This is a genomic window from Ramlibacter ginsenosidimutans (assembly GCF_016654015.1).
GTDB classification, from domain to species: Bacteria; Pseudomonadota; Gammaproteobacteria; order Burkholderiales; family Burkholderiaceae_C; genus Ramlibacter; species Ramlibacter ginsenosidimutans.
The window spans coordinates 1-53,962 of record NZ_JAEPWM010000011.1 but is presented as its reverse complement, the minus strand read 5'-3'; the positions used below and the strand labels follow the sequence as shown (position 1 = coordinate 53,962).

The following is a 53,962-nucleotide window of genomic DNA, read 5'->3' as shown; positions in this document are numbered from 1 at the left end:
CGCGCGGGGCGAGTTCCAGCAAGGCGCGGCGCGCAGCGATGGCGTCGGCCAGGTCGCCCGCGGCATCCGCGGCGGCGATGCGCTGCTCCAGCGCGGACCTGGCGGCGCGGCCGCCTGCGAACAAGTTCTTGAGCAACACGATCCTGTGTCCTATTCCCACGCGGGGCCAGCCCCTCCTCACAGGGACCGCAGCGCGTGCAGTATAGGCTGCGGGATCGGCGCCGCCGTGCTGCGTCCACCGCTAGACTCGAACCGATGCCGTTGCTCGACTTGCCTGCCGATGCGCGTCCGCGCGAAAAGCTGCTCTCCCGCGGCGCCGGTGCGCTCAGCGACACCGAACTGCTCGCGCTGCTGCTGCGCACCGGGACTGCGGGTCGTGGCGTGTTCCAGATGGCGCAGGAGGTGCTCGATCGCTTCAGCGGCCTGGCCGGCCTGCTGCACGCGAGCGGCGAGGACCTGCGCGCCATCAAGGGCCTCGGCGGCACGGCCAAGCGCTCCGAACTGCTCGCGGTGCTGGAGCTGGCCCGCCGCGCGATGGCGGAGCAGTTGAAGGCCCGCGAAGTGTTCGGCTCCCCCGACGCCGTGAAGAATTACCTGCAGCTGCATCTCGCCCGCCGGCCGCACGAGGTATTCGCCGCCCTCTTCCTCGACGCGCAGAACCGGCTGATCGCCCTCGAAGAACTCTTCCGCGGCACCCTGACTCAGACCAGCGTGTACCCGCGCGAAGTCGTCCTCAAGGCCTTGCACCATCACGCCGCCGCCGTGGTGCTGGCCCACAACCATCCCAGTGGGACCGTGCAGCCTTCGCGCGCCGACGAGGCGCTCACGCAGACGCTGAAGGCCGCGCTCGCGCTGGTGGACGTGCGCGTGCTCGATCACGTGGTCGTCGCGCCAGGCCAGGCCTTGTCGATGGCCGAAAAGGGGCTGCTGTGAAGGCCCGGTCCTTGCAGGACCTGCAGGCGATCCGGCAGCGGCTGGCGGAGCAGGAACGCACCGCGCGCGAGCAGGCCGCGAAGAAAGCCGAGGCCGAGCGCCGCGCCGAAGTGGAGCGCAACCTGTTCCAGCGCGCCGCCGGCAAGGTGGCGCCGCTGCGCGAACACGGGCGCGTGCACCATCCACCGGAGCCGGTGGCGCCGGTCGCGGCCCAGCGCCAGCTCGATGACCAGCGCGTGCTCAAGGAGGCGATCAGCGACGAGTTCGATGCGTCCACGCTGCTGGAAGTGGACGAGGCCCTGAGCTTCCGCCGTCCCGGCGTGGGCATCGACGTCGCGCGCAAGCTGCGGCGCGGCTACTGGAGCATCCAGGCGGAGATCGACCTGCACGGCTTGCGCACCGACGATGCGCGCGAGGCGCTCGCAAGCTTCGTGCGCGAAGCCGTGCGCCAGGGCCTGCGCTGCGTGCGCGTGGTCCACGGCAAGGGCCTGGGCTCGCCAGGCAAGACGCCGGTGCTCAAGGGCAAGGTGCACGGCTGGCTGGTGCAGAAGGACGAGGTCCTCGCCTTCGTGCAGGCGCGCGGCGACGAAGGCGGCGCCGGCGCGGTGGTGGTGCTGCTGAAGCCCTCGGCCTAGGCCGGGGTGTTCCTCATCCAGTCGGCAGTCTGGAAGAACGACTCGCGCAGCCGCGCGCGCAGGTCCTCGGGCACGCCGGTCTCGCCCATCGCCTGGTCCATGCAGGCGAGCCACTGGTCGCGCTCGGCGATGCCGATCTTGAAGGGCATGTGGCGCATGCGCAGGCGCGGATGGCCGAAGCGGTCGGTGTAGTGCTGCGGGCCACCGAGCCAGCCGCACAGGAACCAGAACAGGTTCTGCCGCGCGCGCGCCAGCTCCGTGCCGTGCGCGGCCCGCAGTTCCTGGTACCCGGGCTCCAGGTCCATCAGGTCGTAGAAGCGCTCCACCAGCGCATGGACCTTCTCCTCGCCGCCGATCCACTCGTAGGGTGTCGCGTACGGCGGCTTCTGTTCGCTCTCCATCCGCCGATTGTCGCAGCGACGCCTATTCGGCCGCTTTGCGCAGGGTATCGACGACGGGCCGGCTCAGCACGCCGCGCAGTCCCCACCAGCCCGCCGCGAGGGCCAGCACCGCACCGGCCGCGGCGCCGGCGAGCGGAACCAACGGTGAAGCCGTCCAGGTGAAGTCGAACGCGTACTTCGCGAGCGCCCAGCCCACGACGGACGCCACGATGCCGGCGAGGAAGCCCGCGAGCAGGCCGACGCCGACCAGTTCCGCGCGCTGCACCTGCCGCAGCAGGCTGCCGCGCGCGCCGACGGCACGCATGATCGCGAACTCGCGGGCGCGCTCCTCGCGCGTGGCCGTCACGGCGGCGAACAGCACCACGACCCCGGCGGCCAGCGTGAAGCCGAAGAGGAACTCCACCGCGCGGATCACCTTGTCCAGCACGCCTTGGACCTGGTTGAGGGTCGCCGTCATGTCCACGTTGGTGATGTTCGGGAAGGCGCGCACCAGCGCGTTGTCGAAGCCGTGCTGCCCGGGCGCGCGATAGGCGGCCATGAAGGTCACGGGCATGTCGGGCAGCGCGCTCACGGGGTACATCACGAAGAAGTTCGCGTGCATCGAGCTCCAGTCCACCTTGCGCAGCGACGTGATCTTCGCCTCGCTGGTCGTGCCCGCGATGTCGAAGCGCAGCGTGTCGCCCAGCCTCAGGCCCAGCGTCTCCGCCAGGCCCGCCTCCACGCTCACGGCGCCCTGCTCCTGCGGCTGCCAGCGGCCGGCGACGACTTCGTTGTACGCGGGCTTCTGCGCGGCATAGGAGAGATTGAACTCGCGGTCGACCAGGCGACGGGCGCGCTCGTCGGGGAAATCCTCCGGGCCTATGGTGCGTCCGTTCACCGCGACCAGGCGGCCACGGAACATCGGATACCAGTCCAGCCGCTGCACGCCGGCGCGGTGCAACTGCTGCAGGAAGGCCTGGCTCTGGTCCGGCAGCACGTTGATCACGAAGCGGTTCGGCGCATCGGGCGGCGTCGACTGGCGCCAGCTCGCGATCAGGTCCGTGCGCAGCAGCACCAGCAGCACCAGGGCCAGCAGGCCGACGGCGAGCGCACTCGTCTGCACGACCGCGTAGACGGGCCGGGCGCTGATCTGGCGCGTGGCCAGCACCAGCCAGCGCGGCGCGGTCGCCTCGTTGACCACGCGGCGCAGCAGCTTGACCGCCACCCAGCTGAGGCCCGCGAACACGAGCACGGCGCCGGCGAAGCCGCCGACCGCGATCGCGCCGAGCTTCAGGTCGCTGCTGGCCGCGAGCAGCAGGGCCGCGAAGCCCGCGACGCCGATGCCCAGCACCAGCAGCGACGCCGGCCGCAGGTTGCCGACGTCGCGCCGGATCACGCGCAGCGGCGGCACCTGCGCGAGCTGCAGCACCGGCGGCAGGCCGAACGCGAACAGCAGCGTGAGGCCCACGCCGACGCCGAACAGCACCGGCCAGGGTCCGGGCGCGGGCAGCGCCGTGTCGACGAAGCCGCCGAGCAAGGCGATGAACACGAAGTGCACCGCGTACCCGAGCACCACGCCCAGCAGGCTGGCCGCCATGCCGACCGCGCCGAATTCGAAGGTGTAGCTCCAGGCGATCGTGCGCTGGCTCTGACCCAGCACGCGCAGCATGGCGCAGTCGTCCAGGTGCCGGCTGGCGAAGCCGCGCGCCGCCAGCGCCACGGCCACCGCGCTGAGGAGCGCCGACAGCAGCGCGACGAGATTCAGGAATTTCTCCGCGCGGTCCAGCGTCTGCTTCATCTCCGGCCGGCCGCTCTCGAACGACTCGAGGCGCACGCCGTGCAGTTCGGGCCGCTTCACTTCCGCCGCGGCCCAGGTCGAGAAGCGCGCCACCGCGCGCTCGTCGCCCGCCACGGCGAAGCGCCAGCCGACGCGGCTCGCGGGCTGCACCAGGTGCGTGGCCGGCAGGTCGCCTTGGTGGATCATCACCCGTGGCGCGAAATTCACGAAGCCGGTGCCGCGATCGGGCTCGGTGGTGATCACGCGCGTGATGCGCAGTTGCGCGTCGCCCAGCAGCAAGGGGTCGCCGACGTGCAGGCCGAGCGCCTCCAGCACCGCCGCATCCACCCACGCTTCGCCCGGATGCGGCACGTCGCTCGTGGGCGCGCCCGGAGCGTCGGCACGCTGCGCCGTTTCGAGCTTGCCGCGCAGCGGATAGCCTTCACGGACGGCCTTGAGCGCGACGAGCCGGCTGGCACCGCCTTGCGGATCGGGCGCGCGCGCCATCGAGGGGAACAGCAGCGAGTCCACCGAGCGCAGCCCGAGCGCGCGCGCCTGCGCGATGAAGGCCTCGGGCGTCGGTGCATCGCTCACGATCACGGCGTCGCCCCCGAGCAGCGCGCGCGCATCGCGCGCGAGCCCGGATTTCAGCCGGTCCGCGAAGAAGCCCACCGCCGTGAGCGCCGCCACCGCGAGCGTCACGGCTACGAGCAGCAGGCGGAGCTCGCCCGCGCGCAGGTCACGCCGCAGCGTGCGCCAGCCCAGGGCCGCGGCGTGAAAGCGCGTCACTGGGCGACGCTCCGCGCTGCGCGACCAGCGATTCGCCTCCAGGCGCAGCGGCGGCTCATGCGCCGGCCGAACGCAGGCGCTGGCCCGCGAGCTCGGGCTGCAGCACCAGGCGCTCGGGCGCCGTGTAGCAGAGGAAGTGGCGGCCCGTCGCACGCCCCACGGTGCACAAGCCCACGCGCTCGGCGATCTCGTAGCCCATCTGCGTGGTGCCGCTGCGCGACAGCACGATGGACACGCCCATCTGCGCCGACTTGATGACCATCTCGCTGGTCAGGCGCCCGGTCGTATAGAACACCAGCGGCTCCTGCTCGGTCGCCGCGTCGTGCCCATGCAGCCACATCCAGCCCGCGATGGTGTCGATCGCGTTGTGCCGCCCCACGTCCTCCACGAACAGCAGCATGCTCTCCCCACGGAACAGCGCGCACCCGTGCACCGAACCGGCGGACTTGTACGTGCTCTCCTGCAGGCGAATGGTGTTGACGATGCCGTACAACTGCGCCTGGGTGAGGCGCGCCGGCGGCAACACGAGGCTGTCGACCTCTTCCATCAGGTGGCCGAAGACGCTGCCCTGCCCGCAGCCCGTGGTCACGACGCGGTGGGCCGTGCGTTCCTCGATGCGTTCGATGCCGCTGCGGGTCTTCACGGCGGCGGCGCCGACCTCCCAGTCCACCGTCACCGAGTCCACGCTGTCCAGGGCGTCGACCAGCCGCTGGTTGCGCAGATAGCCCAGCACCAGCCATTCCGGATGCGCGCCCAGCGTCATCAGCGTGACCAGCTCGCGCTTGTCGACGTAGACGGTCAGGGCCCGCTCCGCCGGAATGGAAACAGTCTCCCTCTCGCCATGCTCGTTGACGATGGACACGCTGCGGGTCAGCGGCGCGCGGGCGTCGGTGAGGACGGGGCGGGTCATGGTCCAAGGCTACCGCAAATGGAAGGGACTGCGCGGCGGTGCGGGAATGCCGGTCGCGCCGGGACCTGTCCCGGCGCGCGCCGGGTTGCACCCAGGTGCCCGCTTCAGGCTCAAGGGCACGGCTTTGCGGCGGTTGAAGCGGCAATCGTAGGCTGGTGGTGAGCCGCAGGCGAACCCCAGCTTGCTGCGCCACGCTGGATCGCTGGGGTTCGCGTTGCTCACCGCCAGCCTACGAACGCCCGTCGCGACGGCCCGTCTTCTTCCCGCAGGGGCCCGACTGCTCATCGTCGCGGCAGGCGGCGTGCGGTGCAGGCCCGCATGAAGGGCATCGCCTGGAAGCCGGTCCGGGCGGCGGAGCGCGGTTACGAGAGCGCAGCGTATCGAACCGCGCGTACGTTTCATGCTACCGCGGCACTTGTCCGAGCAGAGAGTTTGGCCGCGAACAGCGGCCAAACTCTCTGCGAGTTGTGCCGCGCGACGCCGCCCGGACCGGCTTCCAGGGCAGTCGGCGCGCGCAGCCGCGGACCGATGCCCAGCGGGCCTGCACCGCACGCCGCCTGCCGCGACGCCCACCGGCCTCCGCAGAGCGCACGTCTCAAGCTCCGCGGAACCACAAAACAAAAGGCCAGCCGCGCGGCTGGCCTCCCGGAAACGAAAAGCGCTTGCCGAAATGCGCTTACTTGCTCGCGGGGGCGCCCGTCTTCCCCGAAGTCATGCTGCCCGACTCGGCGCGGACGCTCGGCGGACTGGTCGCATTGCCCGCGGGCGAGTGCGCCTCGGAGCTCTCCAACGGCTTCTGTGCGGCCGGCGTGTACGCGAACGGACCCGGGTCCGCGCAGGGCGGAATGGCGGGTGCGGGGTTCGTCACCGCGGCCACTGGAGTGGAGCCGCCCTGCGATGCGGTGGCGGGAGTCGCCACCGGCATCTTGCTCGCCTCAGCCGCTCCCGACGCCGCCTGGGCCGCGGCCTGGGCAGCCTGGGCGGGATGGCTTCCCTTGTACTTCGCCGCGATGCGGTCCTGCACCTTGCACTGCAAGTAGGCATCCACCTTGGCTTGCCAGGCGGTCTTCGCGGCGGCCTCGGCGGCCTTGGCCTGGGCGGCTTCGTCGGGCGGCGGGAGCTTGGCCAGCGCCAGGCTGCAGGCAACCAGGGCGGCCGCGGTGATCATGCTGCGTTTCATCGTCTCGTTCTCCTCAGGCGGGCCGCACGTTGTCGGCGGGGCCGTCCGCCGCGATCAGCGGCTTGCTCCGTTGCGCAGGGACGCGCCCGGCCTGGATGTCCTCGTACCAGTACGCGTGGTGCTCGCGCGCCCAGGCGTCGTCCACGGTGCCGCGCCGCATGGCGGTGTAGGCGCCGCGCATGCCGATGGTCCCGATGTAGATGTGGCCGAAGAACATCACCAGCATCAGCACGGTCGAGACGTTGTGCACCATGTGCGCCAGCTGCATCGTGCGGCGCTCGTAGACCAGTCCAGGAATCAGCTTGTCCATCACCAGCCCGGAGGCCACGACGATGGCGCCCAGCAGCAGCACGCCACCCCAGAACACCACCTTCTCGCCCGCATTGAAGCGGTGCGAAGGCAGCTCCTTGCCACTGAGCATGCCGCCGAAGTGCAGCAGCCAGCGCAGGTCGCCCTTTTGCGGCAGGTTGTCGCGCACGAAGGTGAGGAAGATGATCACCAGCGACACGGCGAACAGCGGGCCGGCGAAGTTGTGCAGGTTCTTCAGCAGGTACGTGAGGTAGCCGAACAGGGTCTGGCCGATCACGGGCAGCAGGAAGAACTTGCCGAACGCCATCACGATGCCCGAGATGCCCAGGCACACGAACGCGATCGCGTTCGCCCAGTGCGCGGCCCGCTCGAACGGCGTGAAGCGTTCGATGCGGCGCGGCCCGTCACCGATCTCGTGGCCCAGCGGCCCCTTGACGAAGTAGAAGATGGCCAGGGCCAGCAGCGCGATCACGAGCAGCGCGCCGCCGTAAGGAATCAGCCAGCGGTTGCGCACCTCGCGCCAGGCTTCCCCCGCGGTGACGTAGCGCGTGCCCGGATACGCGACCGGCGCCTGGATGAGGACGCCGGCCTCCGGCGCTTCCGACTTGGGCAGGCTGCTGTAGCCTTCCATGCCGCGCTGCACGCCGCGCCACATCGGCGCGTTGTTGCCCGGCTGGACGCGGTTGCGCTGGCCGTTGGTCTGGTCGAGGTAGCCCGGCTCGCTGGAAGCGTCGCGCTTCACCTCGGGCTTCACCTCGAAGATGTTCTGGCCCTGGATGCCGCCGGGGCCGGCGCCGGGAGTTGCGCCGGGAGGCAGGTCCTCGGGTGCCACCTTCGCCGGCGGCGTGGTGGTCGACGCTCCGCCGGCCGGCACCGAGTTGACCGACTGCGCGAGCGCACCGCCGGCGAGCGCGGCGCTCAAGGACGCCGCGGCCAGGAGCTCAAGGAACCTTCGCATACTCGTTCTGCCCCTGCATGGTCCGCACCTTCATCTCCTGTTCCCAGCTGTTGCGGTCACCCGCTTTCCAGCCGGCCGCCGTGAAAGGCGGTGGTCGGTTGGTGCCGTTGTAGGGGGCGGCGTCGCTCTTGATGCCGCTGGCGGTCTGCTCGCGCTCGGCGCAGGCGGACAGGGCCAGCGTCGCGAGGGCGAGGCACAGGACGATCACGCTCTTGTTCATGACTTGGCTCCATTCGGCTGGCCAGCCTGCTTGGAGCCGTAGGCCGTGCCCCAGCCCCACACTTCCGCGCCGCGGCCGCGCTTGACCACGCGGTTGCGGAAGATGTCGGCCACCACGTCGCCGTCGCCGGCGAGCAGCGCCTTGGTCGAACACATCTCCGCACACGCGGGCAGCTTGCCTTCGGCCAGGCGGTTGCGCCCGTACTTGTCGAACTCCGCTTGCGAGCCGTTGGCCTCGGGCCCGCCGGCGCAGAAGGTGCACTTGTCCATCTTGCCGCGCACGCCGAAGGCGCCCTGCGCGGGGAACTGCGGGGCGCCGAACGGGCAGGCGTAGCTGCAGTAGCCGCAGCCGATGCAGGTGTCCTTGTCGTGCAGCACCACGCCTTCTTCCGTGCGGTAGAAGGTGTTGGTGGGACAGACCGCCATGCAGGGCGCGTCCGAGCAGTGCATGCAGGCCACCGAGACCGACTTCTCGCCCGGCACGCCGTCGTTGAGCGTCACCACGCGGCGGCGGTTGACGCCCCAGGGCACTTCGTTTTCGTTCTTGCAGGCGGTGACGCAGCCGTTGCATTCGATGCAGCGCTCGGAGTCACAGATGAATTTCATTCGGGCCATCGTGTTCTCCTGGGATTAAGCGCGCTGCACGTCGCAGATGGTCGTCTTGGTCTCTTGCATCATGGTGACGCTGTCGTAGCCGTACGTGGTGCCGGTGTTGACCGCCTCCCCGCGCACGATCGGCGCAGCGCCGTTCGGGTAGTACGCGAGCAGGTCCTGGCCCTGCCAGCGTCCCGAGAAGTGGAACGGCATCCAGACCGTGTCGGGCCCCACGCGGTCGGTGACCAGCGCCTGCACGTTCAGGTTGCCGCCCGTGGGCGTCTTCACCAGCACGCGGTCGCCGTTCTTGATGCCGCGGTTCGAGGCCGTCTGCGGATTGATCTCGACAAAGGACTCCTGCTGCAGTTCGGCCAGCCAGGGATTCGAGCGCGTCTCCTCGCCGCCGCCCTCGTATTCGGTCAGGCGGCCCGAGCTGAGGATGAGCGGGAATTTCTGCGCCAGCTTGTCGTCGACGTTCTTCTGCTGCAGCGACTTGTACAGCGTGGGCAGCCGCCAGAAGGCCTTCTTGTCGTCGTGCGTCGGGTACTTGGCGACGAGGTCGGGCCGCGTGCTGTAGATCGCCTCGCGGTGCTGCGGGATCGGGTCGGGGAAGTTCCACACCACCGCCCGCGCCTTCGCGTTGCCGAAGGGGTGCACGCCGTGGTTCTTCATCGCGACGCGGATCAGGCCGCCGGACAGGTCGGTCTTCCAGTTCTTGCCTTCGGCCGCGGCCTTTTCCGTGTCCGTCAGTTCGTCCCACCAGCCCAGCTTCTTCATGAAGACGTGGTCGATCTCGGGATAACCGGTCTGGATCTCGCACCCGACCGGGGCGGAGCCGTCCTCGGCCAGCAGGTTCACGCCGTCCTTCTCCACGCCGAAGTTGGCGCGGAAGCAGCCGCCGCCCTGCATCACGTGCTTGGACGTGTCGTACAGGTTGGGCGAGCCGGGATGCTTGAGTTCGGGTGTGCCGTAGCAGGGCCACGGCAGGCCGAAGTAGTCGCCGGCAATGTCGTAGCCGGTTTCCTTGTCGATCACGCTGCCCTTGGCCTTGAGCGTCTTCACGTCGAAGGCCGCCATGTTGCGCATGTGCGCCTTCAGCCGTTCCGGGCTCTGTCCGGTGTAGCCGATCGACCAGTTCGACTTGTTGATCTCGCGCAGGATGTCCTCGGGCAGCGGCTCGTCCATGCCCTTGACCTGCTGCATCTTGTAGTTCTTGACCAGCTCCTTGCCGAAGCCCAGCTTGTCGGCGAGCTGGTACATGATCATGTGGTCGCTGCGGCTTTCCCACAGCGGCTCGATCACCTTCTGGCGCCACTGGAGCGAGCGGTTCGACGCCGTCACCGACCCGCTGGTCTCGAACTGCGTGGTCGCCGGCAGCAGGTAGACCGCCCGGTTCTGATTCAGGTCCTTGGGGTCGCCGGGCATGGCGGCCATCGCCGCGGTGGCCGAGGGATACGGATCCACCACCACCAGCAGGTCCAGCTTGTCCATGGCCCGCTTCATCTCCAGGCCGCGCGTCTGCGAGTTCGGCGCGTGGCCCCAGTAGATGACGCCGCGCAGGTTGGAGTCCTGGTCGATCAGCTCGTTGCGTTCCAGCACGCCGTCGATCCAGCGCGACACGGTCATGCCGGGCTTTTCCATCAGGGCCTTGGAGGCGTAGCGGCCCTTGAGCCAGTCGTAGTCCAATCCCCAGACCTTGGCGTAGTGCTTCCACGAGCCTTCGGCCAGGCCGTAGTAGCCAGGCAGCGAGTCGGGATTGGGGCCGACGTCGGTCGCGCCCTGCACGTTGTCGTGGCCGCGGAAGATATTCGCGCCGCCGCCGGACACGCCGATGTTGCCCAGCGCCAGCTGCAGGATGCAGGTGGCGCGCACCATCGCGTTGCCGATCGAGTGCTGCGTCTGGCCCATGCACCACACGATGGTCGAGGGCCGGTTCATCGCCAGCGTCTGCGCCACCTGCAGGACCTGCGCTTCCGGCACGCCGCAGGCCTCCTCGACCTTGTCGGGCGTCCACTTGGCCATCACGTCCTCGCGCACCTTGTCCATGCCGTAGACGCGGTCGTTGATGTACTTCTTGTCTTCCCAGCCGTTGTTGAACACGTGGTACAGCACGCCGAACAGGAAAGGGATGTCCGAGCCGGAGCGGATGCGGATGTACTGGTCCGCCTTGGCCGCCGTGCGCGTGAAGCGCGGGTCGCACACCATCAGCTTCAGGCCGTTTTCGCGCGCGTGCAGGATGTGCAGCATGGAGACCGGGTGCGCCTCGGCCGCATTCGAGCCGATGTACAGCGCCGCCTTGCTGTTCTGCATGTCGTTGTACGAGTTCGTCATCGCCCCGTAGCCCCACGTGTTCGCCACGCCGGCGACCGTGGTGGAGTGGCAGATGCGCGCCTGGTGGTCGCAGTTGTTGCTGCCCCAGAGGCTCACGAACTTGCGCATCAGGTAGGACTGCTCGTTCGAATGCTTGGACGAGCCGATCCAGAAGACCGAGTCCGGGCCGCTCGCCTTGCGCAGGTCCTGCAGCCGGGTCGAGATCTCGCTCAGGGCCTGGTCCCAGGAGATGCGCTGGTACTTGCCGTCCACCAGCTTCATCGGGTAGCGCAGGCGGAACTCGCCGTGCCCGTGCTCCCGCAGCGCCGCACCCTTGGCGCAGTGCGCGCCCAGGTTGATCGGCGAGTCGAACACCGGCTCCTGGCGCACCCAGACGCCGTTCTCCACCACCGCGTCGACGGCGCAGCCGACCGAGCAGTGCGAGCAGACGGTGCGCTTGACCTCGACGCGGCCTGCACCGACGGCGGCATCGTTGTCCTTGGCCCTCGCCTTCTTCACCAGCGCCAGTTGCGAGGCGGCGATGCCGACCCCGACACCCAGTCCCGAGCGCCGCAGGAAGCCGCGCCGGTCCATGGTGGGCAGGGCCGCCGACAGGCCGCGCTGCAGGCTGTGGACCAGGGGCGAGCGTGCTTGCGCCTGGGTCGAACCCGTTTTCTTCGTGAGCAACATGATCCCTCCGATCAGAGGAGCGTGGTCTTGTAGTACCGCTTCACGTGCTCCGAGACGCGGTAGCCGCCGCCGTTCTCGGGCGGGGGCACGGGCCGGTCGGCCTCGGCGGTCTCGGGCGTGGAAGTCTTGGGAAGCGTGACGACGGCAGCGGTCGCGGCAGTGGCGACGGCGGCTCCCAGCATGAAGCCCCGGCGAGAGGGCTTGCTGCGGCTTTCGGACATGGTGGTCTCCTGAAGCTCTTATGAAGGTCTCTTCATACTGTAGTGGAGCACCCCGAGCGCGGCAACGTGCGCGTGGCGAAACAGCTCAGGGTAAACGCGCAGCCGACAGCACGCCGACAGCTTCCATCGCGACGCGAGGCATGGCCTAGGGGAATCACTCATCTCCTCGCGCCACGGCGAGGGAATAAAACGCGCGCGGCGCGTTCAGCCCAACAGGTCGAAGCCCTGGGTCTCCACGCCGGCGAAGGCGCGGGTGAAGTGGGCGACCTGCGCATAGAAGCGCGCCCTGGGATGCGCCGCGATGGCATCGCACAAGGGATCGACCCAGGGCTGCAGGTGCGTGGTGAAGAACTCGCGCTGGCGCGCGAGATTGGCGACGGCGGCGTCGTCCCCCGCAATCAGGTAGCGCATCACCTCGCACTCGTAGGCAATGTGGTCCTCGGTCTCGGGCATGGCCTCGTCGCGGCCCAGGCCGAGCTGCGCGAGCGTGTCGCGCAGGCGCGCCAGCGGCTTCTCGTTGAGGAAACCACCCAGGTAGTGCGAGCCGAACAGGAAGATGTCGGGCTTGCCGACGCCGCCGAACAGCGCGTCGTATTCGCCGGCGATCGCGCGGTCGTCCAGCTCGCGCGCTACGCCCACCAGCTGGCGCCAGGGCTCTTCGAGGAAGGCGCCCTGCGCCGGCGCATCGGTCACGGCGACGCGCAGCGACGCGAGCAACTCGGGCGGGGGCGGCGCGTAGTAGAGCTGCGCGAGGAGCCCGTAGATCTCGGCGCGCGCGATCTCCTCGTCCAGCGCGCTGGTGGTCGGGATGGGTTCTTGCATCAGGAGGCTCCGCCTTTCGCTGCGGCGTTCGCCTGGGGAACGGCCGCGCGACTCATGAATCGGTGATGCGCGACTCGTTCTGGGACGAGAAGATGTCGATCACGCGGCAGTCGCCGCACATCTTCAGTCGCTCCAGGGCCGCGCCCTGGAACATCGCGTGGCCGGCGAGCTTGCCGATCATGAGCTCGATGCCCTTGAGCGTGCCGAACGGCTTGCCGCAGCGGATGCAGCCGAAGGGCTGCGCTTCGTTCAGCACGCGCGGCTGCTTGCGCTCCGGCGTGAGCAGCAGCCGTGGCTGGAGGCTGATGGCGCTCTCGGGGCAGGTCTTCTCGCACAACCCGCACTGCACGCAGTTCTTCTCCACGAACCGCAGCTGCGGCGCGGTCTGGTTGTCCTGCAGCGCGCTGGCGGGGCAGGCGCCCACGCAGCTCATGCACAGCGTGCACTTGTCCTTGTCCACACTCACGGAACCGAACAAGGCGCCTGTGGGCAGCGCGATGCTCTCGGCGCGCACTGGTGCCTGCTCGGCCAGGTGGTCGAGCGCGAGATCGAGGGTCGTGCGCTTTTCGGCGGACACGGCATAGCGGGCGCGCACGCGCGGCACGGTGCCACCGCGGCGCGCGAGCAGGCGCAAGTCCTGGTCCAGATCGGCGGCGGCGCGCGCACGCAGCAGGCTGAAGTGGCTGCCCTCGTAACCCAGGCCGGCCAGGATCGCCTCGGCCACCTGCATCTGCTGCTCCAGCGCGTCGAGGTACTGGGGCGCTTCCTCACCCGTCGTGAGCAGCGCGACGTGCGACGCACCTTGCGCGACGGCGGTCAGCCACAGGTCGATGCCGGTGCTGGCGACGTGCCAGACCGGCACCGGAATGACGTTTGCGGGCACGCCCTCGGCGGCGCCCACGCGCGCGGCGCGCCCGACCGCCTCCACCATCGCCTGTCCGCTTTCCTGGCTGTGGAGCAGCAGCACGGGCGCCTTGCCGCCCGCGGCCTCGTAGGTGGAGAGCAGCGTGCGCAGCTTCGTGCCCTGCTCGCCGGCGCGCGGATACGCGTAGGTCATGGCCCCGGTGGGGCAAACGGTCGTGCAGGCGCCACAACCGACGCACAGGTTGGGCTCGACCACGACCTGCTGGCGCGACTTGTCGCTGCGGATCGCCTCGGCCGAACAGATGTCGATGCAGGCCGTGCAACCCGTCTGCTCGTTGCGGCTGTGGGCGCACAGCTTCTGCTTGTACGCGAAGAAGCGCGGCTTCTCGAATTCGCCGACCAGCTCGCGCAGTTTCAGCACCACGTCGAGTGCTCGCGGCCCTTGCGCCTCGGCGGACGGCAGGTGGAAGTAACCCTGCGGCAGTGCATGCCGCAGGAAGGCCGGCTGTTCCCGCAGGTCCAGCACGAGGTCGAAGCGCTCGGTGTGCGGCACCGGCGTGCGCGTGAAGTCGATCGCTCCGGCGACGCCGCAAGCTTTCACGCAGGCGCGGTGGCTGCGGCACGCCTGCAGGTCCACCTGGTAGTCCAGGCCGATCGCCTGCTCGGGACAGGCCTCGACACAGGCATTGCAGCGCGTGCACAGGTCGAGGTCGATCGGGTTGTCCTGCGACCAGGCGAAATCGAACGCACCCAGCCAGCCGGCGAGGCTCTCGATGCGGCCGCCCACGACGGGGAACTTGCGTTCCTGCGCGCCGCTGCCGCCGCGCGCGAACACGGTGACGTCCAGCGCGTCGCCGACGAGGCCGGCGAAGCGCTCGGCATCTTGCATGGGACCGATCACCAGCAGCCGGCCCGCGCTCTTGTACGTGACGGTGGCGACCGGCTCGGGCTCGGGCAGCCTGGCGGCCGCGAGCAGCGCGGCGAGCTTGGGCATGGCGCTGCGCGCGTCCTTGCTCCAGCCGCCGGTCTCGCGGATGTTGACGAAGCGGATCGGCGAGACGGCGCCTTCGGTTTGTCCGGCCAGCTCGCCGAACAGCCGTTTCTCCTGCGTGCAGGCGACCACGACCTCGTCGCCACTGCGGATCGCCTGCTGGAACGCGCCCGCCTCGCGGCGGCACAGCGTCGAGTGCAGGGTCAGGGATTCATCCAGAGCCCGCCCCAGGGCCTTCGGGTCCAGGGGCATCGTCTTGTTGCAGTCGCAGATCAGGGTCGGCATGGTCTTGGGCCGGCGGTAATGCTTGCGCGGTCCGGGTGCCGGACTGTGCCACGGATTCGGCAGCCGGCGCATCCGGACTTGCGCTGGCGGCGGGGACATTCTCCCCCTCCGGCGCTTCTTCGTTGGCGAAGAAGCCGAGGAACTTCGCGCTGGCGAGTTGCCTGAGCATCTCCGGCGGCAGCGGGTCCGGCTTGTTGTAGTCGTCGATGTAGACGTCCAGCCGGTCCATCACATTGAAGTGCGGGTCGCTGAACAGCTTCTTGAAAGCGGCGTTCTTCACCTCCGGCGCGACGTCGGGGCGGACGAAGCGGGTGAAGTCGGAGGCGGGGGTGAGGGCTTGGGCGTCTTCGAGCGTGGGAGGCGGCGGGGGCTCCCCCTCACCCCCACCCTCTCCCCGGGGGGGAGAGGGAGACTGCAGTTCGCCCTCGACGGTGAGGAGCTCTTCACTCCCTCTCCCGCTTGCGGGAGAGGGCTGGGGTGAGGGCATCGGCGGGTCCAGCTCCTTCGCCGATTCCGCCTCCGGCTCCGCCCCCTTGCCCTTGCGCACCGCCACTTTCCGCTGCGACCACCGGCTGAAGAACCCCTCACTCATGGCCTTCACCCCCTCCGCGCTTCTTTTCCGTGGTCACCGACGCGGGCTGCCCGAAGCGGTCTTCCAGCCGGCGGAAACTCTCCGGGCGCTTGCGCTTCTTCGGCTCGGGCACGTAGTGCTCCTCGGCGAACAGGCGCATCCACTCCACCACTTGCGGCGGCGCCGGCACCTGCTCGACGGTCTCCTGCGCATCGAGCCAGCGGCCGGCCTCGTTGTAGCTGAGGGTCACGATCAGCGGACGCGGGATCGGCTCCTGCGCCACGGTCGCCGTGTCCTCCATGCGCCACAGGACGAACCACGCGGGCGCCGGCGTCGTGACGTTCAGGTAATAGCCTTCGGCCTCGTCGCGGAACAGCTCGACGCGCAAACCCGGGTGCAGCCAGCGCTCGCCCTGCGCGTCGCGGTGCAGCAGGCGCGGAGCGTCGCCCGCGATGCCCTCGCCGGGCACCACGTCCTCGAGCTCCCAGCGCCAGGGCTGCCAGCGGCTGGAGGTGGGCAGCTTGCGCAGGATCACCGCGACGTCGATGCCGGGGCGGTCTGGCATGCGGCCCTCGCCTTCAGGTGTTCTTGGAGACCGTGATGGTGGGGAACTTCGCGGAGAAGTCCTTCGCCCGCGCGGCGATCCGGATCGCCACCTGGCGCGCCACGCTCCGGTAGATCTTCGCCGGCTCGCTGTCCGGGTCCGCCACCACGGTGGGCTTGCCGCTGTCGGCCTGCTCGCGGATATGGATGTCCAGCGGCAGCGCACCGAGGTAGGGGATGCCCTTCTCCTCGGCGTAGCGCTGCCCGCCGCCCGCGCCGAAGATGTGCTCGGCGTGGCCGCAATTGCTGCAGACATGCACCGCCATGTTCTCGACCACGCCGAGGATGGGAACGCCCACCTTCTCGAACATCGTCACGGCCTTGCGGGCGTCGATCAGCGCGATGTCCTGCGGCGTGGTGACGATCACCGCGCCCGTCATCGGCACGCGCTGGGACAGCGTGAGCTGGATGTCGCCGGTGCCGGGCGGCATGTCGACGATCAGGTAATCCAGCGCGTCCCAGTTGGTCTGGCGCAGCAGCTGTTCCAGCGCCTGCGTCGCCATCGGACCGCGCCAGATCATCGCCTCGTCCTGGTTCACCAGGAAGCCGATCGACATGACCTGCACGCCGTGGTTCTCCAGCGGCTCCATGGTCTGGCCGTCCTCGCTCTCGGGACGCTTGTCGATGCCCAGCATCATGGGCTGGCTGGGACCGTAGATGTCCGCGTCCAGCACGCCCACGCGCGCGCCTTCGGCAGCGAGCGCGAGCGCCAGGTTGGCGGCCGTCGTGCTCTTGCCGACGCCGCCCTTGCCCGACGCCACCGCGATGATGTTCTTCACGTTGGGCATCAGCTGCACGCCGCGCTGCACCGCGTGGGCGGTCACGTTGGTCGTGATGTTCACCGACACGTTGGACACGCCCGGCACCGACTTGGCGGCGGCGATCAGTGCGCGGCGCAGCTCGGGCCACTGGCTTTTCGCGGGATAGCCCAGCTCCACGTCGAAGGAGACGTCGCCGCCTTCGACGTGCACGTTGCGGACCGCCTTGGTGCTGACGAAATCCTTGCCCGTGTTCGGGTCGGCGACGCCTGCGAGGGCGGCGAGCACTTGTTCCTGGGTGGCCATCTGGCTGTCTCTCTCGAATGCTTCGAATACTTCTCTTGCCGCCCAGTGTACCCACCGCCGATAAAATACCCGGTTCCCCCTGGAAATCCCCCCAATGCCCCAGCGCAAGCTCTTCGTCACCACGGCCCTGCCCTACGCCAACGGCAAGTTCCACATCGGCCACATCATGGAATACATCCAGGCCGACATCTGGGTGCGCCACCAGCGCATGGCCGGCAACATGGTGCAGTTCGTCGGCGCCGACGACGCGCACGGCGCGCCCATCATGATCGCGGCCGAGAAGGCCGGCAAGACGCCGCAGGCTTTCGTGGGCGAGATCGCCGCCGGCCGCAAGCCGTACCTCGACGGCTTCCACATCCGCTTTGACAACTGGCATTCCACGGACAGCCCGGAGAACACCGAGCTCGCGCAAGGCATCTACCAGCGCCTCAAGGCCAACGGCCTCATCACGACGCGCACCATCGAGCAGTTCTACGACCCGGTGAAGGGCATGTTCCTGCCGGACCGCTACATCAAGGGCGAGTGCCCGGTGTGCCACGCCAAGGACCAGTACGGCGACTCCTGCGAGGTGTGCAGCAGCGTCTACACGCCCACGCAGCTGATCGAGCCCTACTCCACGCTCACCGGTGCGCGGCCGGAGCTGCGCAGCTCGGACCATTTCTTCTTCCAGCTCTCCAAGCCCGAGGTGGTCGACTTCCTCAAGGCGTGGACGCAGGACGGCAAGCTGCAGCCCGAGATGGCGAAGAAGGCCGGCGAATGGTTCGAGGCTGGCATGGCCGACTGGGACATCAGCCGCGACGCGCCCTACTTCGGCATCGAGATCCCGGACGCGCCCGGCAAGTACTTCTATGTGTGGCTGGACGCGCCGGTCGGCTACCTCGCCAGCCTGAAGAACCACTTCGACAAGGGCCAGGCGAAGAACCACTGGGACCCGCGGTCGCGCACGGATGCGACCTTCGACCAGTTCATCGCCGATCCGTCGGTGGAGCAGGTCCACTTCATCGGCAAGGACATCGTGTACTTCCACACCCTGTTCTGGCCGGCGATGCTGAAGTTCAGCGGCCGCAAGACGCCCAACCAGGTGAACGTGCACGGCTTCATCACCGTCAGCGGCGAGAAGATGTCCAAGAGCCGCGGCACCGGCATCGACCCGCTGAAGTACCTGTCGCTCGGCATGAACCCCGAGTGGCTGCGCTATTACATCGCCGCGAAGCTCAATGGACGGGTGGAGGACGTCGACTTCAACCCCGACGACTTCGTCGCGCGCGTCAACTCGGACCTGATCGGCAAGTACGTGAACATCGCCAGCCGCGCGGTGAAGTTCATCCCGGGTGGCAAGCTCCTGGGCTCCGGCGGCTTCGCCGCGCTGAATGCGCCGGCCCTGGTGCAGAAGGTGCGCGAACTGTACGAGGAGCGCGAATACGGCAAGGCGCTGCGCGAGATCATGGCCGCCGCCGACGAGGTGAACGCCATCTTCGACGCGGCGGCGCCGTGGAAGCTGGTGAAGGAAGGCAAGAGCAACGAGGCGGCACAGGTGTGCAGCCACTGCATCGAGTCGTTCAAGGTGCTGACGGCGTGCCTCAAGCCCGTGCTGCCGGAACTGGCAGCCCAGGCCGAGGCCTTCCTCAACTGCGAACCGCTGGATTGGAGCAATGCCGCGAAGCCGCTGGGCGCCGGCCACCAGGTCAACGCGTACAAGCACCTGATGCAGCGCGTGGAGATGAAGCAGGTGGATGCGCTGTTCGATCTGCCGGCCGAGGCTGGCGCCGGGGCGCCCCCACCCCAGCCCTCCCCCAAGGGGGGAGGGAGTGGAACCCAGCCCTCACCGGAGGCCGCAGGGGGTGAGACGCCGGGCGGCGAGGCTGTTGCGCCCGTGATCGGCATTGACGACTTCACGAAGATCGACCTGCGCATCGCGAAGATCGTCGACTGCAAGGCAGTGGAGGGGTCGACCAAGCTGCTGCAGCTCACGCTGGACGTGGGCGAGGGCCGCACGCGCAACGTGTTCTCCGGCATCGCTTCGGCTTACAAGCCCGAGGAGCTCGTGGGAAAGCTCACCGTCATGGTGGCGAACCTGGCGCCGCGCAAGATGAAGTTCGGCGTGAGCGAGGGCATGGTGCTGGCCGCGAGCCACGCCGACGAGAAGTCGAAGGGCGGGATCTACGTCCTTAACCCGTGGCCCGGCGCCGAGCCGGGGATGCGGGTTCGCTGAGCGCCGACTGCGCGAGCAGCCAGTCCGAGAAGCGCTCGGCCGCCGGATGCGCGCCCAGAGCCCGCCGGCGGCACAGGTAGTAGCCGCGGCCGGTCGAAGCCGTGGCCGCCACCGGCTCCACCAGCCGGCCCGAGGCCAGGTCCGCTTCCACCATGCACTTCTGCACCACCGCCACGCCCATGCCGGCGCGCGCAGCGTCGATCAGGTTGATCACCAGGTCGAAGCCGGTACCGCGCCAGCGAGCCGGCAGCGCGCCGCCGGCAGCCGCGGCCCACAGTTCCCAGTTCTCGGCGTAGCTGGAGTGGTACAGCAGCGGACGCGCGAGCACGTCGCTGGCCGACCCCGCCCCGCGTGCCAGCGCCGGCGTGGACACCGCGACGATCTCGCGCCCCACCAGGTATTGCGCCGCCACCTGCCGCGGCCACTGCTGCCGCGGCTTGCGCTTCAGAGCGATCCACAGGTCCACGTCGTCACGCAGGAAGTCCTCGTCGCGCTGGTACTGGCGGAATTCGATCTCCACCTCAGGATGCCGCGCGCGGAAGTCCTCCAGCCGCGGCATCAACCACAGGTTGCCGAGGCTCGTCACCACGGAAAGCCGCAGGCGCTGGCGGTCCGAACGCCGCCGCACGTGCAGCGCCGCCTCCTCGAGCGCGGCGACCGGCTTCTCGATGCGGGCGCGCAGCTCCTCGCCCGCCGGCGTGAGCCGCACGCCGGCCCCCGAGCGCGCCAGTACGTCCACCCCGAGTTCCTCCTCGAGCCGGGCGACGGCGCGGCTCACGGCCGCCTGGGTGACGTGAAGCTGGTCGGCCGCCTTGCGGAAACTGCCGCTGCGCGCGACGGCCAGGAACGCATGCAGCTCCACCAGCGAGGGGCTGCGGATTGCCATCCCGCGATTACAGCATGTCATCACCGGCGACCGAAAAGTCGCTGGACCCGCCGCCCCGCCTGCCCCTACAAACAGCCCCATGAACCAACGTCGTCAATTCCTGCAAGCGGTCGCCTGTGCGGCCGCCTTCGCCGTGGCCGGCACCGCCGCCGCCGGGGCCGCCTACCCCACCCAATCCATCAAGCTGGTCGTGCCCTTCGCCCCGGGCGGCTCCACCGACCTGGCAGCCCGCATGCTGGCCGAGTACGGCGGTCGCGAGCTGGGCCAGGCCATCGTCGTGGAGAACCGCGCCGGGGCGGGCGGATCGGTCGGCATGGAGTTCGTGGCGCGCGCGAAGCCGGACGGCTACACCCTGGGCATGGCCACCGTCAGCACGCACGGCGCCAACCCCGCCGTGTACGGCAGCAAGCTGAAATACGACCCGGTGAAGGACTTCACCCCGGTGACCAACGTGGCCACCACGCCCAGCGTGTTCGCGGTCAACCCGGACAAGGTGCCGGCGAAGACGATGAAGGAGTTCCTCGCGCTGGCGAAAGCCCACCCCAACAAGTACAGCTTCGGCACGCCTGGTGCCGGCTCGCTCGGCCACGCCAACATCGAGCACTTCATGGCGCTCGCGCACATCCAGCTGCTGCACGTCCCGTACAAGGGCGCGGGCCCGGCGATGAACGACGCGCTGGCCGGCCAGGTGGACGCGATCACCGACAACCTGCCCTCGGCGCTGCCTCACATCCAGGCCGGCAAGCTGCGCGCGCTGGCGGTGCTGTCGGAGAAGCGCTCGCCGGCGCTGCCGGACGTGCCCACCTACGCCGAACTGGGCTTCCCTGAAATGGGCGGCGGTGGGTGGTTCGGCGTGGTCGCGCCCGCGGGCACGCCGCCGGAGATCGTCGCCAGGCTCAACGCAGCCTTCCACAAGGCCATGCAGAACCCGGAATTCGTCCGCAGGATGGCCGACAGCGGGGCGACGCTCATCCCGACGACGCCGGCCGAATTCGGCAAGCAGATCCGCGAGGCCATGGACCGCTACCACCGCGTCGCGCAAATGGCCAACATCCGCGCGGACTGATGGCGCAGGCTCCCTTCACCCTGCGGGAGCCCGCGGCCGACCCGGTGCCGCTGGTGTGCGACTCGCCGCACAGCGGCACCTGGTATCCCGAGGACTTCCGCGCCGCCGTGCCGCACGCGCTGCTGCGCCGCGGCGAGGACACGCACGTCGAGGCGCTGTGGGAAGCCGTGCCCGCCGTCGGCGGCACGCTGCTGCACGCGCACTTCCCGCGCACCTACATCGACCCGAACCGCAACCTCGACGACCTCGACCCCGAACTGCTGGACGCGCCCTGGCCCGAGCCGCTGGCCCCCGGCGAGAAGACGCGCCTGGGCTTCGGGCTCGTCTGGAGCAAGCTCCGCGCGGACGTACCGATGTACGACCGCAAGTTGTCCGTGGCGGAGGTGCGCCACCGCATCGACGCGTACTACCGGCCCTACCACGCGGCGCTGTCGCAGGCCATCGAAGGCACCGCGCAGCGCTTCGGCCGCGTGTACCACCTGAACCTGCACTCGATGCCCAACGACGCCTACGAGCGGCTGCAGATCCGCAGCCCGCATCCGCTGGCGGACTTCGTGCTGGGCGACCGCGATGGCACGACCTGCGAGCCCGGGCTGGTGGACTTGGTCGAACGCGAGCTGCGCGCGCGTGGCTACACCGTGGCCCGCAACGATCCGTACAAGGGCGTGCAGCTGATCGCGCGCATCGGCCAGCCGGCGCGCAACCGCCACAGCCTGCAGATCGAGATCCGCCGGCCGCTGTACATGGACGAGGCAACGCGCGAGCGCAACGCCGGGTTCCCGCGGGTGCAGCGCGACCTGGCGGACCTGCTGCAAGTCCTCGCGGCGTACGTCAGGGACCGCGTGGCGTAGGAGCCTGGCCGCTTCACATTTGCGGCCTAGAATCGGCCGGGCCTTCGCATTACCGGACCGACCATGCGCCAGTTCTCCGCCTTCACCCGCCTCTGCTGCGCCCTCCTCGCGTGCGCGCTGTGCGGCTGCACGGTCGTCACGGTCGCCGGCACGGCCGCCTCGCTGGCCGTCACGGGGGCGGGCCTCGCGGTCGATGCCGCGGTCGGCGCCGCGAAGGTCACGGGTGCCGTGGCGGGCGCTGCGGTCGGCGCCGTGTTGCCGTCCGGCGACTCGCAGAAGTAGCGTCCGGGCCCATCCGGGGCCCGCTTGATCCATCGCAACTGGAGCGCGGCTGGCGGCCGGGGATCGCCACCCCGTCGCCGTAGACTGCCGCCATGGCTTCCGCGCTCGCCGTCCTGCCGCTTTCGCGCCGGCGGCGCTTCATCACCCGGCTGCACCACTGCGGCCCTCCGGCAGCGAACTGGACTCCCCGTTCCGTTCGACTTCCGGAGTAGACATTGCGCATTTCCTTTTCTTTCCGTCCGCGCCTGCTGGATGCGATGCAGGGCTACGACCGTGCCCGCTTCGCGCGCGACGTGGGCGCCGGCCTCACGGTCGGTGTCGTCGCCCTGCCCCTGGCGATGGCCTTCGCCATCGCGTCCGGCCTGACGCCGCAGGCGGGTTTGTGGACCGCGATCCTCGCCGGCCTGGCCATCTCGCTGCTGGGCGGCTCCAGCGTGCAGATCGGCGGGCCGGCCGGCGCGTTCATCGTCATCGTGTACGGCATCATCGAGCGCTACGGCGTCGCGAACCTGCTGATCGCCACCGCCTGCGCCGGCGTGGTGCTCTTCACGATGGGCCTGTTGCGCCTCGGCCGGCTGGTGCGCTACGTGCCGGTCAGCATCGTGATCGGCTTCACCAACGGCATCGCGGTGCTGATCGCCGCCTCGCAGATCAAGGACTGGCTGGGCCTGTCCATTGCGAAGATGCCGGCCGACTTCTTCACGCAGCTCGCGACCATGGCGGCGCACCTCGCCAGCTTCAACCCGTATGCGTTCGGGCTGGGCCTGGCCTGCCTGGGCGGGCTGTTCCTGTGGCCGCGCCTGTGGCACGCCCGCCTGCAGGCCCGTCTGCCCGTGTCGGTGCCGGGCCTGAAGGAAGCGAGCGAGGTCGGCGCGCGCGTGCCCGGCCCGGTGGTGGCGCTGGTGACGCTGACGCTGCTGTCCTGGTACTTCTCCTTCCCGGTCGAGACCATCGGCAGCCGCTTCGGAGCCATCCCGCAGGCGCTCCCGTCCTTCGTGCTGCCGGCGTTCAGCTGGGCGACGGTGAAGCTGCTGGTCACGCCCACGGTGACGATCGCCTTGCTGGGCGCCATCGAGTCGCTGCTGTGCGCGCGCGTGGCCGACCAGCTTTCCAGCCTGCCGCGGCACGATCCGGACCAGGAGCTCATGGCGCAAGGCGTCGCCAACTTCATCGTGCCCTTCTTCGGCGGCATGCCGGCCACGGGCACCATCGCCCGCACCGTGACCAACATCCGCTCCGGCGGCACCTCGCCCGTCGCGGGCGTGGTGCATGCGCTGACCATTGCGGCCGTCGTGCTGATCGCCGGCCCGCTGGCCGGGCTGGTGCCGCTGTCGGTGCTCGCCGGCATCCTGCTGTTCGTGGCCTGGAACATGGGCGACTGGCGCGAGTTCGGACACCTGGGCAAGTACAGCGCGGACTACCGCGTGAAGCTGCTGGGCACCTTTGCGCTGACGGTGATCTTCGACCTCACGGTGGCGGTGCAGGTGGGCCTCGCCGCCGCGTGCATCCTGTTCGTCCGGAAGATGAGTTCGCTGTTCCGCGTGGAGCAGGTGCGCAAGGACGGTGCGCTGATCGAGTTCCGCCTCTACGGCTCCCTCTTCTTCGGCGCGGCGGACAAGATCGACCACGTGGTGCTGGCCGTGGAAAACGGCCCGCCCGAACCGGTCGTGGTGCTGGACGCGCTGCACCTGGTGCACCTGGACACCTCGGGCCTGGACGCGCTGCGGCAGCTGCACAAGGTGGTCCTGCTGCGCGGCGGGACGCTGCACCTGGAGAACCTGCAGCCGCAGCCGTGCGAGGTGGTGCAACGCGCGGGTTTCGCGGCGGAACTGGCGCAGAACCTCGCCTCCGAGGAAGTGGCGGCCTGAGCCCGCGGGGGCGGTTTCGGGGCCTGTCAGGCCAAAGCCCTAAAATCGCCTGATGTCCTTCCTGCAACGCATCTTCCGCCGTCCCGACTACCGCTCCGACGTCACGCAGTTCATCGACCAGCTGAAGGCGCAGAAGCCGGATATGGAAGCGAAGCAGCGGGCCGGCCGCGCGATCTGGTGGGACAAGCACCTGGACCGCGAGGCGATCGCCGAGTGGAAGGACGCGCGCGTGCCGCAGAAGCCCTACGTGTACGGCGACGACCCGCGCCAGCGCCGCTGAAGCCGGGCGCCTGCGCTTGCCCATGGACAGCAGCGACACCGTCCTGCCGGAGCTGCCGGAGCCCCCGGCCGCCGAGGAGACCGGCCTGCCCCAGGTGGTGGACCAGGTCGCGCTCGCGCGCCTCTACGGCGAGCCGCTGTTCGCCATGCCGCAGGACCTCTACATCCCCCCGGATGCCCTGGAGGTCTTCCTCGAGGCTTTCGAAGGCCCCCTGGACCTGCTGCTGTACCTGATCCGCAAGCAGAACTTCAACATCCTCGACATCCCGATGGCGGCGGTCACCCGCCAGTACCTGACGTACGTCGACGAGATCCGCGAACGCAACCTCGAACTCGCCGCCGAATACCTGCTGATGGCGGCGATGCTGATCGAGATCAAGTCGCGCATGCTGCTGCCGCCCAAGAAGACCGCCGAGGGCGAGGAAGCCGAGGACCCGCGGGCCGAACTGGTGCGCCGCCTGCTCGAATACGAGCAGATGAAGGCCGCGGCCTTCCGCATCAACGAGATGCCGCAGGTGGGCCGCGACGTGCTGCGCGCGCAGGTCTACATCGAGCAGTCGCTGCAACCGCGCTTCCCCGATGTCGACATGAACGACCTGCAGGAGGCCTGGCGCGACATCCTGCGCCGGGCCAAGCTGGTGCAGCACCACAAGATCACGCGCGAGGAACTGTCCGTGCGCGAGCACATGAGCATGCTGCTGAAGAAGCTGCAGGGGCAGCGCTTCGTGGAGTTCGAGCGCCTGTTCGACCCCGCCAAGGGCGTGCCGGTGCTGATCGTCACCTTCATCGCCATGCTGGAACTGGCCAAGGAAACGCTGATCGAGGTGACGCAGGCGGAAGCCTACGCGCCCATCTACGTGCGCCTGGCCTACCAGGCCGCCTGAACCCCGCCCTTCACCGGTGCCGCCCTTGAGCCAAGCCCAGACCCACGACTTCGACGTCCTCATCGTCGGCAGCGGCCTTGCCGGCCTGTCCGCCGCCTTGCACCTGGCGCCCACGCATCGCGTCGCGATCCTGACCAAGCGCTCCGCGAGCGACGGCTCCAGTGGCTGGGCGCAGGGCGGCATCGCTGCGGTGACCGATCCGAGCGACAGCTTCGAATCGCACGTCAACGACACCTTCATCGCCGGCGCCGGGCTGTCCGATCCGGCGGCGACGCGCTTCGTCGTGGAGCACGCGCCGGAAAGCGTGGAGTGGCTGCGGCAACTGGGCGTGCCGTTCTCGCAGGAAGACGGCCACCTGCACCTCACCCGCGAGGGCGGCCACAGCGCGCGCCGCATCGTGCACGTGACCGACGCCACCGGCGCGGCCGTGCAGCGCACCCTGATCGAGCGGGTGCGGCGCACGCCCAACATCACCCTGCTGGAACACCACGTGCTGGTGGACCTGATCACGGCCGGCAAGCTGGGACGCGAGCCGAACCGCTGCCTGGGCCTGTATGCGCTGGACGAGGCCACCGACGAGGTCCTCACCTTCCGCGCGCCCCACACCATCCTGGCCACCGGCGGCGCCGGCAAGGTGTACCTGTACACGACCAATCCGGACACCGCGACCGGCGACGGCATCGCGGTGGCCTGGCGTGCAGGCTGCCGCGTCACGAACATGGAGTTCATCCAGTTCCACCCGACCTGCCTGTACCACCCGCACGTGAAGAACTTCCTGATCTCGGAAGCGGTGCGTGGCGAAGGCGGCCGGCTGCTGCTGCCCGACGGCACGCGCTTCATGCCCGCGCACGACCCGCGCGCGGAGCTTGCGCCGCGTGACGTGGTCGCGCGCGCGATCGACTTCGAGATGAAGAAGCACGGCCTGGACTGTGTGCACCTGGACATCTCGCACCAGCCCGCCGCGTTCATCAAGGAACATTTCCCCAACATCTACGCCCGCTGCCTGGAGCTGGGCATCGACATCACGCGCGAGCCGATTCCCGTGGTGCCGGCCGCGCACTACACCTGCGGCGGCATCCACACCGACCTGTCCGGCCGCACCGACCTGCCCGGCCTGCACGCCATCGGCGAGACCGCCTACACGGGCCTGCACGGCGCCAACCGGCTGGCCAGCAACTCGCTGGTGGAGTGCATGGTGTTCGCGCGCTCCGCCGCGACCGACATCCTCGCCCACCCGCAGCCCGGGCCCGCCCCCGTGCCCGCATGGGACGACAGCCGCGTGACCGACGCCGACGAACTGGTGGTGGTCTCGCACAACTGGGACGAGCTGCGCCGCTTCATGTGGGACTACGTGGGCATCGTGCGCACGAACAAGCGGCTCGATCGCGCCGGGCACCGCATCAAGCTGCTGCAGGAGGAGATCCAGGAGTTCTACGGGGCCTTCCACGTCACGCGCGACCTGCTGGAACTGCGCAACCTGGTCACGGTGGCGGACCTGATCGTGCGCTCGGCGCAGGCGCGGCACGAAAGCCGCGGCATTCACTACAGCCTCGACTACCCGCACATGCTGGACGTCGCGTTGCCGACCATCCTGCGGCCCTGAGAAGCAGCGCCAGCAGCGCCGGTTTTTCCCAACACCCGACTGGCTGCCGTCAGGCCGCGTTGCTATAACAGTCACGTGGCGGCACGCAGTTCGTGCCGCGGAGGACTGTGTGATGCGTCGCCTCCTGTCCCTGGCCATGCTGCTGGCCGCCATCGCCGGCACGCCGGTCGCGCGTGCGATGGAGTTCCACCGCGTCGATGACGTGCTCGTGATGTCCGGGCCCGTCGACGACGGCGACCTGGTCCGCTTGCGCGACGCACTGGCCAGGGGCCCGAGGCCGGCGCTGGTGCTCCTCGACGACAGCCCGGGCGGCGACCTCTGGGTCGGTTACCAGCTGGCCAACGTCATTCGCCAGCAAGGCCTGCCGACCGCCGTCTCCGGCAAGTGCGAGTCCGCCTGCGGCCTGGTGTTCCTGGGCGGCAGCCCGCGTGCCTTCAGCGACGGCCGCGACATCGCGCGGACGATGGTCGGCCTGCACGGCGCGCACGCGATCGGCAGCTTCCGGCCGCTGCCGGAGCTCGGCCCGCGCATGGCGTGGGTGATCAAGACCTCCACCGACCGCAAGTACCCCGCGGACCTGCTGGAGCGCACGGTCTATCCGCGCCACGCCGAGGACATGGTGTACGCGTTCTTCCCGGGCCGCTATCCGGCCAGTGCGAAGGCGCGCGGCGTGGTGGAGTGCAAGAAGCAGCCGGACGCGAAGTTCCAGTGCGACATGCTGGACGGCCTCGACGCGCTGGGCATCGGCATCGTCACGACCGCGGAGCTGCTGCGGCTGCCCGAGGACGTCAAGGACCTGCTGGAAGAACTCGAACCCGCCCCCGCCGCCTCGCAATGAGGACGGCCGCGGGGCTCAGGCGGCGCCGATGTTTGGCACGAGTGCGCCCGCCGGCTGGCCGGAGCGCAGTGCGGCGGTGAAGGCCAGCATGCGGTCGATCGGCAGCTTGGCCCGCGCGCCGATCGCCGGGTCCACGAAGACCTCGTTCGCCCCGGTCTCCAGCACGTGGGCCAGGCCGGCGAGTCCGTTCATGGCCATCCACGGGCAATGCGCGCAGCTCTTGCAGGTCGCGCTGTTGCCGGCGGTGGGCGCCTCGATGAACACCTTGTCCGGGTTCAGCGTGCGCAGCTTGTGCATCATGCCGTTGTCGGTGGCCACGATGAACTCGCGCGCATCCAGCTCGCGCGCGGCCTTCAGGATCGCGGAGGTGGAACCCACCGCATCCGCGAGCGCGACCACGTCGGCCGGCGACTCGGGATGCACCAGCACCTTGGCCTTCGGATACTGCTTCTTCAGCTCCTCCAGCTCGAAGCCCTTGAACTCGTCGTGCACGATGCACGAGCCGTTCCAGAACACCATGTCCGCGCCGGTCTCGCGCTGGATGTAGCCGCCCAGGTGCTTGTCGGGCGCCCACAGGATCTTGTGGCCCTTGTCCTTCAGTGCGCGCACGATGTCCAGCGCGCAGCTGGAAGTGACCAGCCAGTCCGAGCGCGCTTTCACGGCGGCGCTGGTGTTCGCGTACACGACCACGGTGCGGTCCGGATGGGCGTTGCAGAACGCGTCGAATTCGTCGACCGGGCAGCCCAGGTCGAGCGAGCAGGTCGCGTCGAGGTCGGGCATCAGCACTCGCTTTTCGGCCGACAGGATCTTCGCCGTCTCGCCCATGAACTTCACGCCCGAGACCACCAGCGTCTGCGCCGGATGGTCGCGGCCGAAGCGCGCCATCTCCAGCGAGTCGCTGACGATGCCACCGGTCTCCTCGGCCAGGTCCTGCAGGTCGGGGTGCACGTAGAAGTGCGACACCATCACCGCATTGCGCTCCTTCAGCAGGCGGCGGATGCGGTCCTTCAGCGCGGCGCGCTCGGCGGCCGTGGGCTCCACCGGCACGCGCGCCCAGGCGTGGCGGGTGTCGCAGGCGTTGCCCGGCAGCGGGTGCTCGTAGTCGACTTCCTTCAGCGGGATCACGGCGCTCATCACAGTTCCTTCAGGCGCATCGAGAAGTCCGTCGCCTGCACGTCCTTGGTCAGAGTGCCGATCGAGATGCGGTCCACGCCCGTTTCGGCCAGCGGCCGCAGCGTTTCCGTGGTGACGCCGCCGGAGATTTCAAGGCTCGCGCGGCCGGCGTTGATGCGCACGGCTTCGCGCAGCGTCGGCAGCTGCATGTTGTCCAGCAGGATCATGGTGGCGCCGGCGGCCAGCGCTTCCTGCAACTGCTCCAGCGTCTCCACCTCGATCTGGATGAAGCTCGCCTGCGCGGCCACGCGTTGCGCGGCACGCAGCACCGGCGTCACGCCGCCGGCCGCGGCGATGTGGTTTTCCTTGATCAGGACGGCGTCGTACAGGCCGATGCGGTGGTTGGTGCCGCCGCCTGTCCTCACCGCGTATTTCTGCGCGAGGCGCAGGCCGGGCAGGGTCTTGCGCGTATCGACGATCTGGGCGCGCGTGCCGCGCACGACGTCCACGTAGCGGGCCGTCTTGGTGGCGACGGCGCTGAGCAACTGCAGGAAATTCAGCGCCGTGCGTTCGGCGGTGAGCAGGCCGCGCGCACTGCCCTCGGCTTGCAGCACCACCTGGTCGGCCTGGCAACGCTCGCCTTCGCCCACGAGCCAGCGCACCTGCACGCCGGGATCCACCTGGCGCAGCGTCGCCTCGACCCAGGGCGCGCCGCAGATCACCGCGGATTCGCGCGCCAGCACGCGGGCTTGCGCGCGGCGGGCGGGGTCGACCAGGGCGGCTGTCAGGTCGCCGCCACCCACGTCCTCGGCGAGGGCGCGCGCGGCGTCTTCGTGCGCGAGCTGCGCGATCGCCGCAGGAGAGAAATCGAACAGGGAAGGCATTCGCCGAGCATACCGGCATCGCAGCCCCCCTGCTGGCGCCGCGGGCGCGGGGGCGCTAGAGTCGCCGGCGGAGGCAAAGCATGGACCTGGACCGACTGCAGCAGCTGTTGCAACCCCTCTTCCCCGGCCTGATGGGCGTGCAGATCACCGAGGCCACGCCCGAACGCGTGGTCGCCACGATGCGCGTGCGGCCGGAACTGTGCACCGCCGGCGGCATCCTGCACGGCGGCGCCCACATGGCGTTCGCGGACACGCTGGGCGCGGTAGGCACGATCCTCAACCTGCCACAGGGCAAGCGCACGACGACCACCGACTCCAGCACCAAGTTCATCGGCGGCGCGAAGGTGGACACGACGGTCACGGGCGAGAGCATCGCCCTGCACCGCGGCCGCACGACGATGGTGTGGCAGACCTCCGTGCGCAATGCCGAGGGGAAGCTCTGCTCGGTGGTGACGCAGACGCAGCTGGTGCTGGACTAGGAGCCTGCGCGGCAGGGGGACGGGCCGACAGGCGCTTGCTGGCGCCTCCGACGCACCTCCGCCGCGGCGCGGCCACAATCCGGGCATGGAAACGAGTTACGCCGCCAGCGCCCCGACGCGAGAGGAAGTGGACGCGTTCGCCGGCGCCACCGTGCTGGAGTTCGGCACCAACTGGTGCGGCTGGTGCCGCGGCGCGCAGCCGCTGATCGCGCAGGCGCTCGCGAACCAGCCGGGCCTGCGCCACCTGAAGATCGAGGATGGGCCGGGCCGGCCGCTCGGGCGCAGCTTCCGCGTGAAGCTCTGGCCCACGCTGGTGTTCCTGAAGGACGGCCAGGAAGTCGCTCGCGTCACCCGCCCCGGCAGCGCCGACGAGATCCGGGACGCACTCGCCCGCCTCGCCTGAGCGCCCTCCTCGCCTCAGTTCACCGCGAAGCAGTACAGGAGCCCGCCGCCCCCGGTCGTCTTCAGCGCAGCCAGGCTGCAGCCGCGGGTGGGATGCGAGGAATTCCAGGACTGCGAAGGCGCGTCGTCGCGCAGTCCCCGGCGGTCGAGGTGGCCAACGATGGCGGAGCCGTCGTCACCCTTCGTCCAGTTGCCGCAGGTGGTGTCCGCGCTGCCGCCCGCCGTCGCGCGACCGTCGGGCGTGGAACCGGTCAGCACGTCGTGCATGATCCCCGGATCGCCGACCCCGGCGATGGTGCCGCCGCGTTCGGTGAGCGCCGTTTCCTTGGCGATCTGGTTGGTGCCGTGCAGTTCGTCCACGCTGGCGGCGATCTGCACGCCCTTCACGTTGAACCAGGGGCCCTTGCCGATGCGGTCGCGCGCGTTCACGGCGTCCGCGCCGGTGGTGCTCAGGTACGCATGCCAGGTGCGGCTGCCCAGGCCGGCGGCGCTGGCAAGCGCCTGGCAGTGCGCGTCGGCGCCCGCGAGGCCGCCGAAGTTGGCGCCGCCGCCGGGGTTGCTGCTGGTGACGAAGAAGCTCGGGCCGCGGCTCATCGCGGTCCAGCTGGCGCATCCGGCGATGGCGGCGCAGGCCGCGAGAACGGCAAGAACACGGGAACGGCGCATGGGAACCCCCTGTGGTGAAGGCCACAGGCTAGCCCGGCCGCGGTTCAGCGGCAGCCGGGAAGCTCCCTACCCGACCGATGGAATATTCTCGGCGGCGGGGTCGCGGCCCATGAGTGCGGCCACCGCGTCCGCGGGCGTGACCCGGCCATCGAGCAGGTCGACCACGCCTTGCGTGATCGGCATCTCCACGCCCAGGTGCTGTGCGCGTGCCAGCACCGTGCGGGCGCTGTATACGCCTTCGGCCACGTGGCCCAGCGACTCGAGGGCGCTCTGCAGGGTCCGTCCCTCGGCCAGCAGGAGGCCGACGCGCCTGTTGCGGCTGAGGTCGCCGGTGGCCGTGAGCACCAGGTCGCCCAGGCCCGACAGCCCCATGAAGGTGTCGGCGCGCGCCCCCAGGGCGAGGCCCAGGCGGCTCATTTCGGCGAGCCCGCGCGTCACCAGCGCCGCCCTGGCGTTCAGCCCCAGCGCAAGGCCGTCGCACAGGCCGGTGGCGATGGCGAGCACGTTCTTCACCGCCCCTCCCACTTCCACGCCCGCGACGTCGTCGTTGGCATAGACACGCATTGCCGGTCCGTGGAAGGCGGCGACCAGGGCATCGCGCACGGCCGCCACTTCGCTCGCCGCGACCAGCGCCGTCGGCTGGCCGCGCGCCACCTCCTGCGCGAAGCTGGGGCCGCTGAGCACGCCTCCCGCGAGCTGCGGCGCGACTTCGGCACGCACCTCGTGTCCGAGCAGGCCGGGGCCGCCCGCCCGCGGCGCCTCGAAGCCCTTGCACAACCAGGCGACCGGGCGCCCGCACTCTCGCAGCGCGACCAGCATGTCGCGCAGCCCCGCCATCGGGGTGGCGACGATCACGAGTTCATGTTGCTTGGCAAGGGCAGCAGGTGTGCCGGCCTGCGGGCCGGCCACCTGGACGCCCTTGGCGAGGTGGGCGCCCCGGAGGTAACGGACGTTCTCGCGGGCCTGCGCGATGGCGGCGGCTTGCGCCGCATCGCGCGCCCACAGCGTCACGCGGTGCCGCGTACCCGCGCTGATGGCCAGTGCGGTGCCCCAGGCACCGGCCCCGAGCACCAGGATGTCCATGCGGCGGAACCGCCCCGGCTCAGGCGGAGGTGATGATGCGCGAGCCGCCGTTGCCGCCGGCCGGGGCCTGCTGCTGGTCGGCCTGCTGCTGCTCGAACATGGCCTGGAAGTTGATTTCGGCCAGGTGCACGGGCGGGAAGCCGGCGCGCGTGATCAGGTCGGAGACGTTGGCGCGCAGGTAGGGATAGATGATCTGCGGGCAGGCAATGCCCATGATGGGCTGCATCTGGTCGGCCGGGATGTTGCGGATCTCGAAGATGCCGGCCTGCTTCACTTCGGCCAGGAAGACCGTGCGGTCCTTGATCTTCGTCGTGACCGTGGCGACCACCGCCACCTCGAACATGCCTTCGGCGGCCTGCTGCGCTTCCACGCCCAGCTGGATGTCCACGCTGGGCTGCTCCTGTTCCAGCAGGATGGCCGGGGAATTCGGCTGCTCCAGCGAAGCCTCCTTCATGTAGACGCGCTGGATCTGGAAAACGGGAGTGTCGTTGTCGGCCATGGCCAATGCCTTTCGATGCGAATGAAAAAGCCCGCCGGAAGCGCTCCGGCGGGCGCAGTGCGAGTTGGGCCGGATTATCGCAGGCAGCGGCGGCACGGCCGCAGCGACGCGCACGCGCGCCGGCCGGCCGATCTCAGCCGGCGGCGCCGTTCAGCAGCGGCACGAGGCCGCCGCGGCCATCCAGCGCCACCAGGTCGTCGCAGCCGCCCACGTGCGTGTCGCCGATGAAGATCTGCGGCACCGTGCGGCGGCCGGTGATCTCCATCATCCGGAGGCGTTCGTCGGGCTGCATGTCGATGCGGATCTCCTCGATCTGCTCGACGCCCTTGGCTTTCAGGATCTGCTTGGCACGGATGCAGTAGGGGCAGACGCCCGTGGTGTACATCTTGACGGATTGCATGGGTCGATTGTCTGGCGAGGTTCAGCTTCGTTCGACCGGGAGATTAGCGTCTTTCCACGCACGCAATCCGCCACCGAGGACGACAGCCTTTTCGTACCCCAGGGATTTCGCCTGGCCCAGGCAACGCTGCGCCCGCGTGCCGCTGGCGCACACCAGGATCAGCGGCACGCCCTTGTTCTTCACCACCTCGGGCAGGCGCTGCTGCAACTGGCCCACCGGCACGTTGCGCGAGCCCACGATGTGGCCGGCGGCGAACTCGTCGGACTCGCTCACGTCCACCACCACCGCCCGTTCGCGGTTGATCAACTGCACCGCGACATCGGGCGGGACGCCGGAGCGCGCCCCCGCGGCGATGCCGGGCCACAGCAGGAGTCCTCCGGAGACCACGGCAATCAACACCAGCGCCCAGTTCTGCGCCAGGAAGGGCAACAAATTCATTCCGACCTTTCTCGTCTTGAGTCCGGCCGTTGCCGGACAACCCGCGATTCTAGAATGGCGGGTTTCCCCTCACCTTCCGCCTGACCATGCACAAGCTCGTCCTGATCCGCCACGGCGAATCGACCTGGAACCTGGAGAACCGCTTCACCGGCTGGACCGACGTGGACCTCACCCCGCTCGGGCTCGAGCAGGCGGTCTCTGCCGGCAGGCTGCTGAAGGCCGAGGGCTACGACTTCGACCTCTGCTACACGAGCGTGCTCAAGCGCGCCACCCGCACGCTGTGGCACGTGCTCGACGAGATGGACCGCACGTGGCTGCCGGTGGTGCATTCCTGGCGCCTCAACGAGCGCCACTACGGCGCGCTGCAGGGCCTGAACAAGGCGGACATGGCCCGGCAGTACGGCGAGCAGCAGGTGCTGGTCTGGCGGCGCAGCTACGACACGCCGCCGCCGGCGCTGGAGGCCGACGACCCGCGCTGGGAGCGCAGCGACCGCCGCTACGACACGGTCAAGGACGGGGAATTCCCGCGCACCGAGTGCCTGAAGGACACCGTCGCCCGGGTGCTGCCCTTCTGGAACGAGTCGATGGCGCCCGCCATCCGCTCGGGCCAGCGGGTGGTCGTGGCCGCCCACGGCAACTCCATCCGCGCGCTGGTGAAGTACCTGGACGGGATTTCGGACCAGGACATCGTCGGCCTCAACATCCCGAACGGCATCCCCCTGATCTACGAACTCGACGACCAGCTGCGGCCGTTGCGCCATTACTACCTCGGCGACGCCGACGCGATCGCCCGCGCGGCAGCCGCCGTGGCGGCCCAGGGCAAGGCCTGAAGCGGCCCGCGGGCGCGGCGCGCACCCACTTGAAGCCGGGTTGTAGGACGGTTCCTGCCCCAAAGCACGATTTTTTTACATGCCGCCCGGGAAGGCGCGGGAACCCCCGATCCCGCATGCGCGTCTGAGAGGTTTCTCAGGTGTATATTGAAGTCGAGAGGACCTGGACAGACCCCATGAGCCACAAATTGAAGATTGCCGGCTGGATTTCCGTTGGCGCCCTTGCCGGAGCGCTGACCACGGTCTCGTTGCAGACCGTCGCCCGTGGCTCTCTGGCGCCCTTGCCGCTGGAAGAATTGCAGCAGCTCGCGGCCGTGTTCAGCATGATCAAGACGGACTACGTCGAGCCCGTCGACGAGAAGAAGCTGATCACGGACGCCATCTCCGGCATGGTGTCCAGCCTCGACCCGCATTCCCAGTACTTCGACAAGAAGAGCTTCAAGGAATTCCGCGAAGGCACCTCCGGCCGCTTCGTCGGCGTCGGCATCGAGATCTCGCAGGAAGACGGCCTGGTGAAGGTGGTCTCGCCCATCGAGGGCTCGCCCGCGTTCCGCGCCGGCCTGAAGACCAACGACCTGATCACCAAGATCGACGACACCGCGGTGAAGGGCCTGGCCCTGTCCGAGGCGGTCAAGCGCATGCGCGGCGAGCCGAACACCAAGGTGACGCTGACGATCTACCGCAAGGACGAGAACCGTTCCTTCCCGGTCACGATCACCCGCGAAGAGATCAAGACGCAGTCCGTGAAGGGCAAGGAAGTGGATCCGGGCTACGCCTGGATCCGCCTGTCGCAGTTCCAGGAGCGCACGGTCGATGACTTCGTGCACAAGGTCAACGAGATCTACAAGCAGGACCCGAACGTCAAGGGCCTGGTGCTCGACCTGCGCAACGACCCGGGCGGCCTGCTCGATTCCGCGGTGGCGATCTCCAGCGCCTTCCTGCCGGAGAACGTGACGGTGGTCTCCACCAAGGGCCAGCTGCCGGAGAGCAACTTCGTCTACAAGGCGGCGCCGGAGTTCTACCAGCGCCGCGCCGGCGCCGACCCGCTGCGCAGCCTGCCGCCGCAGTTGAAGACCGTGCCGCTCGTTGTGCTGGTGAACGAAGGCTCCGCCTCCGCCTCGGAAATCGTGGCCGGCGCCCTGCAGGACCACCACCGCGGCATCATCCTGGGCAGCCAGACCTTCGGCAAGGGCTCCGTGCAGACGGTGCGCCCGCTGGGTCCGGACACCGGGCTGAAGATCACCACGGCGCGCTACTACACGCCCAGCGGCAAGTCGATCCAGGCGCGCGGCATCGTGCCGGACGTGCTGGTGGACGAGACGGCGCAAGGCAACCTGTTCGCGGCGCTGCGCACGCGTGAAGCGGACCTGGACAAGCACCTGTCCAGCGGCCAGAACACCACCGAGATCACCAAGGATCCGGCGTTCGAGAAGGCCCGCGAGGAGGCCCGCAAGAAGGCCGAGGAAGAGGCGAAGAAGGCTCCGGCCGATCGCAAGGCTCCCGAGTTCGGCACCAACCAGGACTTCCAGCTCGCGCAAGCGCTCAATCAGTTGAAGGGCCGCCCGGTGGCCGTCTCCAAGACGCAGGTCGTGGAGAACAAGGAAGAGAAGAAGGAGAACTGAGTTCTCTTCACAATGAAAAAAAGCGGCCCTCGGGCCGCTTTTTCATTGTGGGTCTGATCAGTGTGGCGAGGACCGGCGAAGCCGGATCCTCGCCACAAGGGGGACCGCGCTGCATGTTATTCCGCGCGGTCCGGGTGCCGCTGCGCGGAAGAGGGAAAATCCGGCCATGACCGACGACCAGTTGCTGCGTTACTCGCGCCATATCCTGCTCGATGAAATCGGCGTCGAAGGGCAGCAGCGCTTCCTCGACTCGCATGCCCTCGTGATCGGGGCCGGCGGACTCGGCTCGCCGGTGGCGCTGTACCTCGGGACCGCGGGTGTCGGCCGCATCACGATCGTGGACAACGATGCGGTGGACCTCACCAACCTGCAGCGGCAGATCGCGCACAACCTGGCGCGCGTGGGCACGCCCAAGGCGCAGTCCGCGCGGGAGTCCATCGCCGCGATCAACCCCGACGTGTTCGTGCGGCCGCTGGTGCTGCGCGCCGACGCGCAGGTGCTGGACGAACTGGTGCCGCAGGCCGACGTGGTGATCGACTGCTGCGACAACTTCGCCACGCGCCATGCGATCAACAGGGCGTGCTTCGCGCACGGCAAGCCGCTGGTCTCGGGCGCGGCGATCCGCTTCGACGGGCAGTTGAGCGTGTTCGACCCGCGCCGCGCGGACAGCCCCTGCTATGCCTGCGTGTTTCCGCCGGACCAGGAGCCGGAGGAGACGCACTGCGCCACGATGGGCGTGTTCGCCCCGCTGGTCGGGATCATCGGGGCGATGCAGGCGGCCGAGGCCTTGCGCCTGCTGGCGGGCGTGGGTGCATCGCTCGCGGGCCGGTTGCAGATGCTCGATGCGCGCAGCATGGAGTGGCAGGAGATGCGCGTGCGGCGCGACCTCGCGTGCCCGGTGTGCGGCTCCCGCAGGGCGGCCGGCGCCGCTAGGGATTGACGCCGAAGAGGCCGGCCACGAGTTGCGGCGGCGGCGACTGCACGGCGATCTGCACGGCCGCATCGCCAGGCGCGCCCAGCGCCACGAGCGCCGCGGCCAGCATGGTGCCGAGGAAGACGACGACGGTTTGCAGGATCAGCTTCATGTGGAGGCGACGGCGGCAGGGCTCGCCCGTCTTGCACGACAGCATGGCGGCTGCAAGGCGCGGCGCGCGTCGGCGGCCCGCGCCGCATGCTGTCCATGCGCGCAGGGGCCGCGGTAGGACGCTTCTTACCGTGCGCACGTGGGAGGGCTGGCACAATCCGCGCGCGCACCGCGCCGGGGCGAGCGGCGCGCGCAAACGGATCCCGCAGCAGTGAACCTGCCCACCTACATCGTCGAAGACAACGCGACCATCCGCGAAAATCTCGTGGCGGCGCTGGAGGAACTGGCGTCGGTGCGCACCCTGGGATGGGCGGAGACGGAGAGTGCGGCCGTCGCATGGCTCGCCGCCCATCCGCATGCGTGGGAACTGCTGGTCGTCGACCTGTTCCTCAAGCAAGGCAGCGGCCTCGGCGTGCTCGCGGCCGCGCAGGCGCGCGGCAAGGGCCAGCGGGTGGTGGTGCTGAGCAACTATGCCACCGCCGACATGCGCAGCCGCTGCGCCCAGCTCGGAGCCGACGCGGTGTTCGACAAGTCCAACGAGATCGACGCGCTGGTCGACTACTGCCTGTCGCTCACCGCCCGGTCCTGAAGACCGGGGATGCCGGATCAGTCGATCAGCTTGTTCTTCAGCGCGTAGTACGTGAGGTCGCTGTTGGAGGAGAGGTTCATCTTCTCCATCAGGCGCGTGCGGTACGTGCTCACGGTCTTCACCGACAGCGACAGCGCCTTCGCGATGTCGCCGGCCGTCTCGCCCTTCGCGAGCTTGAGGAACACCTGGAACTCGCGCTCGGAGAGCTGCTCGTGCGGGGCGCCGCCTTCCTTGCGATTGAGTTGCTGCGCGAGCAGCTCGGCGACCGCCGGGGAGATGTAGCGCCGGCCCAGCGCGATGGTGCGGATCGCGTTGACGATCTCCATCGGCTCGCATTCCTTGTTCAAGTACCCGCTCGCGCCCTGGCGAATCAGGTTCATCGCGTAGTGCTCCTCCGGGTATCCCGAGAGGATCAGGATGCCGACGTCGGGCGCTTTCGCGCGAATCATGCCCAGGGCATCGATGCCGCTCTGGCCCGGCATGGACAAGTCCATGACGAGCACGTCCATTTCCGTGGTGCGCACGAGATCGATCGCCTCGCGTCCGCTCGCGGCTTCACCGACGACGCGCAGGTCGACCTGTTCGGAGAAGAACTGTTTGAGTCCCGACCGCACGATGGCGTGGTCGTCCACAATGCCCACTTTGATCATGCTTCACCTTCTACGCCAAGCTGTTTCATTGTGCCCCACTTCAGGAACGAAATGGCCTACCCTTGAGTCATTGACGTGGGCGAATTCTATTCACACCGTTGAGCCTTGAGGGTCACGCCGCTGTCATCATTTGTCCCGTCCCGGGGTGCGATCAGTCTTATCCTCGCACTTCTGGCAGCGCTCGTGCTCATCGTTATCAACGAAACGGGCTACCGCCAGTCGACCGCGTCGCTCGACCGCATCGAGGCCAGCACGCGCACGCGCAACGAGGTGAACCGGCTGCTGCAGCAGGTGCTCGACGCGGAAACCGGCTCCCGCGGCTTCCTGCTCACCGGCGACCCGCGTTACCTGGAGCCGTACAACTCCGCGGTCGCCGGGATCGGCAAGACCCTCGACGCGCTGCAAAGAAGCTACGGCCCGGACTCGCCGGAGGCGGCGACGGTCACCCAGCTCACGCGCAGCGTGCAGCGCAAGCTCGCCGAGATGGATCTTTCCGTGCGGATGCGCAAGCAGGGCAACGAACAGGCGTGGCAGACGGTCCTCCTCACCGACGTCGGCAAGGAGCAGATGGATGCCATCCGGGAGCAGGCGGGACGCCTCGTGCAAAGCGCCACCCAGGCCATGGGCGCGGCCCAGGACCAGGTGCAGCACTCGCTGCGCCTGGCACGGGCCGGCATCGCGCTGGTCGCCCTCGCCGCGCTCACCGCCTTCTACCTGTACCTGCGGCAGACCACGCGACTGCGGGAGGCGGACGAACAGCAGCAGGCGGTGCTGCAGCGGGAGCGCGACCTGCTGGAATCGCAGGTGCGCGAACGCACGGCATCGCTGGCGCAGCTCGCCACCCACCTGCAGCAGGTGCGCGAAGACGAACGGGGCCACCTCGCGCGCGAACTCCACGACGAGCTCGGCGCCCTGCTCACCGCGGCCAAGCTCGATGTCGCGCGGCTGAAGTCGCGCCTGGGCCCGCAGTCGCCCGAGGCAGCCGAGCGGCTGCAGCACCTGACCGAGACCCTCAACAGCGGCATTGCGCTCAAGCGCCGTATCATCGAGGACCTGCGGCCCTCGTCGCTGGCCAACCTGGGCCTCAACGCGGCGTTGGAGATCCTCGCGCGCGAGTTCTCCGAGCGCTCCGGCCTGGAGGTGAACTGCCTGCTCGACACGACCGCGCTGGACGAATCGGCGCAGCTGACCGTGTACCGCACCGTGCAGGAGTCGCTCACCAACGTGGGCAAGTACGCCGAAGCCACGCGCGTGGACATCGCGCTGCACGACTTCCCCAACCACGTGGAGCTGGAAGTGCGCGACGACGGCCAGGGCTTCGACCCCGGCACCGTACGCCCGAGCACGCATGGACTGGCCGGCATGCGCCACCGCGTCGAGGCCGCCGGCGGACGGCTGAACGTCCAGTCGCGCCCCGGCCAGGGCACGCGCATCTTCGCCACCCTGCCCAAGCGCCAGCGGCCGCCCGGCCCCGCGCCGGCCAGCCCGGCGCCGGAAAGTCCGGCCGAGCGGCTGGAGCCGGCCACGGCCGAGCGGGCGTAGTCCGCCTCCTACCGGCGCACCCGCCGGAGCGACTACAGTCGGTTCCGTGCCGCCCTGATCATGGCGTCGGGGCCCATGCTTAAGCTAGGGCGGGCTGCGGGCCGTTGCCTGCCCGCGGTTCGCGCAACCTGTTCCCAAGGAGTCTCGTGCTGCATTACGCCGTCGCTTTCCTGGTCATCGCGCTCATTGCCGCGTTGCTGGGGTTCGGCGGCGTGGCAGCGGACGCCGCCGGCATCGCGAAGCTGTTGTTCTTCGTGTTCGCGGGCCTCTCGGCGGCCACCTTCGCGCTGGGACTCGTGCGACGATTCGAACCAGGCACGCACAACCCCGATAAAAGAGGACCGACATGATGAACGAATCTCTCGACAGCACCCGCAGGATGGCTTCCGAGGCGCTGGAACGCGCCAGCAACACCATGAGGGACCTGCGCTCCGGCATGTCGGACCGCGCGTCCGCAGCGCAGCGCACCGTGGGCCAGTACGCCAATGTGGGCACGCGCTATGTGTCCGACAACCCGCTGAAGGCCGCGCTCATCGCCGCCGCCATCGGGGCCGCCGTCGCGGGCCTGTACCTGGCCATGCGCCACCGCCGCGACCTGCAGGACCGCTACTTCTGAGGCGGGGAGCATGGTGCACCCGATCTTCTCGGTGCTGATCGCCAAGCCGGAGCTGGTGATGGAGCATGTGGCGGGGTACGCCTCGCTGATGCGCGACGAGGCGTCGTCGCTCGGACGCGAGGTCGCCGTGCGCGCCGTCGCGTGGGGCATCACGCTGTTCGCGCTGCTGGTGTTCCTGATCCTCACCGGCGTGGCCGTGATGCTGGGCGCGGGGCAGCAGGAGTTCCACTGGGCCTTCGTCATCGTGCCCCTCGTGGCGCTCGTGCTCGCCGTGATCGGGTTCATGGTGGCGCGCAAGCCGCTGCCCGAGAAGGCGTTCGCGGAGCTCAAGGCGCAACTCGACGCTGACGCGAGGGCGCTGCGCGCCATCGGCGCGCGTTCATGAAGATCCCCGGCACTGTACGGCGCGGCGGCGCTCTGCGACCGCGCCATGGACGACCGTGGCCCGCGCATGGCGGCGCCCAGGAGCAGATGCATGTCTGACGCCAGTGACAAGCTTGACCGCAACCGGCAGGCCATCCTCGACTACGTCGCGCGGCGCGAGCGTCGGCACGACCCGCACGAGGAGCCGCCCCGTGCGCGGGCAGCGGGCAGCTTCGCCGACCCGGCGGCGTACGCCGACTCGGACGAGGAGGAGCCGCCGGATCCGGGCAGCGGCTGGATGGGCCACCTGCTGCACGCGCTGCGCACCTGGTGGCGCTATCACCCGGCGCACATGGCGGTGGACCTCGCCGAGCCGCTGCTGCAGAAGTACGCGCAACGCAAGCCGATGCAGATGCTGGGGGTTTCGTTCGCTGCCGGTGCGCTGCTGATGCTGGCGCGCCCCTGGAAGCTGATCTCGGTGACGACGGTCATCGTGGCGCTGCTCAAGTCCTCGCAGCTGTCCAACCTGTTCACGGCCGCCATGTCGGCGGCGGACTACCGAAAGGATCAGCAGCGTCCTGACTGAAAGCCCTTCCCCCGCAGGTAAGGTGCGATCGCGGTGGCCGTCGTGGCGCACCTGCACCGAATCACAAGCAACCTGCAAAGGAAGGGAGTTCCCATGAAGCAAACCCGCACCATCGCCCTGGCGATCCTCACCGGGCTGACGCTCGCCACCAGCGGCTGCGCCGTGTGGCGTGGCCAGACGAACGCCGGCCAGTACGTCCAGGACCGCGAGATCAGCACCGCCGTGAAGGCCAAGCTGCTCGAAGACAAGGACACCGGCGGCATGTCCATCAACGTGGACGCGCTCAATGGCACGGTGGCCCTGTCCGGGTTTGCCAAGTCCCAGCACGAGAAGGACGAGGCCAGCCGCGTCGCGGCCAGCACCAAGGGCGTGCGCGAAGTGCGCAACAACCTGATCGTGCGTCCGTAAGCTTCATCGCACGGGGCGGCGCGCCGCCCTCGCGGGCAGGCAGCCCCCCGGCGGCCTGCCCGTTTTCTTTCCGGTCTCCCGTCGATGAAAACCTTCCATTGCCAGTACTGCGGGCATCCGCTGTTCTTCGAGAACACCAAGTGCCTGCAATGCGAGAGCGCCCTCGGCTTCCTGGCCGATCGCCTGAACCTCGCCGCGATCGAGCCGGTCACGCCCGCCGACGACACGCTGTGGCGCCCGCGCGTGCGCGGCCGCACGCCCTCGCCCGCCCACTACCGGCTGTGCCAGAACCATGCGACCGCGAGCCTGTGCAACTTCATGGTGCCCCAGGCGGACCCGAATCCGCTGTGCGCGTCGTGCCGCCTCACTCGCGTGCTGCCCGATCTCTCGCAACCCGAGAACCCCGGTCGCTGGTATCGCCTGGAGGCCGCGAAGCGCCGCCTCTTCTACTCGCTCGGACGATTGGGGCTGCTGAACTCGGCCCCTGCGAACGGCGAGGCGGACGGCCCGATCTTCGAATTCCTCGCCGACATGCCGGGGCAGCCGGTCATGACCGGGCACGCCGACGGCCTGATCACGATCAACGTGAGCGAAGCGGACGACGCCGAGCGCATGAAGCGCCGCGTGGAGATGCACGAGCCTTACCGCACGCTGCTCGGGCACTTCCGCCATGAGTCGGGCCACTACTACTGGGATCGGCTGATCGCCGAGGGGGGACGGCAGGACAGCTTCCGCGAGCGCTTCGGCGACGAGCGCACCGACTACCAGCAGTCGCTGCAGGAACACTATGCACGCGGCGGCACGCGCGAAGGCTGGCAGCAGGAGTACGTGAGCGAATACGCGAGCTCGCACCCGTGGGAGGACTGGGCCGAGACCTGGGCGCACTACCTCCACATGGTGGATCTGCTGGAGACCGCCGCCTCGTACAACACGCACCTCGCGCTCCCGGGCCAGGGGCAGGACGTCGAGGAAGTGCTGAATCCGCTGGAGACCGCGAGTCCCGACTTCGATGCGCTGGTGGATCAATGGGTGCCGCTCACCTTGCTGGTGAACAGCCTGAACCGCAGCCTCGGCCAGGAAGACGCGTATCCCTTCGCCCTCTCCGGTGCGGCACTGGAGAAACTGCGCTACGTCCACGACGTGATCCGGGAGGCGCGCTCGCCTGCGCCGCAGCACGCGGCGGACGAGAAGGACCCTGAGGCAGGCGAGCCGCCGGACGCGGACCGCCACGCACCGCACGACGCCGACGCCGCCACCTCGCAAGCCTAGCGTTGCAGGCCCAGGCCGCTGCCGCCGGCGGCCCTGCGTCTTCCTGCCTTCCGCTGCGAATCAGCCCACGGTGAGCTGGTTGTCGACGTCCCTCACGTTGCGGATGCGGCGGGCGATCTCCGTGGCGCGCTCGCGTGCCTGCGGGTCCGGCACCCGGCCCCGCAGCGTCACGGCGCCGTCGCGGCTCGACACGACCACCTCCGCCGGGGTACCGACCTCGGGGCGCGTCACTAGCGCCGCCTTCACCTCTTCGGCAATCAGCGCGTCGGGATCGAACACGCTCGTTCCGCGGGAGGCGCCGAGCCGGTGGACGTTGCCGTCGATCGCGGCCTGACGATCCGAGGCGCCGGCAGCGGCCGCTGCGGCAGGCGCGGGTGTCGCCGGCAGGGCAGCCGCTGCGTGCGGCGCGCTCCCGGCGCCCCCTGCCCGGGCCAGCCGGGGCGGCGGCGTCTCACCACGGCCACAGCCCGCGAGCGTTGCGAGCAGCGCCGCCGAAGCTGCGAGCGCGGCGCATGCGCGAGTGCGTTGCATCTCTTCTTCTCCCTGAGCCTCGCCTTGGGGCTCGAGTGCCGACGGTCCCAATGTAGCCAGCGGGACAGACGCACGACGTCGGGGCGCGCTGCAAGCTTTCGTAGGAGCAGCCGGCAGCGCAGGAGCGTCACCAGCCCGCCGTCACGTGGCCGCCTTCCGCTGCTGCGGCTCAAGGCTCGGTCTCGATGTCCTTGAGGATGCGCTCGAGCCGCGCCGCCAGCGTCTCCGTCGTGAGCTGCTCGCGGAAGCGCTCCACCATCAGCGGCAGGCTCATGGGGCTCGGGTGGCGCAGCGGCGCGAACACCAGCCGGCGCGAGCGCATGCGCTGCAAGGTTTCGCCCAGGCGCGAGAGCTCCAGCTCCTGGCTGAGCACTTCGTTCTCCGCCTGGCTCAGCAGAAGATTGCCGGCGTCGTACTTGCGGAATACTTCGTAGAACAGCGCGCTGGACGCCTGCAGCTGGCGCGCGCTCTTCGGCTGCCCGGGGTAGCCGGTGGAGATGAGCCCCGCCACGCGCGCGATCTCGCGGAAGCGCCGCTGTGCGAGTTCGCTCGAATTGAGCGACGCGAGCACGTCGTGCATCAACTCGGTGGCGGAGAAAAGCGACTGGTCGAGCACGGGCGCGATGTCGAAGGGCGCGGCGCTCACCAGCTCGAAGCCGTAGTCGTTGATCGAGATGCTGAAGGTGTTGGCTTGGACCCGCGCGAGGCGCCAGGCGAGCAGGCTCGCGAGCCCGAGGTGCACGTTGCGGCCCGCGAACGGATAGATGTAGAGGTGCTGGCCTTCGCGCGACTGGTAGGCCTCCACCAGCAGCGTGTCCGGCGTCGGGATCTGCGACAGGCGCTGCTGCGTCAGCAGCATGGGGCGTGCGGCCTGCAGCTCGGGCTCGAAGAAGTCGCCCTGCGCGGCGCGCTGCATCATCTCGAGCACCGCATCCGAGAGTTCGGTGGACAGCGCCATCTTGCTGCCTTGCCAGGTCGGCACCGTGCCCTTCTTGCGCGTGGCCTTGCGCACGTAGGCAGCCATGTCGCGCACGCGCACGAACTCCAGCAGCCGGCCGGCGAAGAAGAAGTGGTCGCCCGGCTTCAGCCGCGCGATGAAGCCCTCTTCCATCGTGCCGATGTTCGCGCCCGTGAGGTACTTCACCTGGATCGCCGCATCGCTCACGATGGTGCCCACGCCCAGCCGGTGGCGCCGGGCCACGCCACTGTCCTTCACGCGGTACACGCCGTCGGCGCCGCGCACGATGCGGTGGTACTCGGGATAGGCGCCCAGGCTCTCCCCGCCGCGCTCGCAGAAGGCCAGCGCCCACTCGAACTCGGCGCGCGTGAGCTTGCGGTAGGACCACGCGCTGGTGACTTCCTCGCGCAGGTCCTCGGGGCGGAAGCCGCCGCCGAGGGCGACGGTGACGATGTGCTGCACCAGCACGTCGAGCGGCTTGTCAGGCGGCGTGCGCTGCTCCACGCGGCCGGCCTGGGCCGCCCGCCGGGCCGCGGCGGCCTCGATGATCTCCATGGTGTTGGTCGGCACCAGCGTCACGCGGCTCGGGCGACCCGGAGCGTGACCGCTGCGGCCGGCGCGCTGCATCATGCGCGCCACGCCCTTGGCGGAGCCGATCTGCAGCACGCGTTCCACCGGCAGGAAATCGACGCCAAGATCGAGTGAAGAGGTCGCCACGACCGCGCGCAGCGTGCCTTCCTTCAGGCCCTGCTCCACCCACTCCCGCGTGGCCCTGTCCAGCGAGCCGTGGTGCAGCGCGATGTGCCCCGCCCACTGCGGCCGCGCCTCCAGCAGCAGCTGGTACCAGACCTCCGCCTGCGAGCGCACGTTGGTGAACACCAGCGTGGTGCCCGAGCGCTCGATCTCCTCGACCACGGGCTGCTGCATGCGCGCGCCCAGGTGGCCGGCCCACGAGTACTTGCCGGGGTCGGGCGGGATCAGCGTGTCGATGATGAGCGTCTTGTCGATCTTTCCCTGCACCAGCCGCGGCGCGGGCTCCGGGTGCGGCCCGCACAACACGTGCATCGCGCTTTCCAGGTTGCCCAGCGTGGCGCTCAGTCCCCAGGTGACCAGGCCGGGATGGAAGCCGCGCAGGCGCGCCAGCGCCAGCTGCGCCTGCACCCCGCGCTTGCTGCCCACCAGCTCGTGCCACTCGTCGATCACGACGTACTCGACGCCCGAGAGCTCCTCGCGCGCGTGTTCGCGCGTGAGCATCAGCGTGAGCGACTCCGGCGTGGTCACCAGCACCGTGGGCATGCGCCGGTCCTGGCGCGCGCGCTCGGCGCTGGGCGTGTCGCCCGTGCGCAGCCCGATGGTCCAGTTCGGCGCGAGCTCGGCGAGCGGGGCGGTGAGCGCCTTGGTCGTGTCGGACGCCAGTGCCCGCATGGGCGTGAGCCAGATCACGCGCAGCGGCTCGGCCCCGCGTCCCGGCGGATGCCGCCGCAGCAACGCGTCGAGCATGCCCAGCCACACCGCGTAGGTCTTGCCCGAGCCGGTGGTGGCGTGCAGCATGCCGCTGCGTCCCTGCGCGACCGCGTCCCAGACCTCGCGCTGGAACGCGAAGGCCTGCCAGCCGCGCGTGGCCAGCCACGCCAGCGCGTGCGATCCCGGCGTGTCGCCGGCGTCGCCCGCATCCATGGCTCAGCCCATCGCCAGGCGCGCGCGACCGCCGCGCCGGCGGTCGGCCTTGGGCAGTTCGGCCACGCCGACCAGCTCCGCCGCCTGCGCCTGCAACTGCACCAGCATTTCGTCGAGCCGACGCACGTCCCCGGCCGAGAGCGGCGCGAGCAGGCTCCGGTTGATCTCGCACACCAGCGGGAACAGGGCGCGGTGCAAGGCACGGCCTTTCTCCGTCAGCGCCAGGTGCGCGTGGCGCCGGTCGGCCGCGCCCACCTGGCGGCGCACGAGCTTCTTGGCGACCAGCGAGGACACCGCACGCGAGGTGCGGGCCCGATCGAGCTGGATGCGCTCGGCCAGTTCGGAGGAGAGCAGTTCCTGCTCCTGCGCGAGCCGCGCGATCACCCGCCACTCGCGGCGCGTGATGCCGAAGCGCCCCTCGCAGAGGCGGATGACCATGCTGCCGGCGACCGCGAGCAGGCGGCTGAGCTTGTAGAGGAGCAGGTCGTCGAGACCGGAAGGTTGGCGCGGGGCGGCCATGCGGGTTTGTGCGGGGGATGATTGATTTGAACAATTGATTGTGCGGCAACTACAGTGGCCCCGGCGGGCGCAGTTCGTCCGCGGAGAGCACCATGAAAAGACGTACCGCCGCCGCCGCGCTGCTGGCCCTGCCCGCCGCCTGGAGCCGCGCCCAGGGTTCCGGGGGCACCTTGCGCATCGTGACCGGCTATGCGCCGGGCGGCGCGACCGACCGCGTCGCGCGCATCGTGGGCGACCAGCTGCAGGCGAAGCTGGGCATGACCGTGGTCGTGGAGAACAAGACCGGCGCGGGCGGGCGGCTCGCGGCGCAGCAGGTCAAGGGCATGGCGGGCCAGCAAGTGCTGATGGTCGCCAATCCCGCCGTCATGGTGGTCGCCCCGCTGGTCTTCAAGGACAACGGCTACGACCCGGAGCGCGACTTCATTCCCCTGTCGATCGTCAACGACTACGACTTCGCAGTTTCGGTCGGCCCGGCCGTGCCGGTGCGCGAACTCTCGCACCTGATCGCCTGGCTGCGCGCGAATCCGGAGAAGGCGAATTTCGGCGTCCCCGCGACCGGCAGCCTGCCGCACTTCGTCGCGCTGATGATCGCGGAGAAGGCCGGCGTGAAGGCGCAGGTGATCGGCTACCGCGGCTCGGCGCCGCTGGTAACGGACCTCGTGGGTGGCCAGGTGCCCGTCTCGATCGACACGCTGGAAGCCGTGCTGCCCCACCACGAGGCCGGCAAGGTGCGCATCCTCGCGACCTCGGGCGCCAGGCGGGCCCCGATTTCGCCGAACATTCCCACCTTCCGCGAAGCGGGCCTGCCGCTGGCGGCCAACGGGTGGAACGCCTTCTTCGCGCCCGCGGGCATGCCGGCCGCCACCGTGCAGCGTTACGCGAATGCGATCGTCGAAGTCATGAAGGACCCGGACACGCAGCGCAAGTTTCTCGCCGCGCAGATGACGCCCGTCGTTGCGACGCGCGCCCAGACCGAATCCACGCTGAAGGCGTACCGCGCGCAGTGGGCGCCGGTGGTGCAGAAATCCGGCTACCAGCCCTGAAGGACACACGCATGCGCCGCCTCCTCTGCGCCCTCCTCCTCGCCACCGTCGCGCCGCTCGCGGCGCACGCGCAAGCCTGGCCCACGAAGCCCGTGCGCTTCATCAACAACTTCCCCCCGGGCGGACCGTCCGACCTGATCGCGCGCTCGATCGCCGACGTGCTGTCCAGGCAGTTCAACCGGGCCTTCGTGGTGGAGAACAAGGCCGGGGCCAGCGGCAACATCGGCGCCGACGCGGCGGCCAAGGCGCCGGCCGACGGCCACACGGTCCTGTTCGGGATCGACAGCACCTTCACGGTCAATCCGCACATCTACAAGTCCATGCCGTTCCAGGCGGCGGACCTGCGGCCCGTGATGATCATGGCCTCCTCGGGCCTGCTGGTGGGCGTCAACCCCTCCACCGGCTTCAAGAGCCTCGCGGACCTGGTCGCCGCGGCCAAGGCGAAGCCGGTCACCTTCAGCTCCGCCGGCAACGGCAGCCCCGGGCATCTCGCGGCCGCGGTGCTCACCGAGGCGACCGGTGCGAAGATCACGCACGTGCCTTACAAGGGCAACACGCCGGCCGTGCTGGCGGTGCTGTCGGGCGAAGTGAACGGCGGCGAGCTTGCCACGCCCGGCATGCTGCCGCACGTTAAGGCGGGCAAGATCACGGCGCTCGCGGTCACCAGCCACCAGCGCTCGCGCCTGGCGCCCGAGATCCCCACGGTGGCCGAAGCGGGCCTGCCGCAACTCGAACAGGAAGTGCTGTACCTGGCGATGGTTCCCGCCGCCACGCCGGAGCCGGTGGTGCAGGCCATCCAGCAGGCGGTGACCGATGCGCTCGCGCGTGCCGACGTCCGCGGCCGGCTGCAGGCGCTGGACCTGCACTACGAGGGGATCACGGGCACGGCGGCGACGCAGCGCCTGGCCGCGCTCAGCGAGCGCTATGGCAAAGTGATTCGCGCAACCGGACTGAAAGTGGAATGAGCATGCAAGCCCCCAACATCGTCTTCATCGTCGCCGATGACCTCGGCTTCGCGGACCTGGGCTGCTACGGCGGCCGCGACGCGCGCTTCGGCCGCGTGTCGCCGCAGCTCGATGCCATGGCCGCGAACGGCATCCGCTTCACCCAGGGCTATTCGAATTCCCCGGTGTGCTCGCCCACGCGCTTCGCGCTGATGACCGCGCGCTACCAGTACCGGCTGCGCGGCGCGGCGGAGGAGCCGATCAACAGCAGGAGCCGCGGCAACCCGCTGCTGGGCCTGCCGCCCGAACACCCCACCCTGCCCTCGCTGCTGAAGCAGGCGGGCTACCGCACCGCGCTCGTGGGCAAGTGGCACCTGGGCTACCCGCCGCACTTCGGCCCGCTGCGCTCCGGCTACGACGAATACTTCGGCCCGATGTCGGGCGGGGTGGACTACTTCACGCACTGCAGTTCCACCGGCCAGCACGACCTGTGGTTCGGCGAGGAGGAGAAGGCGGAGGAAGGCTACCTGACCGACCTGCTCTCGCACCGTGCCGTCGACTACATCGACCGCATGGCCGCGCGCAACCGCAGCGAAGGCCCCGCGCCCTTCCTCCTGAGCCTGCACTACACGGCGCCGCACTGGCCCTGGGAGACGCGGGACGACGAGGCGCTGGCGCAGGAGGTGAAGAACAACCTGTTCCACCTGCACGGCGGCAACATCCACACCTACCACCGCATGATCCACCACATGGACGAGGGCATCGGCTGGGTGATGCAGGCGCTGCGCCGCCATGGCCTGGAGCGCGACTCGCTGGTGGTCTTCACCAGCGACAACGGCGGCGAGCGCTTCTCGGACAACTGGCCGCTGGTGGGCGGCAAGATGGACCTCACCGAAGGCGGCATCCGCGTGCCGTGGATCGCGCACTGGCCCGCCGTGATCGCGCCGGGACAGGTGACGGCGCAGCAGTGCATGACGATGGACTGGTCCACCACGATGATCGAAGCGGGCGGTGCGCAGCCCGATCCCGCGTATCCGCTGGATGGCGTGTCGCTGCTGCCGGTGCTGCGCGAGCCGCGCCACACCTTCGCGCGGCCGCTGCACTGGCGCATGAATCACCGCGGCCAGCGCGCGCTGCGCGACGGCGACTGGAAGTACCTGCGCGTGGACGGCCACGACTACCTGTTCAACATCCCCGCGGACGAGCGCGAACGCGCCAACCTGGCCGGCCGCGAGCCGGGGCGGCTGGCCGACCTGCGTGACGCCTGGGAGCAGTGGAACGAGACCATGCCGCCGATTCCCGAGGACGCGAGCATCAGCCTGGGCTACTCCACCAAGGACATGCCGCAGCGCTAGGACCCGCTTCGGGCGAGCCCGCCTCACTTCGGCCGGGGGCGCTCGAGGTCCCGGCCGGGCGCGCTGAGTCGGCCTGCGCGCAGCTCGCGCACCGCCTGCGTCAGCGCCCGCGCCGCGTTGCGCACTTCCTCCTGCACGGCCTCGTCGTGATCGAGCGTGTCGTGGCTGGTCGCATAAGGCTCGTAGTAGCCGATGTAGCGGTCGATGCGGCTCGCGGCACCGGCATCGATCAGCCCCATCCAGTCCAGCCAGTCGCACAACGCGCGCCGCGTGCCTTCGATGCCGGCGACGTCGCCATGCACGACGACGCCATAGGTGCGTCCGGCGAGGTGCTTCGGATAGTCCCAGCCTTGCAGTTCCAGCGCCTTCGCCTTTTCGGGGTTCTTGCCGCCGGTGGCCGTCGGGTCGGGGTTGCCGCCGTCGGCGCAGACCAGGCGGTCCATCATCAGCTTCAGCGGGCTGGCCATCGTGTACCAGTGCGTCGGCGTCACGAGCAGGATGCCGTGCGCCGAAACCCAGCGCTCGTAGATCTCCGCCATCCAGTCGTTGACCTGGTTGGTGGAGTGGTTCGGATAGCAGCTGCAGGGCCAGTGGCACAAGGGCATGGCCGTGGACACGCAGCCCTTGCACGGGTGGATGTGCCGGTCATAGTCCGAGGTGAGCAGGCTCAGGTCGAGGAAGTCGACCTCCAGCCCCGCTTCCACCAGCGTGTGCTGCGCGATACCCGCCAGCCGGAACGTCTTGGAGATTTCGCCGGGACAGGTGCCGTCGTTGCGCGGCGAAGCGCAGATGACCAGCACACGCGAAGGTGTGGCGGCCTCGCCCCAGCGGGACTGCGCGGCGAGCAGGCGATTGCGCGTCTCGTACCACTCCACCGACAGCTCGTAGTCCGGGTCCTGGAACTCCGGCCCCGCCTTGCGCGTGACGGGCGCCTTGCGGCCTTGCGTGTAGCCCTGCCACGCGATCTCCTCCAGCCGCGCGATGGCTGCGTCCTCGCCGCGGAACGCCGGGTCGAAGAAGCGGGCCCGGAAGCGCTCGCCGAACCGGTCGCGCGGCTCCATGGGCGGGGCCTGGCCCTTGCGGACGTCGGGCTTCATCGCAGCTCCTGGTGCTGGGGAGCCAGCCAGACTACTGCAATCCGGCGGCGGCAGGTGCGCCGCCAGCAGCCGAGCTACGAGCTTGCACGCCCAGGGAAACGGGCCCCGGCAGCCCGTCAGGCGCTGACGATCCAGCCTTCCAGCGGATCGAGGTCCTCTGGCAATCCGTAGCGCGGTGCGCCCTGCTGCTGCGCCCACGCAGCCTGCACCAGGCACAGCACGGCGTCGAGGCTGTCGCCGCTCGCGTCCTGCACCAGTGCATCATGCTGCGCGTGTGTCAGCTTCAGGCGCAGCCCGAGTCGCGTGCGTCCCTGTTCCAGCGCGGTGAGCAGGTCCTTGCGCGCGATCAGGCGCTCGGGCGTCTGCTTCGCCTTCTCATCGCTCTTGTAGCTGCGCCGCTCCAGGATCTCGCGCGCGAGCAGGCCCGGGTAGGCCTCCAGTGCGACGCGCTGCGGATCGCCCGCGTGCAGGCCCGGAATGTCGACGCCGGCGTCCAGCAGCAAGGGCACGGCCGCGTGCAGCATGTACGCGACCGGCGGATTGACCCACTTCATCGAGGGACTGGAGCCCGCGCGCCGGTCGAAGCGCCGGTGCGCGAACTTCGCGCCGGCCGGCCGCGCGTCGCAATAGGCGGCGAAGGTGTCGCGGATCTGCGGCCGGGTGAGGCTCGCGTAATGCTGCAGGCACTCGCGCCACTGCGTGGGCCAGCCCAGGTGCTCCACCAGTTCGCGCGGCAGGCCGAAGGGAAAGTCGAAGCCGGCGATCCACGACTGCGGCGCGCGCAGCCACTCGGCGAAGGCGGCGAGGGATTCGAGTTTCTCCAGCCGCGTGAGCTGCACGCGGCCGCCCGAGGCTGCGCCCCAGGCGAGCACGATGGGCTTGCGCCGCGTGGGCGTGCTGGAGAAGTCGCAGCCGACCAGTTGCGTCATGCCGCGGACGGCGCGGGCGTCAGCTGCGGCCGCAGATCGCGGCCGTGGCCGCGAGGTCTTCCAGCAGCGACAGCGAGACCTTGCCGGACACCGCGTACGGGTCGAGCTCGGGTTTCTCGGAGTACTTCAGCAGGATGGACTGGTTCAGCTTGGACACGTTGACCTGGCCCATGCTCCAGCCGCTGAAGCGCCGCTCGAAGATCTCCTCGAAGTGCAGCAGGGCGACGTCCTTGTGGCGCGCATCGTGCTGGATGCTGCCGTACAGCGCGCTCACCTGCATGCGGCCGCCTTCGATGCACTGCAGGAAGATCCCGTCGCCGTAGCACAGGATGCCGGTGATGCCGATCTCCGCGTTGTGATGGCGGGACTGCGTCAGGATGGATTCGATGGCCGGCGGACTGGTGTCGACCGCGCGGCTGCAATAGAGAAGGCGGACCAGCATGGCGGTTTCAATCCTTCTGCGGGATCAGCGCCAGGAATTCGCGGCGCAGGGCGGGGTCCTTGAGGAAGGCGCCGCGCATCACCGAGTTGATCATCTTGGAGTCCAGGTCCTTCACGCCACGCCAGGCCATGCAGTAGTGGCGGGCCTCCATCACGATGGCGAGGCCATCGGGCTGCGTGCGTTCCATGATCAGGTCGGCGAGCTGCACCACGGCTTCTTCCTGGATCTGCGGGCGGCCCATGATCCATTCGGCGAGGCGGGCGTACTTCGACAGGCCGATCACGTTGGTGTGCTCGTTGGGCATCACGCCGACCCAGAGCTTGCCGATGACCGGGCACAGGTGGTGGCTGCAGGCGGAGCGCACCGTGATCGGGCCGACGATCATCAGCTCGTTGAGGTGCTCCGCGTTGGGGAACTGCGTGATCGAGGGCTGCTTGACGTAGCGGCCGCGGAAGACCTCGTTGAGGTACATCTTGGCGACGCGGCGCGCGGTGTCGGCCGTGTTGTGGTCGCTCGTCGTGTCGATGACCATGCTGTCCAGCACGGTCTGCATCTTCTGCTCCACCTCGGACAGCAGCGCGTCCATCTCGCCCGGCTCGATGAAGTCGGCGATGTTGTCATTGGAATGGAAACGCTTGCGCGCCGCCACGAGGCGTTCGCGGATCTTCACGGAGACGGGCACGCCCTCGTCCGGCATGGGCGGCGTCAGCTGGCTGGAGGGATCGGCTTTCATCAGCATGGCGAATGCTAACACCGCCCCGGCCGCCCCGGCCTCCGCAAGGGATTGCCGCCGAATGGCCCTGGCAGGCCGGCGGCGCGCTGTTTTTTTTCTAGCAGGGAGAAACACCCAACAACCGGACGCAGAGGACGCAGAAGTCACGCAGAGGACGCAGAAGGGAAAACCAATCTGCAAAGGCAAACCTTGAAAGGTATTCTTTTGCGTCCTCTGCGAAACCTTTGCGTGGTGAGTTCAACCGGTCAAGGCAACATCATTGTTCACCCAAGATGTTGGAGAGACCGGGATGGCGAGACGCAGGGCACGCCTGACATTTCAGGAAAGGCGAGAACTC

The 53,962-nt window shown here is 69.4% G+C and carries 58 protein-coding genes and 1 pseudogene (1 of these 59 cut by a window edge); 27 read left to right on the top strand and 32 right to left on the bottom strand.

What is annotated here, in order from left to right; all coding sequences use genetic code 11:
• Window positions 1–139, bottom strand: the 5' end (the start) of a protein-coding gene (locus JJB11_RS21285) for a tetratricopeptide repeat protein (RefSeq protein WP_201176336.1). 1,358 nt of this gene lie to the left of the window's left edge; only the first 139 of its 1,497 coding nucleotides appear in the window; the start codon lies at window positions 137–139; its stop codon lies off the left edge, out of view.
• A 116-nt stretch (window positions 140–255) separates the two neighbouring features.
• Between JJB11_RS21285 and radC the strand changes: the two genes are divergently transcribed.
• Window positions 256–933, top strand: a complete 678-nt coding sequence (gene radC / locus JJB11_RS21280) for a RadC family protein (RefSeq protein ID WP_201176334.1) — start codon at window positions 256–258, stop codon at window positions 931–933.
• The gene (locus tag JJB11_RS21275; RefSeq protein ID WP_201176332.1) at window positions 930–1,568 is read left to right on the top strand and encodes a Smr/MutS family protein; all 639 of its coding nucleotides are present in this window, start codon (window positions 930–932) and stop codon (window positions 1,566–1,568) included. The genes radC and JJB11_RS21275 overlap by 4 nt, the downstream gene beginning before the upstream one ends.
• Here JJB11_RS21275 and JJB11_RS21270 read toward each other — a convergent pair.
• The 14 genes from JJB11_RS21270 to apbC form a co-directional block, all read right to left on the bottom strand.
• On the bottom strand, window positions 1,565–1,969 hold the full coding sequence (locus tag JJB11_RS21270) for a group II truncated hemoglobin (protein ID WP_201176323.1): 405 nt from the start codon (window positions 1,967–1,969) through the stop codon (window positions 1,565–1,567). The genes JJB11_RS21275 and JJB11_RS21270 overlap by 4 nt on opposite strands.
• A 22-nt stretch (window positions 1,970–1,991) precedes the next feature.
• Window positions 1,992–4,514 carry an FtsX-like permease family protein gene (locus JJB11_RS21265; protein ID WP_201176320.1) on the bottom strand — a complete coding sequence of 841 codons (2,523 nt, stop codon included), beginning with the start codon at window positions 4,512–4,514 and terminating at the stop codon, window positions 1,992–1,994.
• 55 nt (window positions 4,515–4,569) lie between these two features.
• The gene (locus tag JJB11_RS21260; protein WP_201176313.1) at window positions 4,570–5,424 is read right to left on the bottom strand and encodes a formate dehydrogenase accessory sulfurtransferase FdhD; all 855 of its coding nucleotides are present in this window, start codon (window positions 5,422–5,424) and stop codon (window positions 4,570–4,572) included.
• 676 nt (window positions 5,425–6,100) lie between these two features.
• On the bottom strand, window positions 6,101–6,604 hold the full coding sequence (locus JJB11_RS21255) for a hypothetical protein (protein ID WP_201176311.1): 504 nt from the start codon (window positions 6,602–6,604) through the stop codon (window positions 6,101–6,103).
• Between the two features lie 13 nt (window positions 6,605–6,617).
• The gene (locus JJB11_RS21250) at window positions 6,618–7,871 is read right to left on the bottom strand and encodes a formate dehydrogenase subunit gamma (protein ID WP_201176308.1); all 1,254 of its coding nucleotides are present in this window, start codon (window positions 7,869–7,871) and stop codon (window positions 6,618–6,620) included.
• Window positions 7,855–8,091 (bottom strand): hypothetical protein, encoded by a 237-nt coding sequence (locus JJB11_RS21245; protein WP_201176295.1) that lies wholly within the window; start codon window positions 8,089–8,091, stop codon window positions 7,855–7,857. The genes JJB11_RS21250 and JJB11_RS21245 overlap by 17 nt, the downstream gene beginning before the upstream one ends.
• Complete coding sequence (gene fdh3B / locus JJB11_RS21240) at window positions 8,088–8,705, bottom strand: formate dehydrogenase FDH3 subunit beta (protein ID WP_201176293.1); 618 nt, start codon at window positions 8,703–8,705, stop codon at window positions 8,088–8,090. The genes JJB11_RS21245 and fdh3B overlap by 4 nt, the downstream gene beginning before the upstream one ends.
• 15 nt (window positions 8,706–8,720) lie before the next feature.
• Window positions 8,721–11,684, bottom strand: coding sequence for a formate dehydrogenase subunit alpha (locus JJB11_RS21235; protein WP_201176291.1), 2,964 nt, complete (start codon window positions 11,682–11,684; stop codon window positions 8,721–8,723).
• 11 nt (window positions 11,685–11,695) lie between these two features.
• Window positions 11,696–11,905, bottom strand: coding sequence for a twin-arginine translocation signal domain-containing protein (locus tag JJB11_RS21230; protein ID WP_201176289.1), 210 nt, complete (start codon window positions 11,903–11,905; stop codon window positions 11,696–11,698).
• 204 nt (window positions 11,906–12,109) lie between these two features.
• On the bottom strand, window positions 12,110–12,727 hold the full coding sequence (locus tag JJB11_RS21225) for a TorD/DmsD family molecular chaperone (RefSeq protein WP_201176280.1): 618 nt from the start codon (window positions 12,725–12,727) through the stop codon (window positions 12,110–12,112).
• A gap of 52 nt (window positions 12,728–12,779) precedes the next feature.
• A complete protein-coding gene (locus tag JJB11_RS21220) occupies window positions 12,780–14,867 on the bottom strand; it encodes a 4Fe-4S dicluster domain-containing protein (RefSeq protein ID WP_201176275.1) in 2,088 nt (695 codons plus the stop codon).
• Window positions 14,794–15,459, bottom strand: a complete 666-nt coding sequence (locus tag JJB11_RS21215; RefSeq protein WP_201176274.1) for a DUF3306 domain-containing protein — start codon at window positions 15,457–15,459, stop codon at window positions 14,794–14,796. The genes JJB11_RS21220 and JJB11_RS21215 overlap by 74 nt, the downstream gene beginning before the upstream one ends.
• Entirely contained in the window at window positions 15,452–16,003 is a 552-nt protein-coding gene (locus tag JJB11_RS21210) for a DUF3305 domain-containing protein (protein WP_201176273.1), read from the bottom strand. The genes JJB11_RS21215 and JJB11_RS21210 overlap by 8 nt, the downstream gene beginning before the upstream one ends.
• 13 nt (window positions 16,004–16,016) lie before the next feature.
• Window positions 16,017–17,225 (bottom strand): iron-sulfur cluster carrier protein ApbC, encoded by a 1,209-nt coding sequence (gene apbC / locus JJB11_RS21205; protein ID WP_340643171.1) that lies wholly within the window; start codon window positions 17,223–17,225, stop codon window positions 16,017–16,019.
• Between apbC and metG the strand changes: the two genes are divergently transcribed.
• The gene (metG, locus tag JJB11_RS21200; RefSeq protein ID WP_201176271.1) at window positions 17,200–19,317 is read left to right on the top strand and encodes a methionine--tRNA ligase; all 2,118 of its coding nucleotides are present in this window, start codon (window positions 17,200–17,202) and stop codon (window positions 19,315–19,317) included. The genes apbC and metG overlap by 26 nt on opposite strands.
• Here metG and JJB11_RS21195 read toward each other — a convergent pair.
• Window positions 19,274–20,203 carry a LysR substrate-binding domain-containing protein gene (locus JJB11_RS21195; protein WP_201176270.1) on the bottom strand — a complete coding sequence of 310 codons (930 nt, stop codon included), beginning with the start codon at window positions 20,201–20,203 and terminating at the stop codon, window positions 19,274–19,276. The genes metG and JJB11_RS21195 overlap by 44 nt on opposite strands.
• A gap of 79 nt (window positions 20,204–20,282) precedes the next feature.
• Here JJB11_RS21195 and JJB11_RS21190 point away from each other — a divergent pair, with 79 nt between their 5' ends.
• The 8 genes from JJB11_RS21190 to JJB11_RS21155 all read left to right on the top strand — a co-directional run bounded on the left by JJB11_RS21190 (window position 20,283) and on the right by JJB11_RS21155 (window position 27,874).
• Entirely contained in the window at window positions 20,283–21,269 is a 987-nt protein-coding gene (locus JJB11_RS21190) for a tripartite tricarboxylate transporter substrate binding protein BugE (RefSeq protein ID WP_201176269.1), read from the top strand.
• Window positions 21,269–22,120 (top strand): N-formylglutamate amidohydrolase, encoded by an 852-nt coding sequence (locus JJB11_RS21185; protein ID WP_201176268.1) that lies wholly within the window; start codon window positions 21,269–21,271, stop codon window positions 22,118–22,120. Before JJB11_RS21190 ends, JJB11_RS21185 begins: the two co-directional genes overlap by 1 nt.
• Window positions 22,121–22,183: 63 nt before the next feature.
• Window positions 22,184–22,402, top strand: coding sequence for a hypothetical protein (locus JJB11_RS21180; RefSeq protein ID WP_201176267.1), 219 nt, complete (start codon window positions 22,184–22,186; stop codon window positions 22,400–22,402).
• A gap of 215 nt (window positions 22,403–22,617) precedes the next feature.
• On the top strand, window positions 22,618–24,270 hold the full coding sequence (locus JJB11_RS21175; protein ID WP_201965008.1) for a SulP family inorganic anion transporter: 1,653 nt from the start codon (window positions 22,618–22,620) through the stop codon (window positions 24,268–24,270).
• Between the two features lie 52 nt (window positions 24,271–24,322).
• Complete coding sequence (locus tag JJB11_RS21170) at window positions 24,323–24,550, top strand: DUF3460 family protein (protein ID WP_201176265.1); 228 nt, start codon at window positions 24,323–24,325, stop codon at window positions 24,548–24,550.
• A gap of 22 nt (window positions 24,551–24,572) precedes the next feature.
• On the top strand, window positions 24,573–25,433 hold the full coding sequence (locus JJB11_RS21165) for a segregation and condensation protein A (protein ID WP_201176263.1): 861 nt from the start codon (window positions 24,573–24,575) through the stop codon (window positions 25,431–25,433).
• Window positions 25,434–25,458: 25 nt separating this feature from the next.
• Window positions 25,459–27,036 (top strand): L-aspartate oxidase, encoded by a 1,578-nt coding sequence (gene nadB / locus JJB11_RS21160; RefSeq protein WP_201176261.1) that lies wholly within the window; start codon window positions 25,459–25,461, stop codon window positions 27,034–27,036.
• A 112-nt stretch (window positions 27,037–27,148) separates the two neighbouring features.
• Window positions 27,149–27,874, top strand: a complete 726-nt coding sequence (locus JJB11_RS21155; protein WP_201176259.1) for a hypothetical protein — start codon at window positions 27,149–27,151, stop codon at window positions 27,872–27,874.
• A gap of 15 nt (window positions 27,875–27,889) precedes the next feature.
• Here JJB11_RS21155 and nadA read toward each other — a convergent pair whose 3' ends face one another.
• Together nadA and nadC are read right to left on the bottom strand one after the other, a co-directional pair.
• The gene (gene nadA / locus JJB11_RS21150) at window positions 27,890–29,008 is read right to left on the bottom strand and encodes a quinolinate synthase NadA (protein WP_201176257.1); all 1,119 of its coding nucleotides are present in this window, start codon (window positions 29,006–29,008) and stop codon (window positions 27,890–27,892) included.
• Window positions 29,008–29,871 (bottom strand): carboxylating nicotinate-nucleotide diphosphorylase, encoded by an 864-nt coding sequence (nadC, locus tag JJB11_RS21145; protein WP_201176255.1) that lies wholly within the window; start codon window positions 29,869–29,871, stop codon window positions 29,008–29,010. The genes nadA and nadC overlap by 1 nt, the downstream gene beginning before the upstream one ends.
• A gap of 80 nt (window positions 29,872–29,951) precedes the next feature.
• Here nadC and JJB11_RS21140 point away from each other — a divergent pair, with 80 nt between their 5' ends.
• Window positions 29,952–30,350: a PaaI family thioesterase gene (locus tag JJB11_RS21140; protein WP_201176253.1), complete on the top strand. Its 399-nt coding sequence runs from the start codon at window positions 29,952–29,954 to the stop codon at window positions 30,348–30,350.
• 85 nt (window positions 30,351–30,435) lie between these two features.
• On the top strand, window positions 30,436–30,753 hold the full coding sequence (locus JJB11_RS21135; RefSeq protein WP_201176251.1) for a thioredoxin family protein: 318 nt from the start codon (window positions 30,436–30,438) through the stop codon (window positions 30,751–30,753).
• Window positions 30,754–30,767: 14 nt separating this feature from the next.
• Here JJB11_RS21135 and JJB11_RS21130 read toward each other — a convergent pair whose 3' ends face one another.
• The 5 genes from JJB11_RS21130 to JJB11_RS21110 all read right to left on the bottom strand — a co-directional run bounded on the left by JJB11_RS21130 (window position 30,768) and on the right by JJB11_RS21110 (window position 33,829).
• Complete coding sequence (locus tag JJB11_RS21130; protein ID WP_201176249.1) at window positions 30,768–31,418, bottom strand: hypothetical protein; 651 nt, start codon at window positions 31,416–31,418, stop codon at window positions 30,768–30,770.
• Window positions 31,419–31,484: 66 nt separating this feature from the next.
• Complete coding sequence (locus tag JJB11_RS21125; protein ID WP_201176247.1) at window positions 31,485–32,501, bottom strand: NAD(P)H-dependent glycerol-3-phosphate dehydrogenase; 1,017 nt, start codon at window positions 32,499–32,501, stop codon at window positions 31,485–31,487.
• A 19-nt stretch (window positions 32,502–32,520) separates the two neighbouring features.
• Window positions 32,521–33,000, bottom strand: coding sequence for a protein-export chaperone SecB (secB, locus tag JJB11_RS21120; RefSeq protein WP_201176245.1), 480 nt, complete (start codon window positions 32,998–33,000; stop codon window positions 32,521–32,523).
• Window positions 33,001–33,133: 133 nt separating this feature from the next.
• Window positions 33,134–33,400, bottom strand: coding sequence for a glutaredoxin 3 (grxC, locus tag JJB11_RS21115; RefSeq protein ID WP_201176243.1), 267 nt, complete (start codon window positions 33,398–33,400; stop codon window positions 33,134–33,136).
• A gap of 21 nt (window positions 33,401–33,421) precedes the next feature.
• Window positions 33,422–33,829, bottom strand: a complete 408-nt coding sequence (locus tag JJB11_RS21110) for a rhodanese-like domain-containing protein (protein ID WP_201965029.1) — start codon at window positions 33,827–33,829, stop codon at window positions 33,422–33,424.
• Between the two features lie 95 nt (window positions 33,830–33,924).
• Here JJB11_RS21110 and gpmA point away from each other — a divergent pair, with 95 nt between their 5' ends.
• From gpmA to JJB11_RS21095, 3 genes are all read left to right on the top strand, one after another.
• Window positions 33,925–34,668: a 2,3-diphosphoglycerate-dependent phosphoglycerate mutase gene (gpmA, locus tag JJB11_RS21105; protein WP_201176228.1), complete on the top strand. Its 744-nt coding sequence runs from the start codon at window positions 33,925–33,927 to the stop codon at window positions 34,666–34,668.
• A 176-nt stretch (window positions 34,669–34,844) separates the two neighbouring features.
• Entirely contained in the window at window positions 34,845–36,290 is a 1,446-nt protein-coding gene (locus JJB11_RS21100) for a S41 family peptidase (RefSeq protein ID WP_201176226.1), read from the top strand.
• Window positions 36,291–36,456: 166 nt separating this feature from the next.
• Window positions 36,457–37,230 (top strand): HesA/MoeB/ThiF family protein, encoded by a 774-nt coding sequence (locus tag JJB11_RS21095; RefSeq protein WP_201176224.1) that lies wholly within the window; start codon window positions 36,457–36,459, stop codon window positions 37,228–37,230.
• Here JJB11_RS21095 and JJB11_RS21090 read toward each other — a convergent pair.
• Window positions 37,220–37,375 (bottom strand): hypothetical protein, encoded by a 156-nt coding sequence (locus JJB11_RS21090; RefSeq protein ID WP_201176222.1) that lies wholly within the window; start codon window positions 37,373–37,375, stop codon window positions 37,220–37,222. The genes JJB11_RS21095 and JJB11_RS21090 overlap by 11 nt on opposite strands.
• A gap of 210 nt (window positions 37,376–37,585) precedes the next feature.
• On the opposite strand from JJB11_RS21090, the gene JJB11_RS21085 reads away from it, so the two are divergent.
• Window positions 37,586–37,963: a response regulator gene (locus JJB11_RS21085; RefSeq protein ID WP_201176220.1), complete on the top strand. Its 378-nt coding sequence runs from the start codon at window positions 37,586–37,588 to the stop codon at window positions 37,961–37,963.
• Window positions 37,964–37,980: 17 nt separating this feature from the next.
• Here the strand turns inward: JJB11_RS21085 and JJB11_RS21080 are convergent, their stop codons facing one another.
• On the bottom strand, window positions 37,981–38,613 hold the full coding sequence (locus tag JJB11_RS21080; RefSeq protein WP_169418000.1) for a response regulator: 633 nt from the start codon (window positions 38,611–38,613) through the stop codon (window positions 37,981–37,983).
• Between the two features lie 120 nt (window positions 38,614–38,733).
• On the opposite strand from JJB11_RS21080, the gene JJB11_RS21075 reads away from it, so the two are divergent.
• From JJB11_RS21075 to JJB11_RS21045, 7 genes and pseudogenes are all read left to right on the top strand, one after another.
• Window positions 38,734–40,155: a CHASE3 domain-containing protein gene (locus JJB11_RS21075; protein ID WP_201176612.1), complete on the top strand. Its 1,422-nt coding sequence runs from the start codon at window positions 38,734–38,736 to the stop codon at window positions 40,153–40,155.
• A gap of 146 nt (window positions 40,156–40,301) precedes the next feature.
• Window positions 40,302–40,460, top strand: a pseudogene (locus JJB11_RS21070) (DUF1328 domain-containing protein); the annotation flags it as partial.
• Between the two features lie 41 nt (window positions 40,461–40,501).
• A complete protein-coding gene (locus JJB11_RS21065; protein WP_201176216.1) occupies window positions 40,502–40,771 on the top strand; it encodes a hypothetical protein in 270 nt (89 codons plus the stop codon).
• A gap of 10 nt (window positions 40,772–40,781) precedes the next feature.
• Window positions 40,782–41,156, top strand: a complete 375-nt coding sequence (locus tag JJB11_RS21060) for a phage holin family protein (protein WP_201176215.1) — start codon at window positions 40,782–40,784, stop codon at window positions 41,154–41,156.
• A gap of 90 nt (window positions 41,157–41,246) precedes the next feature.
• Window positions 41,247–41,720 carry a hypothetical protein gene (locus tag JJB11_RS21055; RefSeq protein ID WP_201176213.1) on the top strand — a complete coding sequence of 158 codons (474 nt, stop codon included), beginning with the start codon at window positions 41,247–41,249 and terminating at the stop codon, window positions 41,718–41,720.
• A 93-nt stretch (window positions 41,721–41,813) separates the two neighbouring features.
• Window positions 41,814–42,128, top strand: coding sequence for a BON domain-containing protein (locus JJB11_RS21050; protein WP_201176211.1), 315 nt, complete (start codon window positions 41,814–41,816; stop codon window positions 42,126–42,128).
• A gap of 84 nt (window positions 42,129–42,212) precedes the next feature.
• Entirely contained in the window at window positions 42,213–43,397 is a 1,185-nt protein-coding gene (locus JJB11_RS21045; protein WP_201176209.1) for a zinc-binding metallopeptidase family protein, read from the top strand.
• Window positions 43,398–43,457: 60 nt separating this feature from the next.
• Here JJB11_RS21045 and JJB11_RS21040 read toward each other — a convergent pair whose 3' ends face one another.
• The 3 genes from JJB11_RS21040 to JJB11_RS21030 all read right to left on the bottom strand — a co-directional run bounded on the left by JJB11_RS21040 (window position 43,458) and on the right by JJB11_RS21030 (window position 47,082).
• On the bottom strand, window positions 43,458–43,928 hold the full coding sequence (locus tag JJB11_RS21040) for a BON domain-containing protein (RefSeq protein ID WP_201176207.1): 471 nt from the start codon (window positions 43,926–43,928) through the stop codon (window positions 43,458–43,460).
• Window positions 43,929–44,097: 169 nt separating this feature from the next.
• A complete protein-coding gene (locus JJB11_RS21035) occupies window positions 44,098–46,563 on the bottom strand; it encodes a ligase-associated DNA damage response DEXH box helicase (protein WP_201176205.1) in 2,466 nt (821 codons plus the stop codon).
• A gap of 3 nt (window positions 46,564–46,566) precedes the next feature.
• A complete protein-coding gene (locus JJB11_RS21030; protein WP_201176204.1) occupies window positions 46,567–47,082 on the bottom strand; it encodes a MarR family winged helix-turn-helix transcriptional regulator in 516 nt (171 codons plus the stop codon).
• Between the two features lie 92 nt (window positions 47,083–47,174).
• Between JJB11_RS21030 and JJB11_RS21025 the strand changes: the two genes are divergently transcribed.
• Genes JJB11_RS21025 through JJB11_RS21015 form a run of 3 tightly spaced genes read left to right on the top strand, consistent with a single transcriptional unit; the run spans window position 47,175 to window position 50,424 of the window.
• Window positions 47,175–48,125 carry a tripartite tricarboxylate transporter substrate-binding protein gene (locus JJB11_RS21025; RefSeq protein ID WP_201176201.1) on the top strand — a complete coding sequence of 317 codons (951 nt, stop codon included), beginning with the start codon at window positions 47,175–47,177 and terminating at the stop codon, window positions 48,123–48,125.
• 11 nt (window positions 48,126–48,136) lie between these two features.
• Entirely contained in the window at window positions 48,137–49,090 is a 954-nt protein-coding gene (locus tag JJB11_RS21020; RefSeq protein WP_201176199.1) for a Bug family tripartite tricarboxylate transporter substrate binding protein, read from the top strand.
• 2 nt (window positions 49,091–49,092) lie between these two features.
• Window positions 49,093–50,424 carry a sulfatase family protein gene (locus JJB11_RS21015; RefSeq protein ID WP_201176197.1) on the top strand — a complete coding sequence of 444 codons (1,332 nt, stop codon included), beginning with the start codon at window positions 49,093–49,095 and terminating at the stop codon, window positions 50,422–50,424.
• Between the two features lie 23 nt (window positions 50,425–50,447).
• Here the strand turns inward: JJB11_RS21015 and JJB11_RS21010 are convergent, their stop codons facing one another.
• The 4 genes from JJB11_RS21010 to folE all read right to left on the bottom strand — a co-directional run bounded on the left by JJB11_RS21010 (window position 50,448) and on the right by folE (window position 53,631).
• Entirely contained in the window at window positions 50,448–51,521 is a 1,074-nt protein-coding gene (locus JJB11_RS21010) for a flavodoxin family protein (protein ID WP_201176189.1), read from the bottom strand.
• Window positions 51,522–51,637: 116 nt separating this feature from the next.
• Entirely contained in the window at window positions 51,638–52,450 is an 813-nt protein-coding gene (locus tag JJB11_RS21005; RefSeq protein WP_201176187.1) for a DUF429 domain-containing protein, read from the bottom strand.
• Window positions 52,451–52,469: 19 nt separating this feature from the next.
• Window positions 52,470–52,892, bottom strand: a complete 423-nt coding sequence (locus JJB11_RS21000; RefSeq protein ID WP_201176185.1) for a BLUF domain-containing protein — start codon at window positions 52,890–52,892, stop codon at window positions 52,470–52,472.
• A 7-nt stretch (window positions 52,893–52,899) separates the two neighbouring features.
• The gene (gene folE / locus JJB11_RS20995; RefSeq protein ID WP_377372039.1) at window positions 52,900–53,631 is read right to left on the bottom strand and encodes a GTP cyclohydrolase I; all 732 of its coding nucleotides are present in this window, start codon (window positions 53,629–53,631) and stop codon (window positions 52,900–52,902) included.
• Between the last annotated feature and the right edge of the window lie 331 nt (window positions 53,632–53,962).

Excerpts from the sequence above, each read along its gene's own strand:
- radC (WP_201176334.1), top strand. The coding sequence starts at position 256 with ATGCCGTTGCTCGACTTGCCTGCCGATGCGCGTCCGCGCGAAAAGCTG.
- JJB11_RS21270 (WP_201176323.1), bottom strand. The coding sequence starts at position 1,969 with ATGGAGAGCGAACAGAAGCCGCCGTACGCGACACCCTACGAGTGGATC.
- JJB11_RS21260 (WP_201176313.1), bottom strand. The coding sequence starts at position 5,424 with ATGACCCGCCCCGTCCTCACCGACGCCCGCGCGCCGCTGACCCGCAGC.
- JJB11_RS21255 (WP_201176311.1), bottom strand. The coding sequence starts at position 6,604 with ATGAAACGCAGCATGATCACCGCGGCCGCCCTGGTTGCCTGCAGCCTG.
- JJB11_RS21250 (WP_201176308.1), bottom strand. The coding sequence starts at position 7,871 with ATGCGAAGGTTCCTTGAGCTCCTGGCCGCGGCGTCCTTGAGCGCCGCG.
- JJB11_RS21245 (WP_201176295.1), bottom strand. The coding sequence starts at position 8,091 with ATGAACAAGAGCGTGATCGTCCTGTGCCTCGCCCTCGCGACGCTGGCC.
- fdh3B (WP_201176293.1), bottom strand. The coding sequence starts at position 8,705 with ATGGCCCGAATGAAATTCATCTGTGACTCCGAGCGCTGCATCGAATGC.
- JJB11_RS21235 (WP_201176291.1), bottom strand. The coding sequence starts at position 11,684 with ATGTTGCTCACGAAGAAAACGGGTTCGACCCAGGCGCAAGCACGCTCG.
- JJB11_RS21230 (WP_201176289.1), bottom strand. The coding sequence starts at position 11,905 with ATGTCCGAAAGCCGCAGCAAGCCCTCTCGCCGGGGCTTCATGCTGGGA.
- JJB11_RS21225 (WP_201176280.1), bottom strand. The coding sequence starts at position 12,727 with ATGCAAGAACCCATCCCGACCACCAGCGCGCTGGACGAGGAGATCGCG.
- JJB11_RS21220 (WP_201176275.1), bottom strand. The coding sequence starts at position 14,867 with ATGCCGACCCTGATCTGCGACTGCAACAAGACGATGCCCCTGGACCCG.
- JJB11_RS21215 (WP_201176274.1), bottom strand. The coding sequence starts at position 15,459 with ATGAGTGAGGGGTTCTTCAGCCGGTGGTCGCAGCGGAAAGTGGCGGTG.
- JJB11_RS21210 (WP_201176273.1), bottom strand. The coding sequence starts at position 16,003 with ATGCCAGACCGCCCCGGCATCGACGTCGCGGTGATCCTGCGCAAGCTG.
- metG (WP_201176271.1), top strand. The coding sequence starts at position 17,200 with ATGCCCCAGCGCAAGCTCTTCGTCACCACGGCCCTGCCCTACGCCAAC.
- JJB11_RS21195 (WP_201176270.1), bottom strand. The coding sequence starts at position 20,203 with ATGGCAATCCGCAGCCCCTCGCTGGTGGAGCTGCATGCGTTCCTGGCC.
- JJB11_RS21190 (WP_201176269.1), top strand. The coding sequence starts at position 20,283 with ATGAACCAACGTCGTCAATTCCTGCAAGCGGTCGCCTGTGCGGCCGCC.
- JJB11_RS21185 (WP_201176268.1), top strand. The coding sequence starts at position 21,269 with ATGGCGCAGGCTCCCTTCACCCTGCGGGAGCCCGCGGCCGACCCGGTG.
- JJB11_RS21180 (WP_201176267.1), top strand. The coding sequence starts at position 22,184 with ATGCGCCAGTTCTCCGCCTTCACCCGCCTCTGCTGCGCCCTCCTCGCG.
- JJB11_RS21170 (WP_201176265.1), top strand. The coding sequence starts at position 24,323 with ATGTCCTTCCTGCAACGCATCTTCCGCCGTCCCGACTACCGCTCCGAC.
- JJB11_RS21165 (WP_201176263.1), top strand. The coding sequence starts at position 24,573 with ATGGACAGCAGCGACACCGTCCTGCCGGAGCTGCCGGAGCCCCCGGCC.
- JJB11_RS21155 (WP_201176259.1), top strand. The coding sequence starts at position 27,149 with ATGCGTCGCCTCCTGTCCCTGGCCATGCTGCTGGCCGCCATCGCCGGC.
- nadA (WP_201176257.1), bottom strand. The coding sequence starts at position 29,008 with ATGAGCGCCGTGATCCCGCTGAAGGAAGTCGACTACGAGCACCCGCTG.
- nadC (WP_201176255.1), bottom strand. The coding sequence starts at position 29,871 with ATGCCTTCCCTGTTCGATTTCTCTCCTGCGGCGATCGCGCAGCTCGCG.
- JJB11_RS21140 (WP_201176253.1), top strand. The coding sequence starts at position 29,952 with ATGGACCTGGACCGACTGCAGCAGCTGTTGCAACCCCTCTTCCCCGGC.
- JJB11_RS21135 (WP_201176251.1), top strand. The coding sequence starts at position 30,436 with ATGGAAACGAGTTACGCCGCCAGCGCCCCGACGCGAGAGGAAGTGGAC.
- JJB11_RS21130 (WP_201176249.1), bottom strand. The coding sequence starts at position 31,418 with ATGCGCCGTTCCCGTGTTCTTGCCGTTCTCGCGGCCTGCGCCGCCATC.
- JJB11_RS21125 (WP_201176247.1), bottom strand. The coding sequence starts at position 32,501 with ATGGACATCCTGGTGCTCGGGGCCGGTGCCTGGGGCACCGCACTGGCC.
- secB (WP_201176245.1), bottom strand. The coding sequence starts at position 33,000 with ATGGCCGACAACGACACTCCCGTTTTCCAGATCCAGCGCGTCTACATG.
- grxC (WP_201176243.1), bottom strand. The coding sequence starts at position 33,400 with ATGCAATCCGTCAAGATGTACACCACGGGCGTCTGCCCCTACTGCATC.
- gpmA (WP_201176228.1), top strand. The coding sequence starts at position 33,925 with ATGCACAAGCTCGTCCTGATCCGCCACGGCGAATCGACCTGGAACCTG.
- JJB11_RS21100 (WP_201176226.1), top strand. The coding sequence starts at position 34,845 with ATGAGCCACAAATTGAAGATTGCCGGCTGGATTTCCGTTGGCGCCCTT.
- JJB11_RS21095 (WP_201176224.1), top strand. The coding sequence starts at position 36,457 with ATGACCGACGACCAGTTGCTGCGTTACTCGCGCCATATCCTGCTCGAT.
- JJB11_RS21090 (WP_201176222.1), bottom strand. The coding sequence starts at position 37,375 with ATGAAGCTGATCCTGCAAACCGTCGTCGTCTTCCTCGGCACCATGCTG.
- JJB11_RS21080 (WP_169418000.1), bottom strand. The coding sequence starts at position 38,613 with ATGATCAAAGTGGGCATTGTGGACGACCACGCCATCGTGCGGTCGGGA.
- JJB11_RS21065 (WP_201176216.1), top strand. The coding sequence starts at position 40,502 with ATGATGAACGAATCTCTCGACAGCACCCGCAGGATGGCTTCCGAGGCG.
- JJB11_RS21060 (WP_201176215.1), top strand. The coding sequence starts at position 40,782 with ATGGTGCACCCGATCTTCTCGGTGCTGATCGCCAAGCCGGAGCTGGTG.
- JJB11_RS21055 (WP_201176213.1), top strand. The coding sequence starts at position 41,247 with ATGTCTGACGCCAGTGACAAGCTTGACCGCAACCGGCAGGCCATCCTC.
- JJB11_RS21050 (WP_201176211.1), top strand. The coding sequence starts at position 41,814 with ATGAAGCAAACCCGCACCATCGCCCTGGCGATCCTCACCGGGCTGACG.
- JJB11_RS21045 (WP_201176209.1), top strand. The coding sequence starts at position 42,213 with ATGAAAACCTTCCATTGCCAGTACTGCGGGCATCCGCTGTTCTTCGAG.
- JJB11_RS21040 (WP_201176207.1), bottom strand. The coding sequence starts at position 43,928 with ATGCAACGCACTCGCGCATGCGCCGCGCTCGCAGCTTCGGCGGCGCTG.
- JJB11_RS21035 (WP_201176205.1), bottom strand. The coding sequence starts at position 46,563 with ATGGATGCGGGCGACGCCGGCGACACGCCGGGATCGCACGCGCTGGCG.
- JJB11_RS21030 (WP_201176204.1), bottom strand. The coding sequence starts at position 47,082 with ATGGCCGCCCCGCGCCAACCTTCCGGTCTCGACGACCTGCTCCTCTAC.
- JJB11_RS21025 (WP_201176201.1), top strand. The coding sequence starts at position 47,175 with ATGAAAAGACGTACCGCCGCCGCCGCGCTGCTGGCCCTGCCCGCCGCC.
- JJB11_RS21020 (WP_201176199.1), top strand. The coding sequence starts at position 48,137 with ATGCGCCGCCTCCTCTGCGCCCTCCTCCTCGCCACCGTCGCGCCGCTC.
- JJB11_RS21015 (WP_201176197.1), top strand. The coding sequence starts at position 49,093 with ATGCAAGCCCCCAACATCGTCTTCATCGTCGCCGATGACCTCGGCTTC.
- JJB11_RS21010 (WP_201176189.1), bottom strand. The coding sequence starts at position 51,521 with ATGAAGCCCGACGTCCGCAAGGGCCAGGCCCCGCCCATGGAGCCGCGC.
- JJB11_RS21005 (WP_201176187.1), bottom strand. The coding sequence starts at position 52,450 with ATGACGCAACTGGTCGGCTGCGACTTCTCCAGCACGCCCACGCGGCGC.
- JJB11_RS21000 (WP_201176185.1), bottom strand. The coding sequence starts at position 52,892 with ATGCTGGTCCGCCTTCTCTATTGCAGCCGCGCGGTCGACACCAGTCCG.
- folE (WP_377372039.1), bottom strand. The coding sequence starts at position 53,631 with ATGCTGATGAAAGCCGATCCCTCCAGCCAGCTGACGCCGCCCATGCCG.